The sequence below is a fragment of the Kurthia massiliensis genome, from assembly GCF_000285555.1.
Taxonomy (GTDB): Bacteria; Bacillota; Bacilli; order Bacillales_A; family Planococcaceae; genus Kurthia; species Kurthia massiliensis.
The window spans coordinates 14,300-71,970 of record NZ_HE610998.1 but is presented as its reverse complement, the minus strand read 5'-3'; the positions used below and the strand labels follow the sequence as shown (position 1 = coordinate 71,970).

Annotated in this window: 59 protein-coding genes and 1 pseudogene (1 of these 60 cut by a window edge); 40 read left to right on the top strand and 20 right to left on the bottom strand. The window is 39.9% G+C overall.

Going from position 1 to position 57,671, the window contains the following annotated elements; translation table 11 throughout:
* The 8 genes from ptsP to KMHG_RS07900 form a co-directional block, all read left to right on the top strand.
* Nucleotides 1-869 carry the 3' portion of a phosphoenolpyruvate--protein phosphotransferase gene (gene ptsP, locus KMHG_RS07935; RefSeq protein ID WP_010288526.1) on the top strand. The gene continues 838 nt to the left of window position 1, outside the view, so the window shows 869 of its 1,707 coding nt (coding positions 839-1,707); its start codon lies beyond the left edge, outside the window; its stop codon occupies nucleotides 867-869.
* A 272-nt stretch (nucleotides 870-1,141) separates the two neighbouring features.
* A complete protein-coding gene (locus KMHG_RS07930; protein ID WP_010288525.1) occupies nucleotides 1,142-2,164 on the top strand; it encodes a LacI family DNA-binding transcriptional regulator in 1,023 nt (340 codons plus the stop codon).
* 319 nt (nucleotides 2,165-2,483) lie between these two features.
* Entirely contained in the window at nucleotides 2,484-4,061 is a 1,578-nt protein-coding gene (locus KMHG_RS07925) for a glutathione ABC transporter substrate-binding protein (RefSeq protein ID WP_010288524.1), read from the top strand.
* Between the two features lie 118 nt (nucleotides 4,062-4,179).
* Complete coding sequence (locus tag KMHG_RS07920; RefSeq protein WP_010288523.1) at nucleotides 4,180-5,751, top strand: glutathione ABC transporter substrate-binding protein; 1,572 nt, start codon at nucleotides 4,180-4,182, stop codon at nucleotides 5,749-5,751.
* Nucleotides 5,752-5,805: 54 nt separating this feature from the next.
* Nucleotides 5,806-6,729, top strand: a complete 924-nt coding sequence (gene nikB, locus KMHG_RS07915; RefSeq protein ID WP_010288522.1) for a nickel ABC transporter permease — start codon at nucleotides 5,806-5,808, stop codon at nucleotides 6,727-6,729.
* Between the two features lie 11 nt (nucleotides 6,730-6,740).
* Nucleotides 6,741-7,619: an ABC transporter permease subunit gene (locus KMHG_RS07910; RefSeq protein ID WP_010288521.1), complete on the top strand. Its 879-nt coding sequence runs from the start codon at nucleotides 6,741-6,743 to the stop codon at nucleotides 7,617-7,619.
* Between the two features lie 12 nt (nucleotides 7,620-7,631).
* Complete coding sequence (locus tag KMHG_RS07905) at nucleotides 7,632-8,612, top strand: ABC transporter ATP-binding protein (RefSeq protein ID WP_010288520.1); 981 nt, start codon at nucleotides 7,632-7,634, stop codon at nucleotides 8,610-8,612.
* Nucleotides 8,609-9,619, top strand: coding sequence for an ABC transporter ATP-binding protein (locus KMHG_RS07900; protein ID WP_010288519.1), 1,011 nt, complete (start codon nucleotides 8,609-8,611; stop codon nucleotides 9,617-9,619). The genes KMHG_RS07905 and KMHG_RS07900 overlap by 4 nt, the downstream gene beginning before the upstream one ends.
* A gap of 38 nt (nucleotides 9,620-9,657) precedes the next feature.
* Here the strand turns inward: KMHG_RS07900 and KMHG_RS19685 are convergent, their stop codons facing one another.
* From KMHG_RS19685 to sstT, 3 genes are all read right to left on the bottom strand, one after another.
* Nucleotides 9,658-9,789 (bottom strand): hypothetical protein, encoded by a 132-nt coding sequence (locus tag KMHG_RS19685; protein ID WP_261797373.1) that lies wholly within the window; start codon nucleotides 9,787-9,789, stop codon nucleotides 9,658-9,660.
* A gap of 39 nt (nucleotides 9,790-9,828) precedes the next feature.
* Nucleotides 9,829-10,185, bottom strand: a complete 357-nt coding sequence (locus tag KMHG_RS07890) for a YbgA family protein (RefSeq protein ID WP_010288518.1) — start codon at nucleotides 10,183-10,185, stop codon at nucleotides 9,829-9,831.
* A gap of 70 nt (nucleotides 10,186-10,255) precedes the next feature.
* Nucleotides 10,256-11,467, bottom strand: a complete 1,212-nt coding sequence (gene sstT, locus KMHG_RS07885) for a serine/threonine transporter SstT (RefSeq protein ID WP_010288517.1) — start codon at nucleotides 11,465-11,467, stop codon at nucleotides 10,256-10,258.
* A 257-nt stretch (nucleotides 11,468-11,724) separates the two neighbouring features.
* Here sstT and KMHG_RS07880 point away from each other — a divergent pair, with 257 nt between their 5' ends.
* The 4 genes and pseudogenes from KMHG_RS07880 (at nucleotide 11,725) to KMHG_RS07870 (ending at nucleotide 14,035) form a co-directional block, all read left to right on the top strand.
* Entirely contained in the window at nucleotides 11,725-12,165 is a 441-nt protein-coding gene (locus KMHG_RS07880; protein WP_010288516.1) for a hypothetical protein, read from the top strand.
* A 135-nt stretch (nucleotides 12,166-12,300) separates the two neighbouring features.
* Nucleotides 12,301-13,365: pseudogene (locus KMHG_RS17510) on the top strand (class I adenylate-forming enzyme family protein); the annotation flags it as partial.
* Nucleotides 13,363-13,785, top strand: coding sequence for a class I adenylate-forming enzyme family protein (locus KMHG_RS19550; protein ID WP_338035166.1), 423 nt, complete (start codon nucleotides 13,363-13,365; stop codon nucleotides 13,783-13,785). The pseudogene KMHG_RS17510 and the gene KMHG_RS19550, both read left to right, overlap by 3 nt.
* A 40-nt stretch (nucleotides 13,786-13,825) precedes the next feature.
* Nucleotides 13,826-14,035 (top strand): DUF3951 domain-containing protein, encoded by a 210-nt coding sequence (locus tag KMHG_RS07870; RefSeq protein WP_010288515.1) that lies wholly within the window; start codon nucleotides 13,826-13,828, stop codon nucleotides 14,033-14,035.
* 37 nt (nucleotides 14,036-14,072) lie between these two features.
* On the opposite strand, the gene KMHG_RS07865 is transcribed toward KMHG_RS07870, so the two are convergent.
* Nucleotides 14,073-14,732, bottom strand: coding sequence for a hypothetical protein (locus KMHG_RS07865; RefSeq protein WP_010288514.1), 660 nt, complete (start codon nucleotides 14,730-14,732; stop codon nucleotides 14,073-14,075).
* A 296-nt stretch (nucleotides 14,733-15,028) separates the two neighbouring features.
* Between KMHG_RS07865 and KMHG_RS07860 the strand changes: the two genes are divergently transcribed.
* From KMHG_RS07860 to KMHG_RS07825, 8 genes are all read left to right on the top strand, one after another.
* Entirely contained in the window at nucleotides 15,029-15,319 is a 291-nt protein-coding gene (locus KMHG_RS07860) for a rhodanese-like domain-containing protein (RefSeq protein ID WP_010288513.1), read from the top strand.
* A gap of 13 nt (nucleotides 15,320-15,332) precedes the next feature.
* Nucleotides 15,333-15,629, top strand: a complete 297-nt coding sequence (locus KMHG_RS07855) for a rhodanese-like domain-containing protein (protein WP_010288512.1) — start codon at nucleotides 15,333-15,335, stop codon at nucleotides 15,627-15,629.
* Nucleotides 15,629-15,889, top strand: a complete 261-nt coding sequence (locus tag KMHG_RS07850; RefSeq protein ID WP_010288511.1) for a hypothetical protein — start codon at nucleotides 15,629-15,631, stop codon at nucleotides 15,887-15,889. Before KMHG_RS07855 ends, KMHG_RS07850 begins: the two co-directional genes overlap by 1 nt.
* A gap of 36 nt (nucleotides 15,890-15,925) precedes the next feature.
* Nucleotides 15,926-16,702 carry a sulfite exporter TauE/SafE family protein gene (locus KMHG_RS07845; protein ID WP_010288510.1) on the top strand — a complete coding sequence of 259 codons (777 nt, stop codon included), beginning with the start codon at nucleotides 15,926-15,928 and terminating at the stop codon, nucleotides 16,700-16,702.
* Nucleotides 16,703-16,853: 151 nt separating this feature from the next.
* Nucleotides 16,854-17,975: a hypothetical protein gene (locus KMHG_RS07840; protein ID WP_010288509.1), complete on the top strand. Its 1,122-nt coding sequence runs from the start codon at nucleotides 16,854-16,856 to the stop codon at nucleotides 17,973-17,975.
* Nucleotides 17,960-19,081 (top strand): AAA family ATPase, encoded by a 1,122-nt coding sequence (locus KMHG_RS07835; protein WP_010288508.1) that lies wholly within the window; start codon nucleotides 17,960-17,962, stop codon nucleotides 19,079-19,081. Before KMHG_RS07840 ends, KMHG_RS07835 begins: the two co-directional genes overlap by 16 nt.
* The gene (locus KMHG_RS07830; protein ID WP_010288507.1) at nucleotides 19,082-20,449 is read left to right on the top strand and encodes a VWA domain-containing protein; all 1,368 of its coding nucleotides are present in this window, start codon (nucleotides 19,082-19,084) and stop codon (nucleotides 20,447-20,449) included.
* 101 nt (nucleotides 20,450-20,550) lie between these two features.
* Complete coding sequence (locus KMHG_RS07825) at nucleotides 20,551-21,846, top strand: arsenic transporter (protein ID WP_010288506.1); 1,296 nt, start codon at nucleotides 20,551-20,553, stop codon at nucleotides 21,844-21,846.
* A 210-nt stretch (nucleotides 21,847-22,056) separates the two neighbouring features.
* Here the strand turns inward: KMHG_RS07825 and KMHG_RS19055 are convergent, their stop codons facing one another.
* On the bottom strand, nucleotides 22,057-22,221 hold the full coding sequence (locus tag KMHG_RS19055; RefSeq protein ID WP_154647363.1) for a hypothetical protein: 165 nt from the start codon (nucleotides 22,219-22,221) through the stop codon (nucleotides 22,057-22,059).
* A 251-nt stretch (nucleotides 22,222-22,472) separates the two neighbouring features.
* Between KMHG_RS19055 and KMHG_RS07815 the strand changes: the two genes are divergently transcribed.
* A complete protein-coding gene (locus tag KMHG_RS07815; protein WP_010288505.1) occupies nucleotides 22,473-23,162 on the top strand; it encodes a response regulator transcription factor in 690 nt (229 codons plus the stop codon).
* 89 nt (nucleotides 23,163-23,251) lie between these two features.
* On the top strand, nucleotides 23,252-25,306 hold the full coding sequence (locus tag KMHG_RS07810) for a histidine kinase dimerization/phospho-acceptor domain-containing protein (RefSeq protein ID WP_010288503.1): 2,055 nt from the start codon (nucleotides 23,252-23,254) through the stop codon (nucleotides 25,304-25,306).
* Nucleotides 25,307-25,378: 72 nt separating this feature from the next.
* Here KMHG_RS07810 and KMHG_RS07805 read toward each other — a convergent pair whose 3' ends face one another.
* The gene (locus tag KMHG_RS07805; RefSeq protein ID WP_010288502.1) at nucleotides 25,379-25,819 is read right to left on the bottom strand and encodes a universal stress protein; all 441 of its coding nucleotides are present in this window, start codon (nucleotides 25,817-25,819) and stop codon (nucleotides 25,379-25,381) included.
* Between the two features lie 48 nt (nucleotides 25,820-25,867).
* Nucleotides 25,868-26,317: a universal stress protein gene (locus tag KMHG_RS07800; protein WP_010288501.1), complete on the bottom strand. Its 450-nt coding sequence runs from the start codon at nucleotides 26,315-26,317 to the stop codon at nucleotides 25,868-25,870.
* A gap of 267 nt (nucleotides 26,318-26,584) precedes the next feature.
* Here KMHG_RS07800 and KMHG_RS07795 point away from each other — a divergent pair, with 267 nt between their 5' ends.
* Nucleotides 26,585-28,621, top strand: coding sequence for a DEAD/DEAH box helicase (locus KMHG_RS07795; RefSeq protein WP_010288500.1), 2,037 nt, complete (start codon nucleotides 26,585-26,587; stop codon nucleotides 28,619-28,621).
* Between the two features lie 142 nt (nucleotides 28,622-28,763).
* Here KMHG_RS07795 and KMHG_RS07790 read toward each other — a convergent pair whose 3' ends face one another.
* Complete coding sequence (locus KMHG_RS07790; protein WP_010288499.1) at nucleotides 28,764-29,249, bottom strand: YbaK/EbsC family protein; 486 nt, start codon at nucleotides 29,247-29,249, stop codon at nucleotides 28,764-28,766.
* A gap of 131 nt (nucleotides 29,250-29,380) precedes the next feature.
* Here KMHG_RS07790 and KMHG_RS07785 point away from each other — a divergent pair, with 131 nt between their 5' ends.
* Both KMHG_RS07785 and KMHG_RS07780 read left to right on the top strand, forming a co-directional pair.
* Nucleotides 29,381-29,878, top strand: a complete 498-nt coding sequence (locus KMHG_RS07785; RefSeq protein ID WP_010288493.1) for a GNAT family N-acetyltransferase — start codon at nucleotides 29,381-29,383, stop codon at nucleotides 29,876-29,878.
* A 692-nt stretch (nucleotides 29,879-30,570) separates the two neighbouring features.
* Nucleotides 30,571-31,701: a GGDEF domain-containing protein gene (locus KMHG_RS07780; RefSeq protein ID WP_010288492.1), complete on the top strand. Its 1,131-nt coding sequence runs from the start codon at nucleotides 30,571-30,573 to the stop codon at nucleotides 31,699-31,701.
* A gap of 216 nt (nucleotides 31,702-31,917) precedes the next feature.
* Here KMHG_RS07780 and KMHG_RS07775 read toward each other — a convergent pair whose 3' ends face one another.
* Nucleotides 31,918-32,106 (bottom strand): hypothetical protein, encoded by a 189-nt coding sequence (locus KMHG_RS07775; protein ID WP_010288491.1) that lies wholly within the window; start codon nucleotides 32,104-32,106, stop codon nucleotides 31,918-31,920.
* 366 nt (nucleotides 32,107-32,472) lie between these two features.
* Between KMHG_RS07775 and KMHG_RS07770 the strand changes: the two genes are divergently transcribed.
* Nucleotides 32,473-33,756 carry a sigma-54-dependent Fis family transcriptional regulator gene (locus KMHG_RS07770; RefSeq protein ID WP_010288490.1) on the top strand — a complete coding sequence of 428 codons (1,284 nt, stop codon included), beginning with the start codon at nucleotides 32,473-32,475 and terminating at the stop codon, nucleotides 33,754-33,756.
* A gap of 107 nt (nucleotides 33,757-33,863) precedes the next feature.
* A complete protein-coding gene (gene putP, locus KMHG_RS07765) occupies nucleotides 33,864-35,345 on the top strand; it encodes a sodium/proline symporter PutP (RefSeq protein ID WP_010288489.1) in 1,482 nt (493 codons plus the stop codon).
* A 46-nt stretch (nucleotides 35,346-35,391) separates the two neighbouring features.
* Here putP and KMHG_RS07760 read toward each other — a convergent pair whose 3' ends face one another.
* Nucleotides 35,392-35,880 (bottom strand): GNAT family N-acetyltransferase, encoded by a 489-nt coding sequence (locus tag KMHG_RS07760; protein ID WP_010288488.1) that lies wholly within the window; start codon nucleotides 35,878-35,880, stop codon nucleotides 35,392-35,394.
* Nucleotides 35,881-36,125: 245 nt separating this feature from the next.
* On the opposite strand from KMHG_RS07760, the gene KMHG_RS07755 reads away from it, so the two are divergent.
* The 3 genes from KMHG_RS07755 (at nucleotide 36,126) to KMHG_RS07745 (ending at nucleotide 39,821) form a co-directional block, all read left to right on the top strand.
* Entirely contained in the window at nucleotides 36,126-37,514 is a 1,389-nt protein-coding gene (locus KMHG_RS07755; RefSeq protein WP_010288486.1) for a polysaccharide pyruvyl transferase family protein, read from the top strand.
* A gap of 167 nt (nucleotides 37,515-37,681) precedes the next feature.
* Complete coding sequence (locus KMHG_RS07750) at nucleotides 37,682-38,374, top strand: phosphopantothenoylcysteine decarboxylase domain-containing protein (RefSeq protein WP_010288484.1); 693 nt, start codon at nucleotides 37,682-37,684, stop codon at nucleotides 38,372-38,374.
* A gap of 58 nt (nucleotides 38,375-38,432) precedes the next feature.
* On the top strand, nucleotides 38,433-39,821 hold the full coding sequence (locus tag KMHG_RS07745) for a hypothetical protein (protein WP_010288482.1): 1,389 nt from the start codon (nucleotides 38,433-38,435) through the stop codon (nucleotides 39,819-39,821).
* 40 nt (nucleotides 39,822-39,861) lie between these two features.
* Here the strand turns inward: KMHG_RS07745 and KMHG_RS07740 are convergent, their stop codons facing one another.
* The gene (locus tag KMHG_RS07740) at nucleotides 39,862-40,569 is read right to left on the bottom strand and encodes an SIR2 family NAD-dependent protein deacylase (RefSeq protein WP_010288478.1); all 708 of its coding nucleotides are present in this window, start codon (nucleotides 40,567-40,569) and stop codon (nucleotides 39,862-39,864) included.
* 117 nt (nucleotides 40,570-40,686) lie between these two features.
* Between KMHG_RS07740 and KMHG_RS07735 the strand changes: the two genes are divergently transcribed.
* Nucleotides 40,687-41,781 (top strand): NADH-dependent flavin oxidoreductase, encoded by a 1,095-nt coding sequence (locus KMHG_RS07735; RefSeq protein WP_010288477.1) that lies wholly within the window; start codon nucleotides 40,687-40,689, stop codon nucleotides 41,779-41,781.
* A gap of 60 nt (nucleotides 41,782-41,841) precedes the next feature.
* Here the strand turns inward: KMHG_RS07735 and KMHG_RS07730 are convergent, their stop codons facing one another.
* On the bottom strand, nucleotides 41,842-43,308 hold the full coding sequence (locus tag KMHG_RS07730) for an alanine/glycine:cation symporter family protein (RefSeq protein WP_010288475.1): 1,467 nt from the start codon (nucleotides 43,306-43,308) through the stop codon (nucleotides 41,842-41,844).
* Nucleotides 43,309-43,611: 303 nt separating this feature from the next.
* Between KMHG_RS07730 and KMHG_RS07725 the strand changes: the two genes are divergently transcribed.
* On the top strand, nucleotides 43,612-44,517 hold the full coding sequence (locus KMHG_RS07725; RefSeq protein ID WP_010288473.1) for a bile acid:sodium symporter family protein: 906 nt from the start codon (nucleotides 43,612-43,614) through the stop codon (nucleotides 44,515-44,517).
* A 19-nt stretch (nucleotides 44,518-44,536) separates the two neighbouring features.
* Here the strand turns inward: KMHG_RS07725 and KMHG_RS07720 are convergent, their stop codons facing one another.
* On the bottom strand, nucleotides 44,537-44,761 hold the full coding sequence (locus KMHG_RS07720; RefSeq protein WP_010288471.1) for a hypothetical protein: 225 nt from the start codon (nucleotides 44,759-44,761) through the stop codon (nucleotides 44,537-44,539).
* Nucleotides 44,762-44,867: 106 nt separating this feature from the next.
* Between KMHG_RS07720 and KMHG_RS07715 the strand changes: the two genes are divergently transcribed.
* Genes KMHG_RS07715 through KMHG_RS07705 form a run of 3 tightly spaced genes read left to right on the top strand, consistent with a single transcriptional unit; the run spans nucleotide 44,868 to nucleotide 46,058 of the window.
* A complete protein-coding gene (locus KMHG_RS07715) occupies nucleotides 44,868-45,413 on the top strand; it encodes a TetR/AcrR family transcriptional regulator (RefSeq protein ID WP_010288470.1) in 546 nt (181 codons plus the stop codon).
* A gap of 5 nt (nucleotides 45,414-45,418) precedes the next feature.
* Complete coding sequence (locus KMHG_RS07710; protein ID WP_010288469.1) at nucleotides 45,419-45,745, top strand: DMT family transporter; 327 nt, start codon at nucleotides 45,419-45,421, stop codon at nucleotides 45,743-45,745.
* Nucleotide 45,746: 1 nt separating this feature from the next.
* Nucleotides 45,747-46,058 carry a DMT family transporter gene (locus tag KMHG_RS07705; protein WP_010288468.1) on the top strand — a complete coding sequence of 104 codons (312 nt, stop codon included), beginning with the start codon at nucleotides 45,747-45,749 and terminating at the stop codon, nucleotides 46,056-46,058.
* A gap of 260 nt (nucleotides 46,059-46,318) precedes the next feature.
* Here KMHG_RS07705 and KMHG_RS07700 read toward each other — a convergent pair whose 3' ends face one another.
* Nucleotides 46,319-47,518, bottom strand: coding sequence for an ornithine--oxo-acid transaminase (locus KMHG_RS07700; RefSeq protein ID WP_010288459.1), 1,200 nt, complete (start codon nucleotides 47,516-47,518; stop codon nucleotides 46,319-46,321).
* 178 nt (nucleotides 47,519-47,696) lie between these two features.
* Between KMHG_RS07700 and KMHG_RS07695 the strand changes: the two genes are divergently transcribed.
* Nucleotides 47,697-49,040, top strand: a complete 1,344-nt coding sequence (locus KMHG_RS07695; RefSeq protein ID WP_010288457.1) for a sigma-54 interaction domain-containing protein — start codon at nucleotides 47,697-47,699, stop codon at nucleotides 49,038-49,040.
* A 141-nt stretch (nucleotides 49,041-49,181) separates the two neighbouring features.
* On the opposite strand, the gene KMHG_RS18350 is transcribed toward KMHG_RS07695, so the two are convergent.
* The 6 genes from KMHG_RS18350 to KMHG_RS07665 all read right to left on the bottom strand — a co-directional run bounded on the left by KMHG_RS18350 (nucleotide 49,182) and on the right by KMHG_RS07665 (nucleotide 54,075).
* Nucleotides 49,182-49,661: a hypothetical protein gene (locus KMHG_RS18350; RefSeq protein WP_010288455.1), complete on the bottom strand. Its 480-nt coding sequence runs from the start codon at nucleotides 49,659-49,661 to the stop codon at nucleotides 49,182-49,184.
* A gap of 174 nt (nucleotides 49,662-49,835) precedes the next feature.
* Nucleotides 49,836-50,387, bottom strand: coding sequence for an HAD family hydrolase (locus tag KMHG_RS17500; RefSeq protein WP_010288453.1), 552 nt, complete (start codon nucleotides 50,385-50,387; stop codon nucleotides 49,836-49,838).
* An 84-nt stretch (nucleotides 50,388-50,471) separates the two neighbouring features.
* The gene (locus KMHG_RS07680; protein WP_010288452.1) at nucleotides 50,472-50,822 is read right to left on the bottom strand and encodes a hypothetical protein; all 351 of its coding nucleotides are present in this window, start codon (nucleotides 50,820-50,822) and stop codon (nucleotides 50,472-50,474) included.
* An 11-nt stretch (nucleotides 50,823-50,833) separates the two neighbouring features.
* The gene (locus tag KMHG_RS07675) at nucleotides 50,834-52,150 is read right to left on the bottom strand and encodes an MATE family efflux transporter (protein WP_010288451.1); all 1,317 of its coding nucleotides are present in this window, start codon (nucleotides 52,148-52,150) and stop codon (nucleotides 50,834-50,836) included.
* Between the two features lie 53 nt (nucleotides 52,151-52,203).
* Complete coding sequence (locus tag KMHG_RS07670) at nucleotides 52,204-52,968, bottom strand: YibE/F family protein (RefSeq protein ID WP_010288450.1); 765 nt, start codon at nucleotides 52,966-52,968, stop codon at nucleotides 52,204-52,206.
* Nucleotides 52,969-54,075 (bottom strand): YibE/F family protein, encoded by a 1,107-nt coding sequence (locus KMHG_RS07665; protein WP_010288449.1) that lies wholly within the window; start codon nucleotides 54,073-54,075, stop codon nucleotides 52,969-52,971.
* A 153-nt stretch (nucleotides 54,076-54,228) separates the two neighbouring features.
* On the opposite strand from KMHG_RS07665, the gene KMHG_RS19545 reads away from it, so the two are divergent.
* From KMHG_RS19545 to KMHG_RS07650, 4 genes are all read left to right on the top strand, one after another.
* Nucleotides 54,229-54,417: a 5' nucleotidase, NT5C type gene (locus KMHG_RS19545; protein WP_010288447.1), complete on the top strand. Its 189-nt coding sequence runs from the start codon at nucleotides 54,229-54,231 to the stop codon at nucleotides 54,415-54,417.
* A 13-nt stretch (nucleotides 54,418-54,430) separates the two neighbouring features.
* Nucleotides 54,431-54,766 (top strand): 5' nucleotidase, NT5C type, encoded by a 336-nt coding sequence (locus KMHG_RS19540; protein WP_010288446.1) that lies wholly within the window; start codon nucleotides 54,431-54,433, stop codon nucleotides 54,764-54,766.
* Nucleotides 54,767-54,953: 187 nt separating this feature from the next.
* The gene (locus KMHG_RS07655; RefSeq protein ID WP_010288445.1) at nucleotides 54,954-55,664 is read left to right on the top strand and encodes a thermonuclease family protein; all 711 of its coding nucleotides are present in this window, start codon (nucleotides 54,954-54,956) and stop codon (nucleotides 55,662-55,664) included.
* Between the two features lie 236 nt (nucleotides 55,665-55,900).
* Nucleotides 55,901-57,604, top strand: coding sequence for a methyl-accepting chemotaxis protein (locus tag KMHG_RS07650; RefSeq protein ID WP_010288444.1), 1,704 nt, complete (start codon nucleotides 55,901-55,903; stop codon nucleotides 57,602-57,604).
* Nucleotides 57,605-57,671 lie beyond the last annotated feature (67 nt).

Sequence of the window (57,671 nt, the reverse complement as noted above, 5' to 3'; positions counted from 1 at the left end):
ATTTGGCGGGCGTGTTAGAAAACGGTAGTGAGGGCATTGGGCTATATCGTACTGAATTTTTATATATGGGACGCGAAATGATGCCAACGGAGGAAGAACAAGTTACCGCATACAAAAAAGTGTTAGTAGGGATGAATGGTAAACCGGTTATCGTGCGAACATTAGATATTGGTGGCGATAAACAACTGCCGTATTTGCCGTTAACCGAAGAATCCAATCCATTTTTAGGTCAACGTGCTATCCGCTTATGTTTTGCGCGACCGGAACTGTTTCGTACGCAACTTCGAGCATTATTACGAGCGTCTATATATGGCAATTTAAAAATTATGTTTCCGATGATTGCGACATTAGAAGAATTTCGCCAAGCAAAATCGATGTTAGACGAGGAGCGAGAGAAGCTAACCGCTGCTAACGTTGAAACAGCGCCGATTGACGTCGGGATGATGGTTGAAATTCCATCAACTGCTGTGATGGCAAGCGTCTTCGCGAAAGAAGTCGATTTCTTCTCTATCGGCACGAACGATTTAATTCAATATACATTCGCTGCAGATCGCATGAATGAACACGTATCTTATTTGTATCAACCGTATAACCCTGCAATTTTGCGCCTCATCAAAATGGTTATCGACGCCGCACATGAACAAGGAAAATGGGTAGGTATGTGTGGTGAAATGGCCGGAGATGAATGGGCCGTACCGTTGTTATTAGGATTAGGACTAGATGAATTTTCAATGAGCGCAACGACGATTTTAAAAACACGTGCCCAACTAAAAACACTCGATCAACAAGCGTGGCAAGAAATCGCTACAGAAGCACTTCAATGTGGCACAGCAGACGACGTTTTAGCACTCGTGAAACGATCATTGTAGAAAAGAACCATGTCATGTGGTTCTTTTTTAATGGGGACGCTACAAACAGTAACATAACAGCACTTAAAATAAGTAATAAAAATACCTAATTATATATCTTTTTGATATATAGAAATAATTAGTTTATTTACTTTCATGGATGCGAATCGCTTAACTGTATTATATTCTGTACTTATTTATGTAAATATCATTGACAAGACAGCTGACAATTAATAAAATTTATCAAGTACAAAATGTAAGCGTTTCAAAAAGGATTTTGGAGGAGTGATAAAATGCGTGCCACAATTAAAATGATCGCTGAAAAATCAGGAGTATCTGTCGGAACTGTCGATCGTGTATTACACAATCGCGCATACGTCAAAGAAGACGTACGAAAGAAAGTATTAGCGGTCATTAAAGAGTTAAACTATAAACCGAACAAGGCGGCCAGTGCATTAGCGCTTAGCTCAAAGCGCAAAAATTATGTTGTTATCGTGCCAAATTGGGAAGGTTATGTGTTAACGCATTTTGAAGAAGGGCTTGATCGTGCACAAATTGCTTTAGAAGACTACAATGTACACATTCAAAAATGGATATATGCCCAGCATGACGTCACGCAATGTGTCGATATGCTAAAACGAGCGCTAGACGAACAAGTAGACGGCGTTGCACTATGTGGTGCTGAAGACGATCGTGTTCGATATATGATTGGCTTACTCGTTGAAAAACATATACCTGTTATTACATTCAATTCAGATGTACGTGAATCTCAACGTGCCGTATTTATAGGGGAAAATGCGACGAAGGCAGGACGTGTTGCTGCGGAAATGTTGAGTAAATATATGCGTGCAAATGAGGAAGTATTAATTGTTTATAGTAGTCGTGAATATTCATCACACTACATGCGTGTGAAAGGTTTTATTGAGCATTTACAAGAAGTAAAACCGATGTTGAAATGTACGGCTGTCGAGACATATAATGACCGTGACAAGACATATGAAATCATCACGAAAGAAGTACAAAACAATTTGAATATTCAATATGTATATATGGTAAATTTACATATCGATGCATGTGTAGAGGCATTAGCGCCATTTGCAGATAGAGATATTCGCGTTTGCGCGCATGATACACCACTTGAAATTGTCGACTTATTAAAAACAGGGAAAGTCGACTTTACAATCGGTCAAGATTTAGCAATGCAGTGTGAAGAGGCAGTAAAACGTTTATTTTTAGCGACGCAAAAAAAATTGCCTGCAGAAACGTATTACTATACAGATAGTCCAATTTACAATGCAGAAAATATAGAAGCATAGCATAATAGGGAAAGAGGCTGGGACATAAGTGTAAAAACACGATCTCAAATGAGCATAAGAAAAACCGGAATCGCGCTGGGGCGCGGTTCCGGTTTTTTGTTGCGAACACTAAAAAAAGGAAAATGAACTGTTTTGTCCCAGCCTCTTTTAAATTGTCTAAAAATCGTTCTCACCATTTTTAGCTCGTTTACTACTAAAAAACGCTTGGAAATTTAGAAAAATCAGCAAAAATATGTTTCGATAAGCGAAGAAAAAGGGTAGATATGTAAAATCATGGAATTTTAAAAGGCCATGTGAAAGAAACAGTAGGGGGGATTTTATGAAGAACATGCGTTTTTCGTTTTTGCTATTGATTGTCGCGCTTCTCACAGTTGTGTTAGCAGCATGTGGTGGTAGCTCAGACTCAAATAGCTCAAATGAAAGTAAAAGTGAAGGCAAAAAAGCTGGGAAAGATTTAACGATTGCCGTCAATCAAAACTTTGTCACGTTAGACCCGCAAGACTCGAACAATACGTTAGACAATTCTGTTCAAAAGACAATGATGGAAGGGTTAGTAGCGTTTGATGAAAACATGAAAGTCGTACCAAAACTTGCCACTGACTATAAAGTCAATAAAGATGCTACAGAATTTACATTCACATTACGCGAAGATGTAAAGTTCCATGATGGCGAAGCATTTAATGCCGAAGCGGTCAAAACGAACTTCGAACGTGTATCAGATGAAAGTAAAGGCTTAAAGCGTTATTCACTTTTCTCAAATATCGAAAAAATTGACGCTGTCGATGAGTACACAGTGAAATTCACACTGAAAAACTCATTTGCATCGATGATCAATAACTTTGCACACCCTGCCGCTATTATTCAAAGTCCGAAATCGTTATCAAGTGGCGACGATGTTTCACGTAAACCTGTAGGTACAGGCCCGTACGTATTTGAATCATGGGATTCAAGCGACATTATTAAAGTGAAGAAAAATGCAGATTACTGGGGCGATGCGCCAGCTGCCGACACATTAACGTTTAAACCAGTCGTTGAAAACGGTTCACGTACAGCGATGTTACAAACGGGTGAAGCAGATTTTGCTTATCCAATTCCGACAGAGCAAATTGATGCGCTGAAAAAAGCGGACATTGATATTGAAAACTCAGATTCAATTGTTATGAATTATTTATCAATGAACGTATCGAAAAAACCATTTGACGATCCAAAGGTGCGTGAAGCAATTAACTACGCGATTAACAAAGACGATTTAATTAAAGTTGTATATGCAGATTATGCGAAAAAAGCGACATCTGTCATTGCAGAAAAAACACAATTCTATGCTGCACAAGCAGAGCAACCTTATGACGTTGAAAAAGCGAAAGCGTTATTAAAAGAAGCGGGTCTTGAAGATGGCTTCTCAACGAAAATTTGGGCAACAAATACGACGAATTACATTAAAGCAATGGAGTTTATTCAACAATCTCTTGCACAAGTAAATATTGATGTAAAAGTAGAGCCGATGGAAAATGGTGCCCTCGCAGATGCATTATGGGCAGTGGAAGATGAAAAAGACGCGAAAGTAGAATTATACTTCGGTGGTTGGAGCCCATCAACAGGTGAAGCAGACTGGGGTATTCGTCCACTATTCGCAAAAGATTCATTCCCACCAAACTCTTACAACATTTCTTATTATTCAAATTCAGATGTAGATAAAGGCTTAGAAAAAGCACTCCAAACGTCTGATGAAGAAGAACGTCAATCGATTTACACGGCCGTTCAAAAAACAATTTGGGAAGATCAACCGTGGGTACCGATTTCAAACCCAGATAACATCTTCGGTAAAAAATCGAACTTAGATGGCATCTTCTTGTTACCGGACGGTTCATTGAACTTAGAAAAATTAGCAATTAACTAACGTGAAATAACACTATGGGATATCTCCATAGTGTTGTTTTATATAACTAACATTTTACAGAAAATGTAAATTCCGATAGAATAAAAATGCACTATTATTTTATCGGGGGGATGGTTAGATGAAAAAAAGATGGATAATTGCATTTTTGCTATTGTTAGTACTAACAGTATTAACAGCATGTGGTAGCACAAGTAATGAGTCAAATAGTGCTAACAATAGCGATGGGAAAAAAGCAAATCAAGATTTAGTCATTGCAGTTAGTCAAAATTTCGTTACATTAGATCCACAAGATTCCAATAACACAATGGATAATACGGTACAAAAAACGATTATGGAAGGTCTAGTAGCTTTTGATGAGGAAATGAACATTGTTCCTAAGTTAGCGACAGACTATAAGGTAAATAAAGATGCTACAGAATTCACTTTTACTCTTCGCCAAGGAGTTAAATTCCACGATGGAGAAGATTTTAATGCTGAAGCGGTAAAGGCAAATTTCGAACGTATTTCGAATGAAGATAATAATTTAAAGAGATATACGTTGTTTGCAAGTATTGATAAGGTTGAAGTAATAGATGAACATAAAGTGAAAATTATTTTAAGCGAACCATTTGCTTCAATGATGAATAATTTCGCGCATCCAGCGGCTCTTATGCAAAGTCCAAAGTCTTTAGCAAGCGATGAAAATATCGCACGTCAACCTGTAGGTACAGGTCCATATGTATTTGAATCATGGGATTCAAGTGACATTATTAAAGTGAAGAAAAATGCAGATTATTGGGGAGAAGCACCAGCAGCTAATTCTATCACTTTTAAACCAGTTGTTGAAAATGGATCTAGAACAGCAATGTTGCAAACTGGTGAGGCTGACTTTGCTTATCCAATTCCAACGGAGCAAATTGATTCATTAAAAAAGGCAAATGTTGATATCGTAAGTTCAGACTCAATTGTGATGAACTACTTATCAATGAATGTTGCGAAAAAGCCTTTTGATAATCCGAAAGTCCGTGAAGCGATTAGCTTAGCTATTAACAAAGATGATTTAGTGAAAGTAGTATACGCCGACTATGCCAAAAAAGCGACATCTGTAATTTCTGAATCAACAAAATTTTACACAAAGCAAGAAGACCAAGTGTATGATATTGAAAAGGCAAAACAACTATTAAAAGAGGCGGGTCTTGAAGATGGATTTTCTACAACTGTTTGGGCAACCAATACAACAAATTACATTAAAGCGATGGAGTTCATCCAACAGTCATTAGCTCAATTAAACATTGACGTAAAGGTAGAACCAATGGAAAATGGAACGCTAGAAAGTGCTCTATGGGAACCAAAAGGGCCAGAAGATTCTAAAGTAGAAATGTACTTTGGTGGTTGGGGACCTTCAACAGCAGAGGCAGATTGGGGTATCCGTCCAGTATTTGCGACAGAGTCATTCCCACCGAACTCTTACAATATTTCTTATTATTCGAATAAAGATGTAGATAAAAGCTTACAAGCAGCTTTGAGAACATCAGATGAGGAAGAGCGCCAAGAAATTTATTCGAAAATTCAAAAAAATCTTTGGGAAGAAAACGTATGGGTGCCAGCCGCGAATCCTAATAACATTTTCGGTAAGAAAAAGAACTTAGAAGGTATTACATTATTACCCGATGGTTCACTTTACGTAGAAACCTTAAAGATTAATGAGTAAGAAAAGGCGCTATGATGTTTCATAGCGCTTTTTTATATGAGAAAGGAGACTGTTATGTTCAAATTTATTGCGAAGAGAATTTTGCAAATGATTCCGATATTGATTGTCGTAACGATTGTCGTATTTATGTTTGTGCATTTAATTCCAGGTAATCCAGCGCGTATCGTTGCAGGACCTGAAGCTGATCAAGCGACTGTAGAGAGAATTGAAGCAAAATTAGGCTTAGATAAACCGATCGTTGAGCAATATTTCGTCTATGTCGGTAATCTCGTAAAAGGGGATTTCGGCAATTCGTTGAAAACGAATGAGCCTATTTTAGAGGAAATGAAAACGAGGTTTATGCCAACGTTTTGGCTAACCGTTTGGAGTATGATTTTTGCGTTCGTCGTCGGTATTGGTATCGGGATTTTATCTGCGATGCGTCGCAATTCGTTTTGGGATTATTTCGGTATGTTTGCGGCAGTTGTCGGCATTTCGATTCCATCATTTTGGTTAGGACTTATTTTAATGCAATGGTTCTCTGTTCAACTTGGATGGTTCCCAACGACAGGATTAGATTCATGGAAAGGGTACGTCTTACCATCGATTACGCTTGGTGTCGGGGTTGCGGCAATTATTGCTCGCTTCACTCGTTCAGCGCTCATTGATGTATTAAAAGAAGATTATATTCGTACAGGACGCGCAAAAGGATTTTCTGAATGGAAAATTATGATGCGTCAAGCATTGAAAAATGCGATGGTACCTGTTGTGACGATGACAGGGTTACAATTCGGTTTCTTACTCGGGGGTTCTGTCGTAATTGAAACGGTATTCGGTTTCCCAGGACTCGGCAGCTGGCTTATTGATGCGGTCACAAATCGTGACTATCCAGTTATTCAAGCAGAGATTTTATTGTTCTCACTTGAGTTTTTATTAATTAACTTAGCAGTCGATGTCATTTACGGCTTCTTAAATCCACAAATTCGTTATGACGATTAGGAGGGATCATGATGACGGTAGTAAAAGAAACTACAGCAATTGAAAAACCCGCGTCACCCGCGCGCGTCTTTTGGAAAAAATTTAAAAAGCAGAAGCTCGCGTTTGGTTCGGCGATTTTTATCGTTTTACTGTTCATCGTTGCCATTATTGGCCCGTGGATTGCGCCTTTCGATTATACGAAAGCGGATTATGGGCAAATTATGCAACCACCAAACGGTAAACATTGGCTCGGCACCGATGCATTCGGACGAGATATTTTAAGTCGTATTATCGTCGGTTCACGTATTACGTTGTTCGTCGGGATTGCTTCTGTATTAGCAGGGACGATTATCGGCACGATATTAGGCCTTATTAGTGGTTATTACGGCAAATGGATAGATAGTCTCATTATGCGCTTTTGCGACGTTTTGTTGGCATTTCCAGGTATGCTTTTGGCGATTGGTATTATTGCCATCTTAGGGCCAGGTATGATTAATGTCGTTGTAGCAGTCGGTATTTTTACGATTCCGATGTTTGCGCGTATCGTTCGTAGTAATACGCTCGTTTATAAATCTGCACTTTATGTTGAGGCGACACGTTCGCTCGGCGCGGCGAATTTATATATTATTTTCCGCCACATTTTACCGGCATCGTTTTCAAGTATTATTGTCTATTTCACGATGCGTCTCGGTACAGCGATTTTAACAGCGGCAAGTTTAAGTTTCTTAGGACTTGGTGCACAACCACCATCACCAGAATGGGGAGCGATGTTAAGTGCAGGACGGGATTATTTAACGACCGCACCGTATATTACGTACTTCCCAGGTCTTGCGATTATGCTGACAGTTCTCGCGTTTAACTTATTAGGGGACGGATTACGAGATGCGTTAGATCCGAAAGTAAAAGACTAAGGGGGAGCAGACATGAGCGAAAAAGTATTAGACGTCTCGCATTTAGAGACGCATTTTATTAGCGATGGAAAAGTAGTCAAAGCGGTCGACGATGTTTCGTTTGCGTTATATAAAGGTGAAACGCTCGGCATCGTCGGAGAGTCAGGTTGCGGGAAAAGTGTGACGTCGCTATCGATTATGCGTTTATTACGTAATACGCCAGGACGCATCGTCGGTGGCCAAATTCAATTCGGTAATATAGATATCGCCCAAGTGAGCGACGCACAAATGCGTAAAATTCGTGGTAACCAAATCTCGATGATTTTCCAAGAACCGATGACATCGTTAAATCCAGTGTATAAAATTGGCCGTCAGCTGTCAGAAGGTATTATGCTGCATAAAAAACTGTCAAAATCAGAAGCGTTGAACCGAGCGCAACAAATGCTTGAGAAAGTCGGCATTCCACGTGCAAAACAAATTTTGAATGAATATCCGCATCAACTATCAGGTGGTATGCGCCAACGCGTTATGATTGCGATGGCAATGGCGTGTGAACCTGAAATTTTAATTGCAGATGAACCGACGACCGCACTCGATGTAACGATTCAAGCACAAATTTTAGAGTTAATGAATGAGCTGCGTGATAAGTCGCAAACGTCGATTATGATGATTACGCACGATTTAGGCGTCGTCGCTGAAATGTGTGACCGCGTTGTCGTGATGTATGCAGGGCAAATTGTTGAAGAAGCGGATGTGTATACGTTATTCGCAAATCCGAAACACCCGTATACACAAGGCTTGCTCGCTTCGATTCCGAAACTAGGTGATCATGCCGAACAATTAAATTCGATTGCAGGGAGCGTGCCGACGCCTGAAATGATGCCACAAGGCTGTCGCTTTGCACCACGTTGTCCGTATAAAATGGCGATTTGTGAGGCACAAAATCCAACATTAAAACCAGATGAAGAAGGGCGCGTTTACCGCTGCTGGTTACAAGAGGAGGGTGCGCAATGAGTGAAGTGTTACTAGAAGTTAAAAACTTAAAGAAATATTTCGGTCATAAAAAAAGTTTGTTTAATCGTGATCCAGATGTCGTCAAAGCGGTCGATGACGTGTCATTTACAATTTTTCGTGGCGAAACGCTCGGCATCGTCGGTGAATCAGGCTGTGGCAAATCGACGACCGGAAAGATGATTATGAATTTGCTCGAGCCAACAGAAGGGTCAGTCGTTTTTGAAGGGCGTGATATGACTGAGTTATCTGGGAAAGAAGGGCGAAGTGCACGTCAAAATTTCCAAATGATTTTCCAAGACCCATATGCGTCCCTTAACCCGCGCATGACCGTACGCCAACTGTTGACGGAGCCGTTTAAAATTCATGGACTGCATCAAAAAAATGTTAATGAAAAGGTCAATGAACTATTAGAACTTGTCGGGTTAAATGCATATCATGCCGATCGTTATCCTCATGAGTTCTCAGGCGGTCAGCGTCAACGAATTGTCATTGCACGTGCACTTGCGTTAAATCCAAAATTAATCATAGCGGACGAACCTGTTTCAGCACTCGATGTGTCGATTCAATCGCAAATTTTGAACTTAATGAAAAAATTACAACGTGAACTCGGTTTAACATACTTATTTATCGCCCACGACTTAAGCGTTGTCGAACATATTAGCGATCGCGTCGGTGTGATGTACTTAGGACATATGGTGGAACTGACGACGAAAGAAGATTTATATCGGGAACCGCTTCACCCATATACACAAGCGTTACTGTCAGCCGTACCTATACCGGACCCAACGGCGAAGCGAAATCGCATTATTTTAAAAGGGGATTTACCGAGTCCATCTGACCCACCACCGGGCTGTGTATTCCACACGCGATGTCCATATGCGATGCCACAATGCAGTGAACATAAGCCTGTGCTACAAGATATTCATGACAACGGCCATTTCGTCGCTTGTCATTTATATAATGGCAGTGAACAATCAAAAGAAAAACTCGCACAAATAATCGATTAAAAAAAGGACTCGTTCTCATCGGAACGGGTCCTTTTACGTTACGCTTCATCATCTGGATGATCACGCTTTTTAAAATTTTCAGGTGGCTTTGCACGTCGAAATGCTTCTAATAAATTTGTGATGAAGCCAATAAGTACGAGCATAATCACAATCGCAATAATGACTGACATATTTTCACCTCACGATTTAGTATAGCGTTTGTCGGTGTATCACGACAGACGTTGTTGTAAAATCGTACTTTTTTGTAAATAGGAGACGTTGTAACGATCTGCTAACGTACGGATATAATCAAGTAGCTGCCATACATCTCGCTTTTCCAGTAAGGTTACATATGTCGCTTTTTCATCGGGCGTAGCCATTTTTTTAAAGTAGCCCCACATATGTTGAATCGCATTAATTTGACTACCAAGTGTTGGTGATTGGCGCAATGCTTCATCAATCGTTTGCTGTAACGCTTCAATCGTGCATCGTTCGCGCATCATGTGACGAATTTGTTCATAATGTTTTTGGCTATAAAACATGACATGATACTTTTTTGTAGCCCATAATTGCTCTTGTTGTTTCATCGCTTTCACCTCTTAACATGAACATAACAAAAAAAGACATGCTTTTCGAGAAGCTTGTCTTTTTCAATGATTATTTTGTTGTTTTACGTTCTTTTGCATATTCTGCAGTTGCTGTGAAGACGATATCTGTTGAAGAGTTTAATGCTGTTTCGCAAGAATCTTGAACGACACCGATAATCATACCGATTGCAATGACTTGTGCAGCGACGTCGCCAGGGACGCCGAATAAGCTACAAGCAAGTGGAATTAATAGTAATGAACCACCCGCAACACCAGAAGCACCTGCAGCAGAAACCGCTGCTACTAACATTAATAAAATCGCTGTTGGAATGTCAATGTCGATCCCTAATGTGTGCGCTGTCGCTAAAGATAGTACAGAGATTGTAACAGCTGCGCCACCCATATTCACTGTAGCGCCTAGTGGAATAGACACTGCATATGTATCTTTATCTAAGCCTAATTTTTCAGCTAACTTCATATTTACAGGAATATTCGCTGCAGAACTACGTGTGAAGAATGCTGTAATACCACTTTCTCGTAAAGATGTTAGTACGAGTGGGTAAGGATTGCGACGTGCAAATAAGAATACAATTAATGGATTAACGACTAATGCTACGAATAACATCGTGCCGACTAATACGATAATTAAGTGACCGTATTCTTTTAAAGCGCCTAAACCGTTTGTTACAATCGCGTCATAAACGATACCGATAATACCGAACGGTGCTAAGTTGATTACCCATTGAACCACTTTTGATACCGCATCTGATAAATTTGAAATAAGTGTTTTTGTCGTATCACTTGCCATACGTAATGCTACACCAAGCGCGATTGCCCATGCTAAAATCGCTAAGTAGTTTGCGTTACCAAGCGCTTCAATTGGGTTTGACGTAATACCTGTTAAGATGTTTTGTAACACTTCGCCGATACCACTAGGTGGTGAAATGTCTTCGGCTGAATCTTTTAAATGCAGTTTTGTTGGGAATAATTTCGCTGCAATAACAGCTGTTGCACCTGCGGCAATTGTTGCAACGGCGTATAAAATAATGACGGTTTTCATATTTGTCTGATTGCCACTGCGATGTCCAGCAATCGCTGCTGTCACTAAGACGAATACGAGCACTGGCGCAACAGATTTTAATGCGCCGATAAATAAAGTACCTAAAATAGAAAGCCATGACCAGCTCGGTGCGACTAAAGCAAGCACGACACCGACGATAATCCCACAAATGATGCGGAATACGAGGCTCAAGCTGTTCCATTTTGCAAAAATGTTTTTCATAAATGAAACCTCCAAATTGTCAAACTTTTCTGTACGTTCTGAATATACTGTTGTTTTTTTATAGTGTACAGTGTAACACTAAATATTTTATAAGTCTGAAAAATTCAGTCTTTCCTATATAATACTGCAAAACGTATAGAAAATGATACGTCAAATAGAAAAAAATATATAAGCTGTATTAACACAGATACCATTTAACTGTTTTTGTATAACAGTCATGTTTCTAGTATAATAGAATAGATACTGGAGGGATTATTATGGAAATAACAGCTTTAGATCGTTGCAATAAAGAGACAGAAGAAATTATTGCATCAGCGGGCGATGAGTTTTTAACACAACCGTTGAGCTACGTTGCAGCGAACCCTATTGAATATATTTATGCAGAATCAAAAACATTCACTGCACGCAAAATTGATGCAGTAGTTGTTGAATTTGATGATATGTTTAAAGTTCATACAGCGCTATTCGGTTTAGCATTGCCTAAAAAGTTTAGCAACCCGATTAAAACATACTTACGTGCGAATTTAAAACCGATGTTAGGTTCTTCTAGCGCGATGTTTAACGGACAAGAAGGCATCTGGGAAATTAACATTGCATTTGACGCAATGGAAAACTTCACAGGTGAAGAAACGTTTAATGAAGCCTACGACAAGTTAATCGCATTTGTAGATGCGATGCTTGCTGAAATTGGCGCTTAATACGTGTCGAAAAGATTGGTTACTCACTCGAGTAGACCAATCTTTTTTATGTTTTAATTGTTAAAAAAAGGGAATAATTCATTACTTATTGTGTCGCAGATGTATTTGGAATTCGCTTGAAGGGGAGAAAAAAGTATGTCAAATATACTTGAAATCGTGAAGCAGCAAGCGCTTACACAACCATCACACAATGCTATTGAATTTAGAGAACACGTCCTAACGTATGCCCAATTGTACGAACGTGCGACGGCATTAGCAGGCTTTTTACAACAACAACCGTTAGAAAAAGGAGAGATTGTCGGCATTTTGATGGATAATCATCATGATTTTCCAGTCGTCTATTTAGCAATTCAATATGCAGGACTCGTTGCGATGCCGATCAATACGAAATTAGCAGCGACAGAAATCGCCTACATTTTACAACATTCTGAAGCACGTGCGGCCTTTGTAGACGATACGCTACATGATAAATTAAACGATGCGAACGTATCGCTCACAGCAACATGGACACAATCCAATCTTGCGACGATGTATACGCAACGTGCCGTATATATACCGCAGTTATTGGCTGATGATGAGACAGCGGTCGTCATGTATACGTCAGGTACGACGGGCAAACCGAAAGGCGTGATGTTGTCTTTCAATGCTGTATACGAGGCCACTGCGCAATGGGTTGAATCTGTAGAGCTGACGACTGCTGATCGTATGTTTATTTGTACGCCGCTTTTCCATTGCGCGGGTCTTCATGTATTTTTAACACCGACACTGATGGCAGGTGGTACATTTATTATTGAACAGGCGTTTTCGCCGACACAAATGGCGGCGTGGCTTCGCGATAGTGAGGCAACGATTTTCTTTGGGGTGCCTGCGATGTATATGTTGCTATTAAATAATGATGATTTTTGTACATTTGATTTATCGCATTTACGTTTATTCGCATATGGTGCAGCGCCGATGCCGTATTAATTAGTGATGAAGCTTAAAACGTTATTCCCACAAGTGGCACTACAAAACTTTTATGGACAAACCGAAAATGCACCATGTTCGACGACATTAAAAGGACAAGATGTGCTTAAAAAAATCGGTTCTGTCGGAAAGCCACCGACGTCTAAAACGGAAGTGAAAATTGCCAGTCCAGATGGTGAGCCGTTGCCGAACGGCGTCGTCGGTGAAATTATCGTCAAAGGTCCGCAGACGATGACCGGTTATTTACACAATGAAGTGGAAACAGCAACGACATTGCGCAATGGCTGGTTGTTTACAGGTGATTTAGGACGCATGGACGATGATGGCTATTTGTATATCGTCGACCGTAAAAAAGATATGCTCATTCGCGGTGGTGAAAATGTATATCCGGTTGAAGTTGAAGAAGTGTTATTCCAAATGCCAGAAGTGCTCGAAGCAGCGGTCATTGGCGTACCACACCCTGTTTACGGAGAAGTGCCGAAAGCATATATTTGTTTAAAAGAAGGACAATCGCTCACGAGAGAAGCGGTCATTGCGTACTGTTCGCAACATTTGGCGAAATATAAAGTGCCGGTTGATTTAGAAATGATCGATGCGCTCCCACGTAACGCGTCTGGGAAAGTACTGAAACATGTGTTGCGTAGCGAGACGTAAAAACGGGTAAAGGGTTAAAAAACCAATGAGGTGATATATCATGACATGGATTAGCATCGGCATTGGCGTCGCTTTTTTACTATTGATTGCCATTGCGTTTTACAAAGTTGTCATTAAGCGTCGTCCTGTAGCAGATATGTACACACCGTTTGATAACGCCACATCAGGCAAAGATGACGGCGTGTCGCGTCAACCGATTCAAGATGATGAGACGTATATTGAACCGCGAACAGAACAAAAAAGAGATTAAAAAAAGGGGTACTCTTCAAATGAGTATCCCTTTTTGGTTATCGTTCGTAACCGTTACGGTAGTTAATGCCGTTATATGTACCGTTTGCAACAACGCCGTCAACGAAATATTTACCGCTATCTGCATGAATGCCTGTCAGTAGTACACCGTCGACGTAGCGCAAGTTGTCGTAAACGCCTGTGAATGCTTTCCCGTTGCGATAATAAATGCCGTCATATGTGCCATTTGCGACAACGCCTTTTATAAAGTATTTACCGCTATTTGCGTGAATCCCTGTTAATAACACGCCGTCAACGTAGCGTAAATTGTCGTAAACGCCTGTGAATTTTTTACCGCTACGATAATAAATGCCATCGTGCTGACCGTTTGCTACGACGCCATCAACAAAGTATTTGTTAGCATACATGCCTGTTAAAATTTTGCCGTTTACATAACGTTTGCCTTGTTGTACGCCGCTATATAAGCTGCCGTTATAGTACATCACATTTTTATATGTTTTCAGTCCTTTTGCTTCGATCGCATCGTAATACAGCGTATCTTTATAAACGGCATACCCTTTAACTGGTTGATTTTTTTTCGCATGATATAGCGTATAATACACTAATTTGTAAGAGGCAGCGGATGCTGGCATTGCAAGTGTCGACGTTAATAGCGCTGCACAACCCGCCGCGGCTAATAATTTTTTGACAGATTTCATTTTCCAAACTCCTTCATCGTGAAAGAGGAGAAATATCTCATCATGAGTAGGATATTTCGCCTCGATATTGTATCTATTTTTTCCTATTATACCATCAAAAAGTATTGATAAGTTGTATAACTATGGGAAATGATATGCCCCTATATGTATATACAATGTAAATTGATAAGTATTTATTGATTTAAAAGACAGAACTACGTTTAAATCGGCATTTTCACGTCGTCTAAACGTTTTATATTGACAAAATACCTTATGGGGTATAATATAAGCACCATCAACTAGCAGGAGGTTAAGTGATGTTTTCTTTCTTTACAAAAATTCCATCCATTTCTACCGCTGAATTAAAACAAATTATTAACGATCGTGATAAAATGTTCATCGATGTCCGTACGAAAGGTGAATACAAGGCAAATGGTTTACGCCAATTTAAAAATATCCCACTCGGGAGTGATTTCTCACGTTTACCGAAAGACAAAGATATTTATGTCATTTGTCAAAGTGGTATGCGCTCAAAAGCAGCGTGTAAACAAATGAAAAAACTAGGCTATCGCGTCACAAACGTGCGCGGTGGTATGCGTGCTTATTAGGAGGAAATGAACAATGAAACAAGTATCAACAACAGAACTACAACAACAATTAGCGAACGGTGAAGCAGTTCACATCATTGACGTGCGTAATCCAGACGAAGTCGCAGCAGGAAAAATTGCACAAGCGGTCAATATTCCACTGCATTTATTAGAAGCAAAAATGCCTGATTTAAATAAACAAACACCTTATATGATCATTTGTCGTTCAGGTGGCCGTAGTGCACAAGCTACACAATTTTTAGAAAGCTATGGTTTTGACGTGACGAACGTTCAAGGCGGTATGCTTGCATGGGAAGGCCCAACTGTTTAATGAGTTGTTTTGATAAGGGGCGACCGTGTTTTGTTCAAAACGCGGAAGTGTTATGGTTTCATCTTCAAAAACGATTTCAAAAAATAGATGCTAAGTTTATGGCTGATTTTTTGAAACAACTTCCAGAAGAAGAGAAGTATTACAAAGTAAATACATCTGATTTTAAGGTGATTGCGCGTTTTTTGACGAAAGAAGGTCATTCGTTTCATATTGAAAAAAAGTGTGCTCAAATCGTCGAGTTTGTCGTTAAAAAAGTGTAGTATAGAACAGGCAACAATGATGAAAGAAGGCTTTTTATGACAATCTCATTAGCGGTTACGCTATTTTGTATCGGGCTTGTCGGTTCATTTTTTTCGGGTATGCTTGGCATCGGTGGCGCTGTCGTCAAATTTCCGATGCTTCTATATATTCCTGCACTGCTCGGTGTCGGTTCATTCACACCGCATGAAGTATCAGGGATGACCGCTGTAGAAGTGCTCATTACATCTATTTCAGGTGTCATTGCGTTTAGAAATGGCGCATTTTTACATAAAGCACTCATTATTTGTATGGGAAGCGGCGTCATGATCGGCAGTATTGCAGGAAGCTTTTTATCGCGTGACTTATCAAATGAAAGTATTAATATGATGTATGGCGCTTTTGCGTTGTTAGCGGCACTAATGATGTTTATCCCGCGTAAAGAAGTACGAGAGACAGCAGTTGTCACATTTAATCGTTTTTATGCGTTTGGATTGGCACTCATTGTCGGGGTGACATCAGGTATTGTCGGTGCAGGCGGCGGCTTTTTAATTGTGCCGATTATGTTACTACTATTGAAAATCCCGACACGTATGGCGATTGCGTCTAGCTTAGCCATTACGTTTCTATCAGCAATCGGTAGTTCATTCGGTAAAATTGCGACTGGGCAAGTAGAATGGCTACCGTTATCCGTACTAGCGATCGCTGCGATGATCGGCGCACCATTTGGCGTCAAAGCAGCGAAACGTTTACCAGTGCGTCTGTTACAAACGATTTTAGCGCTCGTACTCGTAGGCGTTGCAACAAAAATTTGGATCGATATTTTAACCCCTTAAAGGGCATTCGTCGGAAACGGCGAGTGCTCTTATTTTTATATACATCATTTGAATGTTTACTTATAATATTGTATGAATATGAATATTTTCACAAAGCCTTCATTTTGCGTTAAAGTAAAGGCAGAGATTTTCGAATGAAGGGATTATGACGATGGACTATATTTATAGAAAAGAAGCGATGACGAAAACACCGCTTACACAGTTAGCGCTCGTCCATGACGATGTGCCACTATATTATGTAATGATGAAAAGACGCGATATCGAACAGATGACGACGCATATGCCGCAGTTGTTAGCACGTTATGAAAAACAGCTCAATCAGCAAGTGAGTCGCTTTCAATCTGCAAGCGCGTTAAGAGCGACATTTTTAGAGACGGAAAAAACGTTGTCGCGATTGGCGCAAACGAATGCAGCATATGAGGCAACACCGACCGTTGACACTGCATTGGCATTGTATGATGATATGATGCAACATATCGAATTTGCTGCGAAACATATACCATACATTTACGATGCGAATGCATGGACGCTCGGGAAGCACGGTGTGAATGAGGCGAGTATTCAAACGTTATTTGATGCCTTGTATGACATTGACGTGGACGTATATGCAGCAAATGTGACAGCTGACCAACTCGGGTTTGATGATGAATATGTGACGTTTTATATGATGTCTACCGATGTGTTGTACGATTTTTCGACGATGCTTAAAACGCATGATTTACCGAATTTCACGTTGAACATTGCGAAATATTTTAAAAAAGATGCGACGCGCGGGAAAACGAAAAGCGCTGTCGTCGAGCATGCGTTTATGCGCATCATTCGTGGGTTAGCGCTCGCACCGGTTGATGATGCGTTATGGTTATTCCGTCCAAATCCAGCATATCGTGTCGTATTAAGTGACGTGAAGTTACCAATTGTGACAGAACGAAAGCGCTATGTCGTTCGTTTATTACAACAAGCTACGACCATTCCACATAAAGCGATGCATTATGAAGACGGCCGTTTTACACGTGCGATGGAAGCAGTGGACGTGTCAGCGGAAGCACTAACAAACACATTGCAAGCACAACCGTTTATTGTGCAACAGTTCCAACAAACGAACAGCGCGCAATTTGACCGTGCGCATGTACCTGTCGATTTGCGCGTAATTGACGACATCGACGCATTTGTTGCAGAGGTAACGGCGGAATTGCCTGAAACGGAACGCGCTTTTTATACATTATTAACGAGTCATTTTAAAGAAGAGGTATCGAAACTATGCAAAACGTTGTAAAACAATTATTAGCGACAGAGAAAGCGATGAATGCTAATTTCGTCGAACGCCAAGCGGAAATTCGTGCGATTTTATTAGCGCTCGTTGCGAAGAAAAACATTTTACTAATCGGCCCACCGGGGGTTGCAAAATCAAGCATTATCCAACAATTTATCGACGCATTTACGGACGTGCAATCATTTACACGTTTAATTTCACCGACGACACAACCTGATGAATTGTTCGGTTCTGCTAAATTTGATCGTTTAAAAGAGGGGGTCATTGAACGAAATATTGACGGTCAATTACCGACTGCGCATTTCGCCTTTTTAGATGAAATTTTTAAATCGACATCTGATTTGTTAAACGGTTTATTAAAAATTATGAATGAACACCAATTTGAAAACGGTACAGACGTATTGAAAACACCGTTATTTACATTGATTGGTGCCAGCAATGAATTTCCTGAGGAAGAAGAACTCGCAGCATTGTACGACCGTTTTTTATTACGTCGTGAAGTCGAAAGTTTAAAAACACCAGACGATTTAATGACGATGCTACGTGGCTCAACGACAGCGGTCGACGTACCACCGATTTCGTTAGCACAATTACAAGCGTTACAGCAACTTGCGACAGAAGTCGTCGTGCCAGAACATGTATTGACACAGCTCGTATCGATTCATTTTCAATTAAAGGAACAAGGTATTCCTGTATCTGACCGTCGTACGAAACAATGTTTAACGATTCTTCAAGCAGAAGCGCTATTAAACGGGCGTATGCAAGTTGTGACGAACGATTTACGTGCGCTGACGGATTGTTTATGGATTGAGGCGGAAGATCGTGACGTCGTGAAAGCGGTCATTCATGAATATGTGCTCACACCACTCGACCATGCATTTGAAAAAGGGGACGCTTTTTATAGCGCGGTGACGACGAATGTGAAAGCGTTCGATAAAGCGGAGGATTTTGCGTATAAAGCGTATACGTCTTATGCGTCTGATACGTTAAACGATTGGCAAACTGTAAAAGCAGAAATTGAAGCACTCGTCGAAAATGACGACGACCGAGCACGTTTAGCATCGTTATCGACAAATATTGAACGCGCACTCACAAAGGTGTTGTTGTAAATGCAAGCACAAGTAAGCAAACAATATGAACGAATGCGTCGTCAGTTTACACAGTTTGACGACTTGATTGACGACTATGCACTGTCAGAAGCACTGTTACAAACGTTGTGGCGGACGCTTTATACAGGGGAGCAGATAATCGGTGAAAACGTGCAACCGTCTGATCACGTATTGTTACAACAGCTGTTTCAAACAGAAGCGTATACACGTTTGCAAGAAAATGCAAAAGGCAATGTGTTGTTATCAACGATTAGTACGTGGCGTTTTAGTTATGTCATCGGGGAATGGCTCAAAAAACAGGACGATGCACTCGCAAATGAAGATGTCGATGAGCACGAAAGCGATACGGAGAGCGATTTAGATTATAGTGCGTCTACGAATTCACAAGGCGCAGGTGATGATACGGCGGGCGCAGCGCAAGCGATGCAACAGTTGTTTATGGACGCAGAAGCGCTTGCACAGTGGCAACAAATGTTAGATGAACAAGCGGAAGAACTTGCGCAAGTGACGACGAACGTTGATGAATTGCTGCGAGGTTTAGCACCGAGCGTAGGCGCAGGCGATGCGAGTAAAGTGCCGGTAACGGAACAAATTAAACTCGCCGAACGCCTCGTAAACAATCCTGAACTGCGCAATATTGCTGAATGGGCGGGACGTTTTAAATTAAAAGCACGCCAAACGCGCAAAACGAAACAAGTGCGAACGATTTTAAAGCAAGGTATGACGACTGGGAATGCGGCCGAACGCCTATTACCGATTGAATATTTAAAGTCAGAAGCTGAAGAATCAAAGCTCGATTTCATGCACCGCTTCGCAGAAGGGCGAACGCAAATGTACGATTACAAAAAACGTTCGAAGCATAGTAAAGGGGCGTTTATCGTTTGCTATGACGAAAGTGGCAGTATGGCAGAGCTAGACGTTCAAGGAAAAGGGTTCGTGTTAGCGCTACTGGCGATTGCGAAAAAAGAAAAACGTGATTTCGTTTTTATTCCATTTAGTGGGGACGTCGGTTATAGTGACGTGAAAGTATTTAAAAAAGGCAAGCATACGGTAGATGATATGTTGCAAGTAGCGGCTAGTTACATTGGCGGGGGAACGAATTTTGAAGCCCCTCTTCGTGAAGCGATGATCCATTTACAACAATCAGCGAAAGACGGTGATATCGTTTTTATTACAGACGGTATGTGCCACATTTCAGATACATTTATCGACGAATTTAATACGTTAAAAATGAAACAACAATTTGAAATGTTGAGTCTAATTGTTGGCTATAATAAACATGAAGGGCTACTACCAGAAATATCAGACGATGTGCGTAAAATTCATCACTTTGAAGATGACCAAGGCACCGTTGCGTTTACACTTTAATGATAAGTACTGCATGCGTGCAGTGCTTATTTTTTGTACCTTGCTTTTCGACAAAAAAACGACTACGATAATGCTTAGTTGAATTTTTTGGAGGAATGACTGTGGGTACATTTTTACTCGCCTTTGGGATTTTTCTTGTGACGATTTTTTTCGTCATTTGGCAACCGAAAGGCTTTAATATCGGATACACAGCTTGTTTAGGTGCCCTCGTTGCGCTCCTATGTGGCGTCGTTGATATCGGAGACGTGTTAGAAGTTGTCGGCATTACGTGGAATGCGACATTGACGTTTATCGGCATCATTTTAGTATCGCTTATTTTAGATGAAATCGGGTTATTCGAATGGGCGGCGCTACATATGGCGCGTTTTGCACGTGGGAGTGGTGTTCGTTTATTTATTTTCGTCAGTATACTAGGCGCCATCGTTTCAGCACTTTTCGCAAATGACGGAGCAGCACTCATTTTAACGCCGATCGTGTTAGCGATGGTGCGTAATTTACAGTTTAAAGAAGCGATGCTTTTGCCATTTATTATGGCGAGCGGTTTTATCGCCGATACGACGTCGCTACCGTTTACGATTAGTAATTTAACGAATATCGTCTCGGCTGACTATTTTGGCATCGGTTTTGTCGCGTATGCATCGCATATGTTATTACCGAATTTATTTTCACTCGTAGCAACGATTGCGGTGTTGTATATTTATTTCCGCAAACAAATTCCGAAAACGTATGATGTGCAGACAGTAAAAGCACCGCATGAAGCGATTCGTCATGTCGGTTTATTCCGCTGGTCATGGGTTGTTATCGTCATTTTATTAGTCGGCTATGCATGTAGTGACCCACTCGGTATTCCTGTATCATTTATCGTTTTAACGGTCGGCTTACTATTTTTAGCAGCGACAGCGAAATCTTCTGTTGTGAATACGACCGCCGTATTAAAAGGTGCACCGTGGCATATCGTGTTATTTTCAATTGGTATGTACGTCGTCGTCTACGGTGTCGGTCACGCAGGCTTCACGACAGCATTGGCGCATGTCATTGAGTGGTGTGCGTCATATGGCCTATTCGCCGCAACCGTCTCGATGGGATTCATTGCGGCCATTTTATCGTCTGTTATGAACAATTTGCCGACTGTCATGATTGATGCGTTAGCCATCGCCGAAACGAGTACGTCAGGGGCCATTCGAGATGCGCTCGTATACGCAAACGTTATCGGTGTCGATTTAGGACCAAAAATCACGCCAATTGGCTCGCTTGCAACGCTCGTGTGGCTTCACGTGCTACGTCAGCAAGGTATTCACATCTCCTGGGGAACCTATTTCAAAACCGGAATTCGTCTTACACCGCCGATTTTGCTGATTACGCTCATAGGCCTTTACATTCGTTTAAATTTTATGTAGCATAGGACGTAAGGATTGTCTTAGGAAAGAAATAGCCCAAGTAGTAGGTTACCTATTACTTGGGCTATTTTTTATCGTTGAATTTATTTATAAGAGCAACTTATGTTTCATCACATATCATATGTTTTTTACTTATTAAATAAGAATTCATTTGTCATATAGATACATATAAAAAGAACAGCCTCGAAAGACTGCTCTATCTAGTCAACACTAGTGCGCGATTTTCGTACCGTTACGTTTTGCTTGACGGTGCTTTTCGGTTTCTTCAGGTGTTAATGATAAGTAGTTGATATCGTAAGCGTTGATTACGAATAGACCAAGTACAGAACCGATACCGATTACCATGAAGATGATTGTTGTAATGATAGCCATCATAATGATATAACCTCCAATCCTTTTATGCCTATTATACGTGGTTTTTCGAATCGTCGCCATATTTAATGGAAAGCCGTTACAAAAAATTCACGTTTGCCGCCTAATTTCATCAATATTATCGTAAAATTGTAATGAATTTGCCAATTTTAAGCAGTTAGCAGACAAATCTTAAGAATTTCTTCATAATGATAACGAACAATATTAAGAAAGACCGTTTAAAGTAAAGGTAACAACGACAAGGAGGACACAATATGTATACGATTTTAGTAGTAGATGACGATGCGGATATTCGAAATGGGATTGAAATTTATTTAAAAAATGAAGGTTATGAAGTCATTCAAGCAGCAGACGGCGAAGCAGCGCTAGACGTGTTAACGAAGCATGACGTACATCTTATCATTTTAGACGTGATGATGCCGAAGCTTGATGGCATACAAGCGACGTTCAAAATTCGTGCGGCGCAAAACATTCCGATTATTATGCTCAGTGCCAAAGTAGAAGAGACCGACCAAATTTTAGGGCTTTCTGTTGGCGCTGACGACTATATGACGAAGCCGTTTCGCCCGTTAGAGTTACTTGCACGCGTGAAATCTCAATTGCGTCGCTATATGACGCTAGGCACGTATCAGCAAGAACCCGCAGCGATGACCGTCGGGGATTTAACGTTGAATGAAGAAACGAAACAATGTACAGCACACGGTCAGGACGTCAAACTGACACCACGTGAGTTTCAAATTTTAGCGCTGTTAATGGCGCACCCCGGACGTGTGTATCCGATTGATGCGATTTATGAAGCTGTTTGGCAAGAGCCCGCGTATAACGCTGCAAACATCGTCGCTGTACATATTCGAAAAATCCGCGAAAAAATCGAAATCAATTCGAAAAATCCACAATATTTAAAAGTCGTATGGGGTGTCGGTTATAAAATCGACCCACAATAAATGGTCATTCGTCGCCATTGCCTTTGGTATCGCAGTAATTCTTTACTGCACCGTCCATTTTCTGTCGTTAGAAATGTAGAGGTGAACATATGAAAAAAGTGATACTTAGTTTATTGCTCGCTATCGTTTGCATGAGTTTATGTGCATGGGTTGCTAGCTTTGATAAACCGGAAAATTATGTAGATAGTGAATTATTTAAAGACGTACGCGCCGATATTTATCGTGATATCGATCAGCAAATTTTAGCACAATTAAAAGTGGACAATGTGCTAAAACATTATCGAGTGAAAAATGATGATGTAAACGCATTTCGCGAAAACTTGTCAGATTCTGAAGAGCAGCGTGCCGCCGAATTAAAATCGCATTTTAAGACGTTGGCAACGTATGAAATGACTGCGACACAGAAAAAAGCATTACGTCGTGAATTAAAGGAAGCGTTAAAATATAATACGAAAATTTATAATGATGATGCGTACGTGAAACAGTTATTATTGAAACGCAATCGCCACAAGATTGAAAAACAACTGCAAACGTTTCAATCGAAAAAACCAAAATATGATTACGTCTATCGTTTAACGAATCCGTACACAGGTGATGTATTGACGAATGGGCACAAAGATGATCAACCGTCTAAATACGTCATTCAACGTGAGAAAGACGAAGCGTATTTAATTGGCTCTTATCGTAATATAGACAGAAGCGCCATTTTTGATTTATTGCCCGCACGATATAAAACGTATGAAGGCACGATTTATGCAACTGAATCGACGATTGCATTGATGGAAGATGATGAACGTGGTTATATGAAGATGCAACAATTTTTAACGGTACTAAAGATTGCAGGGATTGTCGCACTCGTGTTAGCAGTACTTCTTTGGTTCTTCACACGTAAGCAATACAAACGCGCAAAAGGATACGTAGAAGTGCAAATCGGTTTCGTGATGGCCATTATGTGCATCGGTCTCGTAATTGGGGCGAACTGGTACGTCTATTTAAGAGATTTGACGTATTTACCATATGACCGGTATCTATATGTCGTCATGACGCTGTTAGCATCAGCCTTTTTCATCTATTGGTTATTATATATAATCCATAGCATCGTCTATAGCATAAAATCGGGTAATTGGCGACAAACGAGTTGGTTCAGCTTGAACAGTGATGTGTTCAAACACGCTTTTTATGTGCCACGTCACCCATTGTTTTTATTGTTTACGTGGATGGCCTTTTTCTTAGCAGGCATCGGCTTTGTGATCGTATCGCAAAACGGCTATCAAGATATTTGGTTCCTCTATATAATATTATGGGCTGTTGTGATGGTTCCGATGATCGTATTGGCATGGCGACAAATGGCTGCTATGAATACGGCGATTCGCCAAGCAACATTAAAAACAGCACCATTTTCAGGGCGTTATCCATTAGCAAAACATTCTGCACAAATTGCAGCATTGAAAATGAATATTGATGATTCTTATCGCGAACAACAAAAAAGTGAACGCATGAAAACGGAATTAATTACGAATGTCAGTCACGATTTACGGACACCATTGACTGCGATGATGACTTATACAGATTTATTAAAAAATCCGGCATTGACACAAGCAGAACGTGAACAATATGTCACTGTATTGGATAGTAAAACACAAAAGTTAAAAGTATTGATTGATGATTTATTTGACGTGTCGAAAATGGCTTCTGGGCAAGTGACCCTCAATCGCTCATCGGTCGATTACGTTCAAATGATTCAACAGCTTGTCGGCGAGCAACAAGCATTAGCTGAAGCACGCCATTTAACGTTGCGTATGCAATTTGATGTAGACAGTTATGTCATCAATGTAGATGCGGCGAAGTGGGCACGTATGATTGATAATTTAATTGGAAATGCGATTAAATATAGTACACCACATACACGCATTTACGTTCAGTTAGTCGAAGGGACGCTAATGATTAAAAATGTGACGGCGTACGAATTGCCTGAAGATATAGATGAACTGATGAACCGATTTAAACGTGGCGATGCGTCACGTCATACGGAAGGGTCAGGGCTTGGTTTAGCCATTGCACAATCGATTGCGAATCTACATGGCACAGCCGTTCAGCTACAAGTCGAAGGAGATTTATTCAAAGCGACAATTAAAGCACCTTAAATAAATTGCAATATAAAGGTGTGGCGTTAAGAGCCATTTAAAAAGTAGGAGCCAATAATCGGCCCCTACTTTTTAATTTGGACGACGAACGACGAGAACGTCACATGTCGCTGTATTTAATACAGCACTTGCGACACTGCCAATGACTAAATGTTCGACACCTTTTACGCTAGATGAACCGATAATGATTAAATCAGCATCTACGTGTTTTGCGATTTTTTTCGTAATTAACGAACGCGGTGAACCTGCTTCGACGATGACTTCAAATTGTGTGTTTGGCATGTCACTTTCGGCAATATAATGTTGAATCGCTTTCGATGCTTGTTCGTAAGCGATTTTTTCTTGTTCCCGTTGCGTCGTTGCATAATGTTCTAAGCTCGGCCAACTACGCGTGTCGACAATGTTAGTGACATATATTTTGGCGGCATGTCTACCTGCAACATCAATCGCATGCGATAAAATGATTGATGACATGTCCGAACCGTCGATACAAACTAAAATTCGTTGATACATATAATTCCCTTCTTTCCACGAGACATCGTTGGCGCGAGCGCGTTCATATTATGCGTCATTATAAACGACGAGCACGTCGCATTCTGCGGTGTTTAAAATATGGGTCGCTACGTTGCCGACGAAGCGCTCAGCACCTTTCTTTTGCGTACGTGCGCCACAAATAATCAATCCAGGTTGTATGTCTTTTGCAATTTTATGGGTAATGAGCTTCCGCGGTGAACCAGATTGTACGACGATATGCACACGATCATAGCGTTCAGGTGTATCTGACTTCGCTTTATATGCGGCGACAACTTCTTCACAACGTTTATAAGCATCTTCATTCATTTGGTCGTAAGTCATTGCTGCATACGATTTTAAATAAGGTATCGCGCGCATATCAATAATGCGTACGAGATATACATCTGAATCGTAACGTCCTGCAACGACGATCGCTTGTTCAAATAATTTATAAGAAAATTCCGAACCATCTACACATACCATAATTTTTTCATACATGCAAAACCCTCCCCTGAAATGTATTTATGTTTTTAATACCTCTTTCAAAAGACCATTAAACGCTTCGAAATCGCATGCTCGAGTTTAGGTCGATATACGTTAATATATTTGCAATTTACTAGTACTTTTGATGAAGGAATGCAATGCCATTTGCATGAAATTGTGCAAAAGCGATAAGTACATCGTCGTTTTGTCGATCAAATTACGTCTTAAGATAGGATATTTGGGTATAAGTGACATAATGATGTATAGATAGGAGGGATTCAGGTGAGCATATTAGATCGACAACTAGAGCGCTTCATCGAAATGGAACGGTTAGTGCGTGCAAAAGATAGTGGGCAATGGCGCGTGTGGCAGTTAACGAAAGATAGTTTCATGAAGCGACAGAGTATTGCATACTGGCGCTTTCCTTTATATATTGTGCAAGGTGACAATCGTCAACTTGCAGATATTTTAATTGTAGATCAACAACAAGGTTTAATTATTTTAGATATATATGATCAATCGTTCGCATCAATCGATATAGAAGCAGCGTATGAAAAAATGGAACGTCATGTCGATAGCGTACGGACATTTATCGGCCGTGACTCGGCGCTGGCTCCTTATGTGCAAGTAAAAGGGTTAATCGCGCTTCCACAAGTGAGCACCGCTGAATGGCACGAAGACGCGCGCTCATTATTGTTGAAAGAAGATTTAACGCTCTATCGCATGCAACAAAAAATAGAACAAGCACCGACGACGATGAAAAGCGGTCCGATGAGTGACATGCAATTTCAAGCGCTACAAGCTTTATTAAGCGGGATACGCATGCGTCCTGTTGAAAACGTGCCGACGACGGATTCTTCGCGTTTAAACGCCATTTATGAACTGTCGATGCGTCCGAAAGCGATAGATAGAAAGCAAGACATTCTAGGCAAAATCATCGCCCCTGGTCAGCAGCGCATTCGGGGCATCACAGGAACAGGTAAAACGGCGGTGCAATGTCAAAAAGCGGCACATATGCATTTGAAATATCCACATTGGCATATTGGCTTTGTGCATTACTCTGAAGATCTAGCACCATCATTAATCGAACAAATTGATTATTGGCTACGTTATTTTAGCAACAATGCGGTCGATTTCGAGCAAGCGCGTCCACATATTCATGTGCATTCCTTTTTTGGATCTGCCGGGTTTTTTGCTGAAATTTGTCAGGCGCATCAGTATGCGATGCCAAATGTGTCCCAATTTCAACGTCAACACCGCCTACAAGAGCGCAGTGAACTAATTGGTGCGCTTTGTCAGCGTTTTTTACATGACATCGACGTGATCCATCCGCTGTATGATGCTTTGCTCATCGATGAAGGGGAATGCTTTATGACTTCCGATACGTACAAATATGAAGAGCGTCAGCCGTTTTATTGGCTCAGTTATGAGTTGACGAAGCCGATAGACGGAGAAAAAGTAAATCGACGTTTAATTTGGGCGTACGATGAAAGTACCGATTTAACGAAAATGTTGACACCGACAGCGCGTGATATGTTCGGTGCACATACGACCTTTCGACATTTTGTGACGGGTATGCATAAAGGCGGCCTATTAAAAAGTGATTTAATGTTAACGTGTTACCGCACACCGGCGCCGGTCATTACGGCAGCTCATACAATTGGTATGGGATTGTTACGTAAAAAAGGGATGTTAGCAGGCGTGACGACAAAAGATGCATGGCAACATCTCGGCTATGATGTGTTAAAAGGGGTCTTTCAAGAAGGGGAACAAATTGTATTGCACAGACCGCCTGCACACTCGCCGAATCAAATCGCGAAGTTAACGGCTACTACACTGATGCAGTTACAATTACATCAAGAGCGAGAAGCGGAACTCGACCAACTTGCGACTGCACTACAAGTAAATCAACAACAAGATGGTCTAGATGTGTCGCGTCATATTAGCGTGTTGACGCTTGGCGAAGATCCTAATCTTCAACGTGAGATTGCTGATGGATTAGCAGCACGTGGTATAAAAACGTATCTTCCTCGAGATGTCCAAGATGACAGGAGCTTTTATGAGGAAGGTGCAGTGACGGTTTCTACGGTTTCACGTGCACGTGGCCAAGAAGCGTATGTCATTTACTTAATAGGATTAGAAAAACTTGCAATGGAAGAAGCGAATGTCACATTACGAAATGAACTATTTAACGCTTTAATGCGCACAAAAGGTTGGTGCTATTTATTTGGTCTCGGAGATGGTGAATTTTACGATGAACTATCGGAAGCGATTCAAACGGGCAATACGATTTCATTTACTTTTAAAAAATCGTCATAACGACAACGAGGCTGGGACAAAACATTTCATTTTCCTTTTTTAGTGTTCGCAACAAAAAACCGGAACCGCGCCACAGCGCGATTCCGGTTTTTCTTATGCTCATTTGAGATCGTGTTTTTACACTTATGTCCCAGCCTCGTTTTTATGATGGTGTATCATCTTGCCAACCTTTACTGATGTCGACCCATTGCTGATAGTTTGTAAATTGTTCTAACTCAGCGATTGATAATTCAATCGCGCTATTTGATGTGCCACACGCTGGAAAGACCGTATCGAAACGTTTTAATGAGGCATCTAAAAAAATGTCGACTGTTTCTGGTACGCCAAACGGGCAAACGCCACCGATTGCGTGGCCGACGCACGCTTCTACTTCATCAGGTGCGAGCATTTTCGCTTTTACGCCAAAATATTGTTTGAATTTCTTGTTGTCAATTTTGGCATCACCTGCAGCAACGATTAAAATGACATCGTCACCGACTGAAAATGTGAGCGATTTTGCAATGCGAGCAGGTTCGCATTTTAAGGCTGCAGCCGCTTGTGCCACCGTTGCGGACGATTGCGCTAAAATTTGAATACGGTGCGCTGCTTCAAATTGTGCTAAATGTTTTTCTGCTAATGTTAAACTCAAGTGATCATCTCCTACTTTTGATTATACAGAATATTCTGTTAATATGAAAAGAGAAAAACTTTTAAATCGCAACGTATGTAACGACGGAAAAATGGGTAATAGACAGGTAGATTGGAAAAGGAGCTGATTCGATGGAGATTCGCATTGCGAAGCCAGAAGATGCAGAACAATTACTAGAAGTCATTAAAAATGCAGACGCATATGATTCTGTAATCTTTCAATTAGGCGAGATGAACTTACAAGCACAACGTATTGCTGAATGGATGACAGAAAACGAAGACAGTATGACCATTTTTGTAGCAGAAGAAGATGAAAACATTATCGGCTATTTACAAGTGAAACGCGGTGTGTTACAAAGTACAAAGCATTGCGGTACAATTGCAGTCGGCGTGCACAGTAAAGCACGGGGCTCAGGCGTCGGTACGTCCTTGTTTGAGCATATGCATCAATGGGCACGAGAACATGGATTCCATCGGTTAGAGTTGATGGTATTAACGAATAACGTAAAAGGGATTTTCTTATTTAGAAAGATGGGTTATAAAATTGAAGGTACGAAACAAGATGCGATGTTTATCGAAGGGCGCTATATCGATGAGTATTATATGACGAAATTTATCGATGAAGCATAAATAACGCTTAAAAGCTAAGAAAGATGTTGAAATACATCTATTCTTAGTTTTTTTATGTTGAAAATTAATGATATAATATTACTATTTTAGATAAAAAAAGTTTAATTTTTATAAAAAGATGGTAATTTAGAATTACTAGTGTTATAAAAAATTCATTTCATTGGAGATGTATGTGAAAAAGAAACTAAAAAGATATTCCTGCCATTCTTCACAATTATAGTTTTTTCTATTGATGCAAATGTGGTCAGCGACGAAAGAAACAGTCAGCGAGACAAAAATCAAAACAGTACGCATACCGTCTATGAGCGATCAAAACCTTGTTTATATAAACGAGACGATTGTACCGGATGCACCGAGGCACCATAAAAAGATAGTGAAAAAAGAATCGAAGTATATGAAAAAGAAAATGAAAAAATGAAAGATTGCATGTTTTAGTAGCACGCGTGAAGAAGTAGTATTTTTGGTGTTTACAACATATCAATAGTGGTAAATATATAGTTAAATAGATTTACGTTATAACCGCTTTATGTGTAACTATTTATTCAATTTAAAAAAGGATGGAAATACCTATAAAATGTTCTGCTACTACTATGCATGAACTATATTGTTATAATATACTAAGTAAAGACGAGGAAAATCGTGAATCAAATGAAAGTCAAACGACAAAGTAGGAGATTTTTATTCGAGAATTATTGCTTTTACAACCACACCCAGGATGTGGTTTTTTTAACAAATTAACAATCGATAACGTCAATCGCGCGAAAATATCATTATTAATTATAAGCTTTTTAGAGTTAGCACTTATTATCCGTAATTTTATTAACCATGGACTTACGTTCCGATATTATGTCGTGTTTTATGTCGTGCTATTATCGATTTCACTTATTACGTTACTTATTTTATGGCGCATGCCGAACAAAGAACAACATATTATATTTTTAGACAGAGTCATGCTTAGCTATTATGTATTTTTGAACATATGGGGTGGCGCGCTAAGTGTATTAGACCAGTTTTCGTACGGCCAAGTGACAGCATACTTAGCAAATGTCCTCGTCGGCGTTTTGATGTATCATTCGAGTATGAAAAAATTCATCGTTATTCAATTCGTGCCACTCCTTATCGTGGCAGTCTCGCTATATCTTGCGCAAGCAAACTTCTCTGTATTTACAGGACATATGATTAATATTTTTGTGTTCATGGTGTTTGCGACGATTGGTTCTCGCTTTTTATATAACAGTGGGGCACAAAATTACATGCAACAACATTTGTTAACGGAAACAAATGCAGAGTTAGAGGCACTGAATGAAGAATTACAATATTTATCAGTGCGCGATGAGTTGACGACATTACCTAATCGACGCGGCTTATACCATTATGTAGAACAAAACTTACATGTACCCGATCAAACTGTGACAGCAGTTATTTTAGACATCGATGCGTTTAAACATTACAATGACTACTATGGCCATTTAGAAGGCGATAATGTGTTGCGCACCGTTGCAAAAGTTTTGCAAAAAGAAGCCGATCACATCCATGCGTTTGCAGCACGTTACGGTGGAGAAGAATTTATGTTTATTTTATTCAATCGTACCGAACATGAAACGCTCGCATTTGCAGAAAATGTGCGCACAGCGATTTTTGCAGAAAAGATTCCACATGCTGCATCTCCTTTTGAACCATACGTTTCGGTAAGTCTCGGCATTTCAAAACCACATTTATGCGAAGAAGTGAATATGACACAGTTATTTAAGGAAGCGGATGAAGCATTGTATGAAGCAAAATCAAATGGTCGTAATCAAGTGTTACGTTATGAACTAGTATAAAGAAAAAGAGGCTGAGACAAAACATTTCATTTTCATTTTTTAGCGTTCGCAACAAAAACCCGGAACCGCGCCACAGCGCTATTCCGGGTTTTTTTATGCTCATTTGAGATAGTGTTTTTACACTTATGTCCCAGCCTCTTTTTTGCATCAAAAAAAACGGAAGCATTGATGTGCTTCCGCTTTTGTATAGTAGATCGAGTAGATTAAATGTTTAAGTTATGCAACAGGATCTAATAAGATCGCTAATGCTTCGATATCATTGACATGATAAGTAGATAGACGGTCGTCTGTTGTATGAATGGATAATTGGTTTGCACCAACACTTGTCACAGTACCGATTAATGTACGGTGACCATGTTCCACGATTACTTTATCATTTACTTTAATATTTTGAAATTTGCTCATTATAAGCGCCTCCTAAGTCATAATTAGCTGACTTACAGCGACATTATTTATTCGTTTTCCTACGCTTCTCGATGTTGCTGCCTATGTCAGCGTTCGGAAAAGTGATTCAGATGTGAGAGGTCTGACCTTTTATTCCGTTCACATCCTTACTATAACGCTTTTGATTTACAACGTCAAAATATATGCTTCGTTGCACGATTTTCGGTATTTTACAAAAATGAAAGTATGCTCAAAATGGAATAGGTTATAATAGAAGAGAATATAAAATGAGTAGTGCATAAAAATTTTGCGTTTTATTCGTAAAATTGTGTAAAATGAAAGCAATTCATTTGGCATAAAGGGTTTAATGGAAGGGAATGTGACGCTATGAAAAATGCGGAGCTACAAGAGATGTACCGCTACATTGCGAACAATATTGAAGCGGGGATTCATGCGGTCGATGTGTCAGGAAAGACGATTATTTACAATGAAAAAATGCGTCAATTAAAAGGTATATCAAGCGATGAAATTATGGAGCAAGCGCTAGATGCACGCGGACATGACAGTTTAATTTATCATGTGTTAAAAACGGAGCAACCGATTAAAAATCACCGACAAAACTACTGGTTAAAGACAGGTGAAGAGTTTGTGACGCTTTCAGATTTAACACCAGTGTATCAACAAAAGAAATTAATCGGTGCGGTTGAAATTACCCGCGATATTACCGAGCGCGAATTACTAGCTTATCAACCACTGCGTCGCTACGGTAAGCCGTTAACGTTTGAAACGATTACCGCGATTTCTAAAAAGATGGCCCGCGTCATCGAGAAAGCGCGAATGGCTGCGCAAAACCGCATGCCAGTATTGTTGTACGGGGAGTCTGGTACTGGGAAAGATATGATTGCTGAAGGGATTCATCATGCGTCTACACCGAAGACGGAGCAGTTTATCACATTGATTTGTCGACATGATGAAACAGCGCTTTTATCACAAATCGAAGCATTATTTGCTGAAAAGCGAGCCGTAACGATTTTTTGTGAGCGTCTCGAATATTTAAGTCTCGACGGTCAAAAAAAGTTGTTAGAGTTGTTTGAAAAGCATCACGAAGGGAATCAGTTTATTGCATCGGTCGGAGAAGATCCGATTGATTTAATTAGCAATGGTCAATTGTCGAAAGAGCTCTATTACTTCTTTGCATCTGTTTGTATTCGCATGCCTGCATTGCGTGAACGAAAAGAAGATATCGAACCGTTTGTAATCGATTACTTTAAGCGTTATCGTGAAAATACGGGCAGTCAGTTAGAAGGATTGTCGGCGCGTGTTGCGCAAATTTTTAACGATTATGATTGGCCGGGAAATTTAAAAGAGCTTGAAGTGTTGTTAGATGAAACGACCGGTACGATTACGACAGAGCGTCAAATTGACTTTGATCAATTACCGATGTCTTTCAGATGGAAAGTGCAGCATGAGCAAGATGTATTGCCGGTGCAAAATATCGTTGTAACGTCGAAACAAGATATTCGACCATTACATATTTTTATGCAGGAAATGGAAGAATATTACATTAAAAATGCGTTAGAGTTATTTGATGGCAACGTTTCGCAAGCAGCGAAAGCATTGGATTTGCGCAGACAAAGTTTGCAGTATCGCCTAAAAAAGTTCGAAAAATAAGCATTAGGATTTTGCATTTGCAAAATCCTTTTTTCGTGACATAATATGGGCGGACATACATTTATCATGCATTTATTTTACGAACATAATAAAAAGGAGGAAACAGGATGTCAGACAATGGATATCAATTAATCGCAATATTCTTATATATGATTGCGATGCTTGCAATTGGCTGGTATGCATATCGCCGCACGACGAACTTAACAGACTATATGCTCGGTGGACGTTCACTTGGCCCAACCGTTACAGCGTTAAGTGCCGGTGCAGCCGATATGTCTGGTTGGTTATTAATGGGCTTGCCTGGTGCAATTTATGCATCTGGTTTAGTAGAAGGGTGGATTGCCATCGGTTTAACGGTCGGTGCTTATACAAACTGGCGCATCGTCGCACCACGCCTTCGCGCTTATACACAAGTATCAGGGGACGCAATTACAATCCCAAGTTTCTTAGATAGTCGACTAAAAGATAGTACGCAATTACTGCGTATCGTATCAGGTGTCATTATTTTAGTATTCTTCACGTTTTACGTATCATCTGGGATGGTATCAGGTGGGGTATTCTTTGAAAGTTCATTTGGCTACTCATACCATACAGGTCTTTGGGTTGTAGCAGGTGTCGTCGTAGCGTATACATTATTTGGTGGCTTCTTAGCAGTTAGTTACACAGATTTTATTCAAGGTTTAACGATGTTTTTAGCATTAATCGCTGTACCAGCAGTAGGGCTTTATTATACAGGTGGTATCGGACAAACGATTGATACAATCAAAGAAGTCGATCCTAAAATGCTAAGCTTAATCGCAGGCGCTACAGCAACGGGCGTTATTTCAAACTTAGCATGGGGTCTAGGTTACTTCGGTCAACCGCACATTATCGTACGTTTCATGGCGATTTCAAGCGTTGAGGAAACGAAACAAGCACGTCGCATCGGTATTGGCTGGATGTTTTTAAGTTTATTCGGCGCCATCGCCACTGCGCTTGTCGGTGTTGCTTACTTTAAACAAAACAATTTGACGTTAAAAGATCCAGAAACGGTATTCATCTCACTTGGACAAATTTTCTTCCACCCATTCGTCGCGGGCGTTATGCTTGCAGCGATTTTGGCCGCAGTAATGAGTACGATTTCATCTCAATTAATCGTGACATCATCAGCACTTGTCGAAGATATTTATAAAAAAGTATTCAATAAAAACGCATCAGATAAACATTATGTATTAATGGGACGTTTAGCGGTACTCGTCGTATCGATCATCGCTTTCTATTTATCATGGGAACAAAATGCAACGATTTTAAAACTTGTGAGCTTTGCATGGGCAGGTTTCGGTGCAGCATTTGGTCCAATCATTTTATTATCACTTTACTGGCGTAAACTTACAAATATCGGCGCGCTATGCAGTATGATCGTAGGTGCGGCTGTCGCATACATTTGGGGTTCTATTGAGTCGCTTAGCAGTATGTTGTATGAAATCGTGCCAGGATTCTTCCTAGCGTTTATCGTTGCTATCGTTGTCAGCTTAATGACATACAAACGTAACGATGAAATTGAGCAAGAATTTGATGATGCAATGAAGATGTTGAAAAAAGAACAATAACAAAAAGCAGTCACTTCAAAGGTGGCTGCTTTTTGTTATACTTTTTTTACCTAAAAATGACTAAATCTCGTTTCACACCATCTAATTCTGCGATTTGTGGGTAAAAGCCCCATTGTTCAAAACCAAAATGTTTAAATAGTTGAATACTCGGTGTATTATGCCCGAAAATAAATCCTAATAACGTTTCAATATGTAGTGTAGGGCATGATTGTAAAATGAATTCAATGGCATGTTTACCGAGGCCGTGACCACGATAATTTTCATCTAAATAAATACTTACTTCAGCCGTTGCGTTATACGCGATGCGACCGTAAAAATCTTGTAAGCTAATCCAACCACAAATATGCCCGTCTAATTCCATTACCCACAGAGGGCGTCTTGCTGGATCATGCGCATAAAACCATGGTGTGCGGTCTTCGATAGAAACAGGTTCTAAGTCAGCTGTCACCATACGACTTGCGACGGTCGAGTTATAAATCGCTACAATTGTCGGTAAGTCCTCTAAAGTAGCGATGCGAAAAGTCGGTATATTCAAATCGTTCACTCCTCATAACATACTGTTCATATCATAGCATAAACCTTTTATAAAGCGCATAAAAATGACGAATGTTACACATGTGTTTCCAATGGACACTAATATTACAAATATATTACAATAAAAGAGTCTTATATGACAATAAAACAAATTTGTTAACAACGTTTAATGTGATTGATAAGGGGTACATTATTATAATAGAATAGAAGAATTATGACATAAATGAACAATAGGAGGATTTACATATGAAGCATTTTTTAATTCGCGCTGGGGTATCACCGCTAGATACATTTGATGCTGCGTATATGGCAGCAAACAACTCAATCGGTAGTAACGTAGGGAACTTAGTATATGCATATAGTATTTTCCGTACGTTAATGAAAGAGGATGTCAAAATTACACCGGATTATTATAAAATTAATCCAAAGCAAGCAGACTATATTAATGAACATTATGACGGTTACATTATCCCATTAGCGGATGCATTCCGTGAAAAATTTGCGCCCAAGTTACGTGCATATACACAACTGATTAACCGCCTGAAAATTCCTGTTTACGTAATTGGTGTCGGTTTAAGCACAGACTTCGAACCAAAGCCTGGACAAAAATATGTCTTTGATGATGACGTTCGTAATTTCGTAAAAGCGGTGTTAAATAAATCTGAAATCGTCGGTGTACGTGGTCAAATTACAGCAGATTACTTAACAGGTCTTGGCTTTAAAGAAGGTACAGACCATATGGCAATTGGCTGTCCTTCAATGTATATGAATGGTCGTGAATTACTTGTGCGCGATACGAATATTACGCCACAATCGATTATTTCTGTGAACAACTCACCGAAATCACCTGACAATGTATTAGACTTCATCGATCGTAGCATGCGTGAATTTGATAACCATTATTTCATTCCACAATGGTTACGTGAGTTACGTATGTCTTACTTAGGCGGACCAGATTTACCGAACTCAGATAAAAATTATCCTTACTCGGTTAGCCATTCAGTGTATCAAGAAGACCGCGTGCGCTACTTTTTAGATGTTCCAAGCTGGCACGACTTCTTAGAAACGACTGATTTAAGCTTCGGTGCACGTTTACATGGTAACGTCGCGGCTATTTTAGCAGGTACACCAAGTATTATTATCCCAAAAGATGGTCGTATGCGCGAACTTGCTGAATATCACAATATGAACTTCATTTATGGACCAGATATTACAGACGACACGTCAATTTGGGACGTCATTGAAAACAGTGATTTCCAATCGGTTTCAAAAGCAGCACCAGCAAACTTTGACCGTTACATTGATTTCTTAAATAAAAATAAAATTCCACATATTTATACAGAAACAAACGATCCAAAAGATGTGTATTTCGATAAACTTGTAGCAGATATGCCAAAACGTCAAGCGATTCCATCATTCTTTACATTATCTCAAAATGATAAAAGTAAGCGTTGGATGAAATACGTTGAAGAAGAAAAGAAAATGCAAGAACGTAAATTTAAAGCTCAAAAACGTCGTTTAGAAGTGAAAATTCGCAACTTAGAAGCGAAAAACGACTTCCAAAAACGTACGTTAGAGCGTAAAGCTGTTCGTACAGCGTTAAAAGCAGCGAACTTATTTAGCAAAAGTAAATAATATTTGAACGACGCGGAGGCATATACCTTCGCGTTTTTTTGTTGTTCATGCGAGCTTTTCGCTTTTTAGTTAATAAATACTGTAGATTAGTTAATGAAAACAGAAGAAAGATATGACGACATTCGGGTATACTAATAAGTGTAAATAACTGAAGAAGAGGTGGCAGCATGGCTTTTGATTTAAAGGGCAAAACAATTTTAATTACAAGCGGGGGCACGCTAGAAAAATGGGATAAAGTACGCGGTCATACGAATATGGCGACAGGTACGATGGGCACGTATTTAGCTGCTGAAGCACAAGCACTAGGGGCAACGATTATTTATTTAAATGGTTATTTTGCAAAAAAACCAGTCCAACAAGATAATTTACTGCTTGTCACATTTGAAGGCATTGAAGACTTAGGGCAAAAAATTAAGCATTTCGTCACGACAGAACAAGTTGATGCGGTCATTATGGCGGCAGCGGGCAGCGATTGGCTCGTTGATGAAATTTTAGATCAACAAGGAAATCCTGTGAAAGAAGCAGGCAAATTGTCAAGCGATGAACCACCAATTATTAAATTTAAAAAAGCACCGAAAATTTTGCCACAAATTAAACAATGGAATCCAGACGTTACGTTAGTCGGCTTTAAGTTAGAAGACGCGACGAATGAAGAACTCGTCGCACGCGCACAAAAGCGTATGGCGACATCTCAAGCGTCATTTATGGTGGCGAATCAATCGGGTTCTTTATATACGACAGACGTCGATCATTATATTATTGATGAAGATGGTCAATACGATATTTACGCTGGGAAGCAAGCTGCAGCACGTGGCTTAATGGCAACGTTAGCTGAACACTTCGCGAAACAGCACGTATAGTTGGAAAAGTCCGCACAAAAGCGGGCTTTTTTTGTTTATACTGAAATGGGTGATAAACGTGAAAAAACTTTTATGGATTGTAGCTGCGACGTTGTTGTTAAGTGCATGTGGTAAAGAGGAAGAAACACACACAACGAAGCCACAAAAGGAACAGCAAACAGAAACGCTAGCGCTATCTGAAACGGAAAAGGCAGCGCTTGCGAAACAAATTAACGCACGCTTGGCAGGCCGACCACTCGTACGAGATACAGAAGAACAATCGGGCGTTATGTACGTCGATGTATTTAATATTAACGATACGAAACAGCCAGAACTTTATTTATTGTCAAAAACACCGACAGGTTATTTAGAGGAAGTATGGGGCGTTACCGCCAAAGGCACAGCGCAATTGTATAGCGGAGAAATCGCTGTAACAGAAACGACACAACGTTCGATTATGATGCGGAATGATCACTACTTTTTAGGGCATGTTGTTGCGTATGAAAAAGAAGGCTATAAATATTTAGAAAGTACGTTTCAACATGTGGAAAATGGTAAATTAGCGACAGATGAAGGTTATAAAATTGAATTGCCGATTGGCTCTGAAACGCCAACAAAACATAGTAAAAACTTAGTGACCGATGAAGTACCAACGCTTGATGAATATAGTCAGACAGTAAAGTCGTATAAAGAAAAGCAATTACTACTAAAAAATGAACAAGGTATCGTCTCGATGAATGTGCCGTACAATGTGGCGAATGCAAAATTAGATGACGTGTATAAACAACTAACCGGCAACACGTATCAAGTAAAAAATGACGTAGCAAAAATAACGGACGACGATCAACTGACGTTAATGACATATTTAGCAGCGTTGTCACTACATCATGAAAATCGTGATATGTCGAAACAAACAGACAAAACGATTTCACTGTACGCAGCAAAAGATATCGCAAACGGCGCATTACGCTTCTTTGATGTCCACTTTACCGATATTGCACAATCGATTAAAACAGTAGAAGGTCAACAATATATCGGTTATGAAAGAAAACAGCTAGACCCCCTTATTGAAAAAATATTTGGGCGTACAGTGAATTGGCAAGACGTGCACATCAAAGGCTCCAAATTGCCTGCAGATATGATTGCAGCAAAAGATTATATTTACTTACCGAAAACAGATCGGCAATTAAAAGCGACGTTACCAGTAATCGAGCAAATCATACCGATTTCAGACGATACGTTTTATGTTGAATTTGGCTTATATCAAATGAAAGACGACGTACAAGGATATGCGCCAAATACATTTTTAGCGCCAATGCGCGTTTGGTCAGACGATATGTTAAGTGCTGTGAAAGTGATTGCGCCACGCAAAGGCTATGCGATTGTGCAAAAAAATAAAAATATCCATGTGCAAAAGCTTATGTTCGGCAAAATATTGTCTTATAATAATATAATTAAAACTCTCTAGTCTATATAAAAAGGCGCACGCTTAGAAAGCATGCGCCTTTTTATATTAGTACGTTCTGTAAAGCAAGTATATTTTCTTTCGCAGAGCCTTCAATCATTACATCAAAAATCGCATTTGGACTAATTTCCATATTGATATAAATCTTTTTCCCGCGTGTCATAGAAGGCAATTGGTTCACAGGGGAGACTTGTAAACTAGTACCAATAACGATGACGGCATCTGCTTGTTCAATTTCGCGCGACGTCCGAATCCATGCCTCCTCCGGTAAATATTCACCGAACAACACAACACCGGGTCGTAATAAACCGCCACATGTACAGTGGACTTTTGCGATGAACTGTTGAACGGTATGCGGTTGATGACATGAATGACAACGAATGTCGTAAATGTTGCCATGTAGTTCTGCCACATGTGTAGAGCCTGCTGTCGTATGAAAACCGTCGACATTTTGTGTCGCCACGAACGAAATAATACCTTGTTTTTCGAGTTGTGCTAATGCGATATGACCAGCATGTGGTTTACATTGCGCTAACTGTTGAAGACGCATCGTATAAAAGCGGTGGAATGTATCATAGTCGTTTTCTAATGCATCTACTGTTGCGACTTGAAGTGGATCAATTTGTTGCCATATACCTTTTGATGAACGAAAATCGGGTACGCCACTTTCTGTCGACATACCAGCACCTGTTAAAACGACTGTACGATTTGATTGTTTTAGCAAAGATACAATTTGTAAAATGTTGGACATCTTATCATCCTTTCGTATGCTTTTATGGAAGGTATACCGCATTTCGCCTATTTATAAGCATCATCTTTGACTTTTAAATCCTATCAATTTACTCTAGTTTCAGAAGGAGTGAATGAAATGACAACTTATTTAACACCATTTACATTGAAAAACGGCGTGAAATTACGTAATCGCTACGTAATGGCTCCAATGACAACTTATTCAGCAAACGCAGATGATACCGTATCAGACGCAGAAATTACATATTACCGTGAGCGCTCATACGGCGTCGGTGCAGTCATTACTGCGTGTGCTTATGTGATTCCGAGTGGTAAAGGTTTCCCAGGACAAATTTCTGCGCATAGCGATGACTATGTAGCAAGTTTAAAACGTATTGCAGATGCGATTCATGATGGCGGTGCAAAAGCGATTTTACAAATTTATCACGGTGGTCGCCAAGCTGTACGTGAATTAGTACCAAATGGCGATATCGTCAGTGCAAGTGAAACTGTTGCAGCTGATGGCGGTGTTGCACGTGCATTAACGACAGAAGAAATCGAAGAAATTATCGAAGCATTCGGTGAAACGACACGTCGCGCCATTGAAGCAGGATTTGACGGCGTTGAAATTCACGGTGCGAATACGTACTTAATCCAACAATTCTTCTCAGGCTTCACAAACAAACGTACAGACCGTTTCGGTGGCTCTGTTGAAAAACGTATGACATTCCCATTAGAAGTCATTGCAGCTGTAAATCGTGCTAAAGCACAATACGCAGATGACGAATTCATCGTCGGTTATCGTTTCAGCCCAGAAGAGCCAGAAGAAGACGGCATTACATTAGATGAAACCGTACAACTTGTCGATCGTTTAGCAGATGAAGCATTAGATTACTTACACATCTCACTAGGCGACTTCCGCGCAGAAGCACGTCGCTATAGCGGTGAGAAAGATAATCGTATTAAAATCTTAAAACAAGTCATTAACGATCGTGTACCGTTTATCGGTGTCGGTTCTATTTATTCACCAGAAGATGCAAAAGAAGCAATGACAACAGGTGCAGACCTTCTAGCATTAGGTCGTGAATTACTGATCGAACCGCATTGGGTAGAAAAAGTCGCAGCAGGCGAAGAAGTGATTACAGAAATGGATATGTCACGTGATAATGTCATTCCAGCGCCATTAATGGAAAAAATGAAAGCTAATATCGGCTGGGTGCCAGGCGTAAAATAGTTTGTTTTACCAAAAAAAGTCTCGAAATCATTATGATTTCGAGACTTTTTTATAAGGAGGCTATTTATCGTAGTAGCCTGAATTTTTCTTTTCCCAGTAATCTGCATTTTTGATACCTAGTTTTACAGGGTCAAATGTTGGGTCTTTTCCTTCTTTCTTCTGTTGTTCATAATCTCGCAACGCGATTAACGTTGGTTTCACAAGGAAGAGTAGGGAAATAACGTTTACCCATACCATTAAACCGAGACCAATATCGCCAAGCGTCCATGCGGCATCTGATGTTTTTACAGAGCCGTAGAATAAGCCCGCTAAGAAAATCACTTGCATCACAGAAATTGATAATTTCAGTGTTTTATTTTCTAAGAAGAAGGCTAAGTTCGTCTCAGCGATATAGTAGTACGCCATAATCGTTGTAAATGCAAAGAAGAATAATGCGATCGCTACAAAAGCAGAACCGAAGCCATCTAATGGGAACGCATATTCAAGCGCTGCTTGTGTGAACGGTGTACCTTCTTCGACACCTGGTACGTTTTCTACGATGAATTGACCAGCTTTTGGACCACTTTCATATTCAACGTTGTATTGACCTGTGAATAGAACGATAAATGCTGTTGCTGTACATACTAAGAATGTATCAAAGTAAATCGAGAATGCTTGTACAAGGCCTTGTTTAACAGGGTGAGACACTTCAGCTGCAGCAGCGTGGTGAGGCCCTGTACCTTGACCTGCCTCGTTGGCATAAATACCACGTTTGACACCCCATGCAATAGCAGCACCTAAAATACCGCTAAACATTTCGTTTGCACCGAATGCACTTGAGAAAATTAAGCCAAATACATTTGGAATTTGATCAACATTCATAATGATAATAATAATTGCCACTAAAATGTAGGCGCCTGCCATAAATGGAACGATAATAGATGCGGCTGTTGCAATACGTTTAACACCACCGATAATAATAACACCGATAAATACAACTAAAAATGCGCCAGAAACCCACGCTGGAATGTTAAAAGCGTTATCCATTGCGACAGCGATTGAGTTTGATTGAACCGTTGGCATTAAGATGGCCATCGCAGCGACACCAACGACCGCGAAAATCATACCGAGCCATTTTTTTTGTGTAAATTTGTAAATGTAGTATGCAGGACCACCGCGATAAACACCATCTTTTTCATCTTTGTAAATTTGTGCAAGTGTTGATTCAACGTATGCTGTTGCAGCACCGATAAAACCTAATACCCACATCCAGAAAATAGCACCAGGACCACCAAATGCGATCGCTGTTGCGGTACCAGCAATGTTACCGACACCGATACGTCCTGATAACGCCATTGCCATTGCCTCAAAAGAAGAGACACCGGCGGATGATTTTTCACCTTTTGCTAATTGTACAAACATGTCTTTGAAAAATCGTACTTGTACAAAGCGCGTTAAAAACGTAAAAATAAGGCCGACAACAAGAATCCCGTAGATCATGACTGGGCTCCATAGCGTGTCGTTAATTTTCGTTAACAATTCTTCCATCTGCTTCACCTCTGTTATTCATTATTGTTGTAACTATAGATTACATTATATTCTGACAATTCTTAACATTCAATACAATTTTCATAGGAAAATAACTTTTTTATAAAAGTATGTAATATATTAGATGTATATTTTTCGCTGTAAAATCATACATAAATGCTATTTACAGTAATATTTCTGATGAACTATTTTTTTAATAGTATACTGTTCAAATAAGAAAAGGGTATTTTACAAAAATGACTATTGTTGAAGGAAAGGAACGATTATTTGTTCTCTATATTGAATCATATTGTAGAGCGCTTTATGCCGATCTTAACACCGGTCAGTTTGATTGTCGGGATTTTGCTCGGTTCACACATCTCACATTACGTCTATCTCGTGCCATTTATATTTGCATTTATGACGTTTGTGAGTAGTTTGTCGCTCAACGTTAAAAGTATGCGTACCTTTTTGTCGCATCCGTTGTTCGTCATCGCTGTCCTCGTATACATACACGTATTAATGCCACTCATTGCGATTGGAAGTTCTCATTTATTATTTGATGATGCGCACATCCAACTCGGTTTTATTTTAGCGATGGCCATTCCAACAGGGGTAACGAGCTTTGTTTGGATTTCGATGTGCAGAGGAGAGGCAGCACTCGGGTTAACGATTATTTTAATTGACACGTTGCTGTCACCAATTCTTGTTCCGCTCACGCTTAAAATATTTGCGGGGGAAACGATTCATATTGATAATGTCGGTCTCATGCTCGACTTATTATGGATGATTGTTTTACCTTCTTTATTTGGTATGTTGTTAAATGAAGTGACAAAGGGACGTTTAAAATCGTCGTGGGGGCCGAAATTAGCACCTCTTTCTAAAATGTCGATTTTTTTCATCGTAATGTTGAATGGTAGCGTCACGACACCGCTATTTCATGATTTTACGTGGCGATTATTAGGAATTATGCTTGCCGTTTTCATAATGGCCGTATTAGGATATGGCTTAGCACTACTCATCGGAAAATATGTATTTAAACGTTATGACTTAATGACGACGTTTATGTACACAGGTGGTATGCGCAACATTAGTGTCGGGGCAGTCGTTGCCAGCACATATTTCTCATCAAGTGTCGTACTTCCTGTTGTCATGGGTATGTTATTTCAACAATTACTCGCATCATTATTTAGTCGCATCATTTTACAGCAAAAAAAGGAGTTGCAATAAATACGTTGCAACTCCTTTTTTATGCTTGGGCTAAATATGCTTGTCCTGCTTCTGTTAAAACTAAGTCTCCAACAGAAAATGTTACTTCACATTCTCCATCGATAAGTGTACTCGAAATGCCGATTACATAATGCAGACGTTTTGCTTCTTGAATCGCTTCATGTAATGCAACATCGGTCAATGTATTTTGCCACTTCGTATAATCACGATTAAATTGCGCAATATCACGTAATAATGTTTCCATGTCATCACACCTCTTTCATTTCATTATAGCAAAATCCTTTACGAATTGTGTGACGCGTGCTATGATGAATTTATAAACTGACGAACGTTCGTAAGGAGATGAGCAAATGACGAAATCGGATATTATGGCAGCAGGGTTAAAGACGTTTGCCGAACACGGTTATGAAGGGGCCTCGATGTCGATGATTGCCGATGTTGTCGGTATTAAAAAACAATCGATTTATACGCACTTCAAAAATAAAGATGCATTGTTTTTAGCTGTTTGTGACGCGTGTCGAGAAGCAGAGTTAGCATTTATTGAAGCAGAAATGCCGAAAGATTTTAAACAGTTATTGACGCACTACATTCAACGTTATCAACAAAATGAAGCTACAAAATTTTGGCTACGAATGATGTTCTTTCCACCCCAACATTTATATGAACAAGTGATGGAGCGTGTCCATCAATATTTAGATCATATTGAAGCGTTAGCAACAACATTGTTTGCCGATGCTGATGTGACGAAACAATTATCACCGCAACTCATTGCGAAAAGTTACTTAGCGGTGTTAGATAGCATATTTGTCGAATTGCTTTATGGAGATACGACACGCGCTGAAGAGCGACTAGAAGCGAGTTATACCGTTTTCTGGCGCGGCGTTGAAAAGGAGTGATGATCATGAAAAACTGGTTGTACGTATTAGGAGCAGGGATTGTTGAAATATTATGGGTGTTTGGCTTAAAAGCATCAGAAACGTTTTTAGAATGGGGCGGAACGATTGCGTTAATCGTCATTTCCTTCTATTTAATTATGAAGGCGACTGCGCAACTGCCCGTCGCAACGGTATATGCGGTATTTACCGGTATCGGAACAGCAGGAACGGTCGCGGTTGGGATGATTTTTTTAGACGAGCCGTTTAGCTGGTTGAAAATTTTATTCATTGCGACGTTACTGATCGGTGTCATTGGCTTAAAACTTGTAACAGGTGAAAAGGAGGCGGCTTAACATGGCATGGCTTGCATTAATTGTTGCTGGATTAGCAGAAGTACTCGGTGTCAATGGCATGAATATGTTAGCGCGTCGTGATAAACGCGGTCTCATTGTGATGATTGTCGGATTTGCGATTAGTTTTTCATTATTAAAATACGCCATGTTAACGTTACCGATGGGTATGAGTTACGCGATTTGGACGGGTATCGGTACAGTAGGCGCGGCATTAATCGGTATGATTTTCTATGGAGAATCAAAAAGCATTGCACGCCTATGCTTTATCGCGCTCATCTTAGCGTCGGTGATTGGCCTTAAATTAATTGCTTAAAAAAAGCGACTCTTGATGGAGTCGTTTTTTTATTGCATTTTAGACGTTATACAAACGCTTGCGATGGAAGATGATGGGCTAGAACGAATGAACGTGTGGAGAAAAAAGCGTTTATTCAAGTGATGGCATTTTATCATTTCTTCGTAGGAGCACATCTTTGAAAGTATTTTTAATAGGTAAAAACACTATATAGTGGCAAAGTAAAACCACCTGTTTCTCATGTCATACTAGAAACAGGTGGTTTATGTTTATATTAGCAGTTATTCATGAACTTCTTGAAAAACAAGTCGAATTTTTTCGATGGCCCAATCTAGTTCTTCACGTGTAATCGTTAGTGGTGGGGCAAAGCGAATGACCGTATCATGCGTTTCTTTGCAAAGGACACCTTGCTTCATGAGCGCTTCACAAAATGGTCGTGCTGCACGGTCTAATTGAATGCCGATGAGTAAGCCTTTTCCGCGCACTTGTTGAATACTTGAGTGTTGGATGGTTGTTAACTGTTGTTGTAAATAATCACCGAGTGCTAGTGAGCGATTCGCTAGTTGTTCTTGTTCGATCACGTCTAGCGCAGCGACCGCGACCGCACAAGCAAGCGGATTCCCGCCAAATGTAGAGCCGTGAGAACCAGGATTTAGTACCCCTAAAATATCATCGTTCGCAATAACCGCTGAAATGGGCATAACGCCGCCACCTAATGCTTTTCCGAGGAGTAACATATCGGGCACAATATCTTCCCACTCATAAGCAAATAATTTTCCGGTACGTGCTAGACCGGTTTGAATTTCATCGCAAATGAGCAACACTTGATGTTGTTGGCAAAGTTGTGCCGCCGCTTTTAAATAGCCAGCAGGAGGAATGATAATGCCCGCTTCTCCTTGAATCGGTTCGACGATAAACGCTGCTGTATTTGGCGTAATTGCTTGTTCGAGTGCCTCAATGTCGCCATAAGGTACATTTTTGAAACCGGATAACATCGGTCCGAAGCCACGTTGATATTCCGCTTCTGACGAAAGCGATAAAGCGCCCATTGTACGCCCGTGAAAGTTACCGAGGCAGCCGATAATTTCAGCTTGATCAGTAGCGACGCCTTTTACGTCATACGCCCATCGTCGCGCAATTTTAATCGCAGACTCCACCGCTTCGGCGCCAGTGTTCATCGGTAAGACTTTAGTTTTTCCAGTCATGGCCGTTAGTTTTTCATAAAACGGTGCAAGTTGATCGTTGTGAAAAGCGCGTGAAGTAAGTGTTACCTTTTGTGATTGTGCAATTAAGGCGTCAATAATTTTAGGGTGGCGATGACCTTGATTTAATGCTGAATAAGCAGAGAGCATATCTAGATAGCGATTGCCATCGACATCATATACCCAGACACCTTCTGCTCGTTCAATAACGATCGGTAACGGTTCATAATTATGCGCACCTAATCGATTCGTCGTTGCAATGATAGATGTTGTTTTCATTTCATCACGTCCTTTTCATATACTTACTAATTATAGATGCAAGAACTGTGCCAAGTTATCAAACGACGTCATAACAACAAGCCTTAAAGTAAGAAAAATAAAAATTTTGCGAAAAATATAGTGAAAATAAGAAAAATGCCAAATTTTTTTGCTATGATGTTGTATGGGGAGGTGTCATATGGAAAACTTATTATTACAAACGATTGAAAAGTTAAATGTCGGTGTGCATATGATTGACGCAAATGGTCAAACAATCGTCTATAACGATAAAATGTCGCAGTTAGAAGCGATGGATGTCCGCGATGTGTTGCATCATAACGTGCAAGATGTTTTTCAATTTCAAGAAAATGAACATAGTACGTTGTTGACAGTATTAGAAACGAAAACACCTATTTTAAATGTAAAACAAAAATATTATAACAACATCGGTCGTGAAATTATGACGATGAATAATACATATCCACTCATGGCACAAGGCGAAGTCGTAGCGGTTGTAGAAATCGCGACAGATGTCACGAAAATGGAACGTCTGTTGCGTCATCAAAAGCAAGCGCAACAGACAACATTTCATTTTGATCAAATTATCGGGCGTACAGGTGGCTTACGCGAAGTCGTTGAATTAGCGAAGCGCGCGGCACGTACGTCATCGAGTATTTTACTCGTTGGAGAAACAGGCACAGGGAAAGAGTTATTCGTGCAAAGCATTCACGATGCGAGTGACCGTCGTCAAAAGCCACTCATTACGCAAAACTGTGCAGCGTTGCCAGAAGCACTAATGGAGAGCATTTTGTTTGGGACGGTGAAAGGCGCCTTCACTGACGCAGCGGATCGCCCAGGTTTATTTGAACAAGCGAATGGTGGAACGTTGTTATTAGATGAAGTGAATTCGTTAGCTCCACATTTACAAGCAAAGTTGCTACGCGTACTGCAAGAAAAAAAGGTAAGGCGTATTGGTGGTTTGCAAGAAATAGATGTAGACGTTCGTGTTATTGCGACGATTAATGAAGATCCGTTTGCGTTAATTCAACAGGAGCAATTGCGAAAAGATTTGTATTACCGTTTAGCTGTCGTGACATTAATGTTGCCTCCACTTCGTGAGCGTTTAGAAGATTTAGATGAACTCGTTACGGCGTTTATTCAAAAGTATAATAACCTATTACAAATGGAAGTGACAGCCATTTCGCCAGCGGTACGTGCGCACTTTATGGCACATCATTGGCAGGGGAATGTACGTGAGCTTGAACATGCGATTGAATCCGCGATGAACGCAATGGAATATGAAACGATTATTGATGATATTCATTTGCCGTATTATTTCCGTATGCAGCAAGTGGCACCTCAAATCGTTCAATATGAAGCGGATACATCAAAAGCATTGAAAGATCAATTGCTAGATGCAGAACGCGTGATTATTGAAAAAACATTAGCTGAAACACAACATCATATTACGCTTGCCGCGAAGCAACTGGGTCTTAGCCGTCAAAGTTTGCAATATCGGATGAAACGTTTAGGATTAACATAAAAAGAGGCTGGGGTATAAGTGTAAAAACAGCATCTCAAATGAGCATAAAAAAAACCAGAATCGCGCTGTGGCAAAGTTCTGGTTTTTTGTTGCGAACGCTTAAAAAGGAAAATGAAATGTTTTGTCCCAGCCTTTTTTTGTTTATGACACATCGTCTGGATTAAACCATTTGCCACTTTTTAAATCGAGCATTTCAATATCATCATGAATGCCGAAGTACACCGGAAGCGGGATCGCTGGTCCATCTGCTTTTTCGAAACATGTGCGAACCCAATCACCGAGCACATGAATAGAAGCACGTTCTAAATCATTGTCTTCGTAAAATGTTTCAAATTCGTCGCTGCTATCGTGTACATCGAATGCAAATTCCTCAATAAAATCTAGGCTAGTCGCAAATCCATTTGTATCATCTTCTGCATAAGCCTCTGTAAATAAATCTTCCATTGAAAACAGTGTAAAAGCAATCTCTTCTTCACCTAACGAACTGATAATTTGTAGATGATCTACTTCATCAGCAAAACGAAGTGTTTTTAAATATTCGAATTGTGCGATGAGTTTATGTGATTGCTCTGCAACACGTTGTTGAAGCCCTTGTATGTAATTGTCTACTTGATATGTCAAAGTGTATCTCCTCCTTTATATGACTATACCAGTAACAATAAAGAACGTAAACAACAAAAGAGGGGCATTCGCCACCTCTTAGTCGTTCACCGTTTTCAATGCCAATAAATCTTTCACTTCATGCATCATATACGTTGGTTCTTCCGCTAATAAACTAGCGCGGTCATGACTACCCTACGTGACAGCACATGTACGAATACCCGCAGATTTCCCCATTTGAAGATCGAACGTAGCATCGCCAATCATGACGGCACGATGTAAGGGGAACTGATGTCGTTCTTGAAGGACAAATATACTTTCAGGGTGTGGCTTATAATATGTCACCATATCTGCACTTACGACATCTTTAAAAAATGGTTGAATGCCAAGTGTATCTAAATTACGCAATAAGACGCGACTATGTTTACTTGATGCCACAAAGCAGTCGTCTATTTCGGAAAGTTGTGCCAGTACTTCTGGTATACCGTCAAATAACTTCACATATTGTCCTTCATATTCTTTATATAAAATACGAAACAACTTGAGTAACTCGTCAAAATCTGTTTCATTCAATGGTTCTAGCGCCATCTCCTGAAACGATTGTTCAATCGGAATGCCCATGTAATACGTAATCGTTTCATCGCTCGGTACGGTTAAATCTAAATTGAAAAATGCTTCACGCGTGGCGATAAGCCCACATTCGCGCGAATCTGCAAGTGTACCATCAAAATCAAAAATAAAAGCCATCATGCTCCCTCCTTTAAGAGCGTGTCCATTCATCTTTACCCTTTTTAGACGAAAAAATCCTGCCAAAATCGGCAGGATGTCAAATTATTGTTCCATCGGTTGGACAGTTAACTTCATTTGTAAAATGTCTAATTGCTCGTCTGATAAGCCGAAGAAATCGGATGCAGCATTGTTCAGCGCTGTGATAATGAACGGTCCGAAAATGCGCATTGAAAATTTGTCTTCATCAGACGCAATACGGAATGCGAATCCTTCTTGATCGTATTGTGCAGATTCATCACAAAATAGTACGACGTTTTCTACGACGTCATTTAGACTGACAGGTACGAGTTTACGTTCTTCAAGACCGAGTTGTTGGAGTGCCCAATCGAAATCTAACTGTCCTTCTTTCGTCATCATTTGAACGCCTTTTTCTGTTGCGATAATGTAATGCATTAAAAATCCCCCTAAGATGTTGTTTTGCGAAAACGCATATATAAAAAGATAGATCGTACGTATAAGTCAATGAGTAATGCGAGCCAAACACCTGCAATGCCCATGTTCAATGTAATGCCGAGTACATATACCCCGACGATCCGTAATCCCCACATGCCAATCGCCGTTGTATACATCGGTGTTTTCGTATCCCCAGCACCTTGTAGGGCACCAGCTAAAACGAAACTCATCGCAACGGCAGGTTGTGCAAACGCATCGATCCGCAGTGCGGTAACAATTTGTGCAATGACGGACGGTTCGTTTGTAAACCACGTCGCCATCCACGGACATAAAAAGAAAATTAATACGCCGAGAACAGACATGACGACAACGGTCACCCATGTTGACAGCATGCCGTATTCATACGCTTCTTTTAAGCGATTTGCCCCGACACATGCCCCAACAAATGTCGTTGCGACGACAGCCATACCGTAACCAGGCATAAAGGTGAATGCTTCAATGTTTTCAGCAATCATATGTGCGGCGTACGTATCGGTCCCAATTTTAATAATTAAGCCGAAATAGACGACTTGTCCGACGCGCATAATGAGTCGTTCAATAGCAGCAGGTGTAGACAAACGAATGAGTTGCTGCATCGGTCCTCCTGAAGTACGCCATTCAAAATGTAACATACTTTTTTGAACGATGACGTATAGCCAAATCGCATTGATGACACGAATAACGACTGTCGCATAAGCCGCACCAGCAACACCGAAACCAAGTGCTAAAATGAGTACGTAGTCAAGACCGATATGTAAAACGTTGAGCACAAAGCTAATTTTTAACGGTGTCATCGTATCGCCAGTTGCGCGGATGACACTCGCAAGCACCATCGTGACAGCTAAAAAGATGGAAGGAACACCTGTAATACGTAAATACGTTGCGCCGAGTGTTACAACGTCATCGGTCGCTCCCATCATGTGTAACATCGGTTCTGCGAAAATAAGCGTGACAATCCCAAATAGCAATCCGGCGATCAGTGCAAGTACGGTCGCTTGCTTCGTCGTCTGAACGGCGCGTTCTAGATGTTGTGCGCCGATGTACCGAGCAATGAGTGACGAAGCACCGACACCAATTGCCATAAAGATAGCCATATAAATGGCGATAATCGCATTGGCGATACTTACCGCTGTGACCGCATCTAAACTGACTTTTGAGACGAATAACGTGTCGACAAACCCGACGAGTGTTTGCAAAATGTTTTCAAACATTGCGGGAATGCCCATCGCTAAAATGGCCGCTAATTTCTTTTTCTTTGTCGGATAAAGGTCTAATTGTAAATTTTCCATACGATGATTGTATCATAAAAAAAGCAACCACCTCATAGGTGATTGCTGAAATATTATGCTGCTTTTGCTGTACGCGTAAAGTAATATGCGGTAATCCATGCGGTAATCGGAATAACGAGCACGACACCTAAGCCTGAACAGCAAATTGTAATCATTTCACTGCTGAAAATTTTCGCATTGACGATTTCTGCAAAAGAATACGATAAATCTTTAAACCAAATAAGCAATGCTAAATAGCTGCCTAAAAAGGCGAAGAATAACGTATTAATACTCGTGCCGATAATATCGCGTCCGATGCTTAAACCAAATTGGAACAGTGCTTTTCGTTCAATATTCGGCTGATGATAAAACATTTCTTGCATCGGAGAAGAAATCGCAATCGCGGCATCTGTAATCGCGCCAATCGTACTCATAATAATGACCGAGATAGCGATTTTCATAAAGTCGATACCGATATAAAGCGAATAGGCACCTAATTCTTCTGTTTCTTCTTCACCGAATCCTTGAATGAGAGCAAATTGCGTAATCCACGTAATAATAAATACGAGCACAATGGTTGAAACGATTGACGCTACAAAGGCCGTCTTCGTTTTTTTGTGCACTTCATTAATGAAAAATAAATTAATACAACTAATGATGACACAAGCAATAAGTGTAATAAAGATTGGATTGAGTGACGGCACGTTCATAAAGAAAAGCACAAAAATGACGACAACAAAGTTTAAAAAGAGCGCAATAAAAGAGCGAATCCCTTTTTTTCCACCGATGGCAAACATCAGTGCAAATAAAATGAGCGCTAATACAACGATTGCATTCAATTAAGCCACCTTCTTACTTTTTAAAATAAATAAAATCGTTACGTATAAGCCAATAGGAATCGTAATCACAATACCGATCCCACCGGCGAGTGCACGCACAATTTCGAGTGATAAATTAAGCGACAACGTATAACCGAATGCAGCGGCATTTTTAAAGTAAAGCACAAGCATTGGAATCGAACCACTTACATAGGCGAAAAATAAAATGTTCGTCATCGTACCCATAATATCTTTGCCGATTTCCATTCCAGATTTTATTAATGCTTTTATCGAAACTGTTGGGTTTTCTTCATATAAACTAAACAATGATGAGGACATCGTAATCGCAACGTCCATCACCGCACCGAGCGCACCTAAAAAGAGACCGGCGATAAAGACGACTTTGTAAGGGCGTGTTAAAAATTGCAGTTCTTCATAGCGTAACCCATGTTCATTTGTCATATTTAACACGAATAACGTAATCGCTAACGATACGACCGTACCGAGAAGCGTCGCAATAATAGCGACAATCGTTTTACGATTTAGGCCATTGACGACGAGCAATGAAAAGACGGTAAAAATGATCATACATATACTACAAATGAGCAACAACGATTGTTCTGCTTTCGTAATGTAAAGGTCGAGCGCAAATGACAAAATGCATGCATTGACACCGAGCGTAATAATGGAAAAGAATCCTTGTCTTTTACCGACTGCTAATAAGACGAGAATTAACATCCATGCGATAATCGCTAAATATTTATCTCGCTTAATGCCATCGATTGTGGCACTTAACGATTGTTGATCAGCTGTGACCGTTAAAAACGCTTCCGTTCCTTTTTTTAATTGATCATCGTTTGCTTGAGAAGCGGAGTAATCATTATCTACCGTCACAAGCTGACCTTCTTTATCTCCATTTTTCAATTCAAATGTGACGCGCTGGGTATACAACGTATCTTTGTTATCGTATTGATCGGTTGTTGGCGTTTTACTCATCACTGTCGTTTTGACGACTTCACCAATCGTTTTATCATAAAAATGATGATTATGAAAAACGAAATAAATCGAGCCTATACATAAAATGAATAATAGACTCCATTGAATATACTGTTTTTTACGAAGTTTCATGTGATGCCACCTATCTATATGTATCTTCAATTGACTATTCTAACAGAACTTCGCTAAATGACAAAAATTTGCGGTATTTTCATTTCCATCTTTGACCAATAGTTGCTTATTTTTCTGCAACCTTTTAAAGTAGAAATGAAAGGGTGATAAGAGATGAAACGAATTGCTATTGATATGGACCAAGTAATGGCCGATTTAGTCGCGAAATTTTTAACGACATTTAATGAAGATTACGGCACGAATTATACGAAAGAAGATGTGGAAGGAAAGCGTCTACCTGAATTAGACCCACACGCACCAGAAGCATTACAGACGTATTATAAAGATCCGACATTTTTTTAGAGATTTACCGGTCATGCCACACTGCATTGAAGTCGCAGAACGATTAAGCGAACATTATGAATTATTTATTGCGACTGCAGCAATGGAAGCACCTGCTTCATTTACAGCTAAATTTGAATGGTTACAGCAATTTTTCCCATTCATTCCACGTCATCATTATATTTTCTGTGGCGACAAAAGTTGCGTACATGCAGATTATTTAATAGATGATACTATTTTCCAATTGAATCGCTTCACTGGACAAGGTATTATGTTTAATGCGCCACACAATGCGCATACAGAGTACGAGCCACGTGTAAACGATTGGTTAGAACTCGAACAATATTTTTTAAAAGAACTAGAAAAATAAAATGAAGCTGAAAAGCTGAACATCCTTATAAATGTCGAAGCAGTCGAATTTCATGTCGTTTGAATCCTGTTCTTACATGCGTAAGAAGAGGATTTTTATTTGCCAATTTTCTTCATCGGAAGTCATGCAGCGAAACCGCTTGAAACACTATATTGATGATTAGCACTTCTAATGAGGAGATTACAGAATGAAGTTCAACAACTTAGCCAAAATCATGATGGCCGGCGCAATCGGTTTATCTACTTTTACAGCGGTATCTGTCGCGCCAACACAAGAAACAGTTAACGCCAAAACGTTAAATACGGTTTCTCTTGTAAAAGCAACTGATGGCGACACAGCAACTTTCAAATACAAGGGCAAAAATATTAAAGTGCGCTTTTTATTGATCGACACACCAGAAAGTGTGAAACCAAATACGCCTGTACAACCGTATGCAAAAGAAGCGAGTAACTATACAAAGAAAAAACTAAAAAACGCGAAAAAGATTCAGCTCGATTTTGATAAATCAGGCTACAAGGGCGATAAATACGGCCGTAAATTAGCGTACGTATATGTAGATGGCAAGGACCTTAACATGGATCTTGTCCGCAAAGGCTATGCACGTGTTGCATACATTTACGCGCCAAATACAACGAACAAAGCGAAGTACCTAAATGCTCAAGCAAAAGCGAAAAAAGAAAAGCTACGCATTTGGTCTAAATCAGGGTATGTTACAAGTTCTGGTTTCAAAACAACGAAGAAATCATCAAGCAATACATCTTCTAAAAAAACAACAACGAAAACATATAAAAACTGCACAGAGCTACGCAAAGACTATCCAAACGGCGTTAAAAAGGGCCACAAAGCTTATCAAGCAAAAATGGACCGCGACAAAGATGGCTGGGCTTGTGAACGCTAGAAAGCACGAAAAAAGGATGATCATGAGGATCATCCTTTTTTCATGCTTTTATATTTTATATAATAAGAAGGTATTTATATAAAAGCCTACATATATTCCTTTATTTACAAGGTATATTAACAACAAAATCCTATGGTATATTAATACTTAATGATGAATTCTGAAAAAACAATTAACTCTATAGGTGCTTATTTTAGTATAAAATTGACATATTGTGAACGATAGGGGGAAGAACTATGAAAAACCTAAAAGTGCGCTCTAAGCTTATTTTAATCATGATTGTTAGTTTAGTCATTTCGGGCGTTATTAGTATTTATGGTTTTACACAGGCAAAAAATGCTGCTTCAGAAACAGAAGTCATTTATAAGGAAAAATTTATTCCGAACAACTGGATTTCAGCAGCCGTACAAACAAACTTACATATTGATAGCATTTTAGTAGAGATGATGCTATCGAAAGACAAACAAGAACGTGAGCAATATTATGCAGAGATCAACGATGGCGTTGATGAAGTATTAGCAAATTTTGCGACGTATGAAAAAATGGATTTAACGAAAGAAGAACGTACGCAAATTGCGAATTTCTATGATGCGGTAGATCGATTAACGGGGAATCAGGATCAAATGATTAAATATGCATTAGCAGGGAAATCGGATGCAGCATATAAACTATATGTAGACATCGTCCGTGACGCGCGTTCAGATTTAATCGATTCTTTACAAGCATTAAATAAAATTAAAGAAAAACAAGTATCTCAAATTAGTGAAAATAGTTTATCGAACTCAAACAAAGTAGCTCGTAACATTATCGTGACATTAGTCATCGGTTATGTCGTATTAATTACATTAAGCATTATTTTCACACGTTTAATTACACGACCACTTCGCGAAATGAATGATCAGTTAGAAGTAGTACGTAACGGTGATTTACGTGTTCGTTCTGCGTATGATTCGAAAGATGAAATCGGTCAAGTTGTTGAAAATGTGAATACGACAGTAGACAGTTTGCAACATGCATTAATTGATGTAAAACAAGCAGTTACAGTTATTGAAGACCAATCAACCGATTTAACAAATACAATTGATCAAACGTCTGATGCTGCAACACAAGTCGCAAAATCAACTTCTGAAATTGCAGAAGGTTCAGAGCATACGAAACGACAAGTAGAATACAATACTGAAATTTTACAAGAAGTTACACACCAAATTGCGCAAATTGGTCATACGTTAAATGCTGTAGATGCGATGGCAAATAAAGCGCAAACAGAAGCAAATGTTGGCACCGAAATTGTGCATCAAAACGTTGCACAAATGGAAACGATTCAACAATCCATTGCGACTTCAAATGAAGTCATTACGAATTTATCTCACAAAGTAAGTGAAGTAGATGAAATCTTAAAAGTTATTAATTCGATTTCAGAACAGACGAACTTACTTGCATTAAATGCAGCGATTGAAGCTGCACGTGCGGGCGAAAATGGGAAAGGTTTTGCTGTTGTCGCTGATGAAGTGCGTAAATTAGCAGAACAGTCATTACAATCAACGAAATCCATTTCAACAATTTTAGCGAATATTAAAGAAGATACGAATGAATCCGTCAATATTATGCGTATCGTTCAAAATGAAGCAGATAGCGGACGTCAAAAAACAGAAGCAACATCTGAAAAATTCAATGATATTTTAGAAAGCACGAGCGAAGTTGCACCAAAAGTTGAACAAATGTCACAAGCAATGTTGAACATGGAGAAAAACTTCGAACGTTTCACAGAAAGTACGAACAAAATTTTATCTATTGCAATTAACAATGCGGCTACTTCTGAACAAGTTTCAGCGTTTACACAAGAACAAGCGGCAGCAATGGAACAAATGCAAAATGCAGCGCAACAATTATATAGTGTCGCACGCAACCTAAATGACATTACAAATCGTTTTGAATTGTAATTTATAAAAAAGAGGCTGGGACATAAGTGTAAAAATACCCTCTCAAATGAGCATAAGAAAAACCGGA

Bases quoted from the DNA above. Each gene is read 5' to 3' on its own strand.
- putP (WP_010288489.1), top strand. From the start codon at position 33,864: ATGTCAGACAATGGATATCAATTAATCGCAATATTCTTATATATGATT.
- KMHG_RS07845 (WP_010288510.1), top strand. From the start codon at position 15,926: ATGACAATCTCATTAGCGGTTACGCTATTTTGTATCGGGCTTGTCGGT.
- KMHG_RS07770 (WP_010288490.1), top strand. From the start codon at position 32,473: ATGAAAAATGCGGAGCTACAAGAGATGTACCGCTACATTGCGAACAAT.
- KMHG_RS17500 (WP_010288453.1), bottom strand. From the start codon at position 50,387: ATGGCTTTTATTTTTGATTTTGATGGTACACTTGCAGATTCGCGCGAA.
- KMHG_RS07815 (WP_010288505.1), top strand. From the start codon at position 22,473: ATGTATACGATTTTAGTAGTAGATGACGATGCGGATATTCGAAATGGG.
- KMHG_RS07665 (WP_010288449.1), bottom strand. From the start codon at position 54,075: ATGAAACTTCGTAAAAAACAGTATATTCAATGGAGTCTATTATTCATT.
- KMHG_RS07810 (WP_010288503.1), top strand. From the start codon at position 23,252: ATGAAAAAAGTGATACTTAGTTTATTGCTCGCTATCGTTTGCATGAGT.
- KMHG_RS07840 (WP_010288509.1), top strand. From the start codon at position 16,854: ATGGACTATATTTATAGAAAAGAAGCGATGACGAAAACACCGCTTACA.
- KMHG_RS07735 (WP_010288477.1), top strand. From the start codon at position 40,687: ATGACAACTTATTTAACACCATTTACATTGAAAAACGGCGTGAAATTA.
- KMHG_RS07910 (WP_010288521.1), top strand. From the start codon at position 6,741: ATGACGGTAGTAAAAGAAACTACAGCAATTGAAAAACCCGCGTCACCC.
- KMHG_RS07755 (WP_010288486.1), top strand. From the start codon at position 36,126: ATGAAGCATTTTTTAATTCGCGCTGGGGTATCACCGCTAGATACATTT.
- KMHG_RS07930 (WP_010288525.1), top strand. From the start codon at position 1,142: ATGCGTGCCACAATTAAAATGATCGCTGAAAAATCAGGAGTATCTGTC.
- KMHG_RS07880 (WP_010288516.1), top strand. From the start codon at position 11,725: ATGGAAATAACAGCTTTAGATCGTTGCAATAAAGAGACAGAAGAAATT.
- KMHG_RS07725 (WP_010288473.1), top strand. From the start codon at position 43,612: ATGCCGATCTTAACACCGGTCAGTTTGATTGTCGGGATTTTGCTCGGT.
- KMHG_RS07905 (WP_010288520.1), top strand. From the start codon at position 7,632: ATGAGCGAAAAAGTATTAGACGTCTCGCATTTAGAGACGCATTTTATT.
- KMHG_RS19550 (WP_338035166.1), top strand. From the start codon at position 13,363: ATGACCGGTTATTTACACAATGAAGTGGAAACAGCAACGACATTGCGC.
- KMHG_RS07850 (WP_010288511.1), top strand. From the start codon at position 15,629: ATGAGTTGTTTTGATAAGGGGCGACCGTGTTTTGTTCAAAACGCGGAA.
- KMHG_RS07650 (WP_010288444.1), top strand. From the start codon at position 55,901: ATGAAAAACCTAAAAGTGCGCTCTAAGCTTATTTTAATCATGATTGTT.
- KMHG_RS07695 (WP_010288457.1), top strand. From the start codon at position 47,697: ATGGAAAACTTATTATTACAAACGATTGAAAAGTTAAATGTCGGTGTG.
- KMHG_RS07865 (WP_010288514.1), bottom strand. From the start codon at position 14,732: ATGAAATCTGTCAAAAAATTATTAGCCGCGGCGGGTTGTGCAGCGCTA.
- KMHG_RS19545 (WP_010288447.1), top strand. From the start codon at position 54,229: ATGAAACGAATTGCTATTGATATGGACCAAGTAATGGCCGATTTAGTC.
- nikB (WP_010288522.1), top strand. From the start codon at position 5,806: ATGTTCAAATTTATTGCGAAGAGAATTTTGCAAATGATTCCGATATTG.
- KMHG_RS07720 (WP_010288471.1), bottom strand. From the start codon at position 44,761: ATGGAAACATTATTACGTGATATTGCGCAATTTAATCGTGATTATACG.
- KMHG_RS07800 (WP_010288501.1), bottom strand. From the start codon at position 26,317: ATGTATGAAAAAATTATGGTATGTGTAGATGGTTCGGAATTTTCTTAT.
- KMHG_RS07730 (WP_010288475.1), bottom strand. From the start codon at position 43,308: ATGGAAGAATTGTTAACGAAAATTAACGACACGCTATGGAGCCCAGTC.
- KMHG_RS07855 (WP_010288512.1), top strand. From the start codon at position 15,333: ATGAAACAAGTATCAACAACAGAACTACAACAACAATTAGCGAACGGT.
- KMHG_RS07890 (WP_010288518.1), bottom strand. From the start codon at position 10,185: ATGAAACAACAAGAGCAATTATGGGCTACAAAAAAGTATCATGTCATG.
- KMHG_RS07785 (WP_010288493.1), top strand. From the start codon at position 29,381: ATGGAGATTCGCATTGCGAAGCCAGAAGATGCAGAACAATTACTAGAA.
- sstT (WP_010288517.1), bottom strand. From the start codon at position 11,467: ATGAAAAACATTTTTGCAAAATGGAACAGCTTGAGCCTCGTATTCCGC.
- KMHG_RS07680 (WP_010288452.1), bottom strand. From the start codon at position 50,822: ATGCATTACATTATCGCAACAGAAAAAGGCGTTCAAATGATGACGAAA.
- KMHG_RS19540 (WP_010288446.1), top strand. From the start codon at position 54,431: ATGCCACACTGCATTGAAGTCGCAGAACGATTAAGCGAACATTATGAA.
- KMHG_RS07655 (WP_010288445.1), top strand. From the start codon at position 54,954: ATGAAGTTCAACAACTTAGCCAAAATCATGATGGCCGGCGCAATCGGT.
- KMHG_RS07870 (WP_010288515.1), top strand. From the start codon at position 13,826: ATGACATGGATTAGCATCGGCATTGGCGTCGCTTTTTTACTATTGATT.
- KMHG_RS07925 (WP_010288524.1), top strand. From the start codon at position 2,484: ATGAAGAACATGCGTTTTTCGTTTTTGCTATTGATTGTCGCGCTTCTC.
- KMHG_RS07750 (WP_010288484.1), top strand. From the start codon at position 37,682: ATGGCTTTTGATTTAAAGGGCAAAACAATTTTAATTACAAGCGGGGGC.
- KMHG_RS07700 (WP_010288459.1), bottom strand. From the start codon at position 47,518: ATGAAAACAACATCTATCATTGCAACGACGAATCGATTAGGTGCGCAT.
- KMHG_RS07675 (WP_010288451.1), bottom strand. From the start codon at position 52,150: ATGGAAAATTTACAATTAGACCTTTATCCGACAAAGAAAAAGAAATTA.
- KMHG_RS07775 (WP_010288491.1), bottom strand. From the start codon at position 32,106: ATGAGCAAATTTCAAAATATTAAAGTAAATGATAAAGTAATCGTGGAA.
- KMHG_RS07835 (WP_010288508.1), top strand. From the start codon at position 17,960: ATGCAAAACGTTGTAAAACAATTATTAGCGACAGAGAAAGCGATGAAT.
- KMHG_RS07920 (WP_010288523.1), top strand. From the start codon at position 4,180: ATGAAAAAAAGATGGATAATTGCATTTTTGCTATTGTTAGTACTAACA.
- KMHG_RS07740 (WP_010288478.1), bottom strand. From the start codon at position 40,569: ATGTCCAACATTTTACAAATTGTATCTTTGCTAAAACAATCAAATCGT.
- KMHG_RS07830 (WP_010288507.1), top strand. From the start codon at position 19,082: ATGCAAGCACAAGTAAGCAAACAATATGAACGAATGCGTCGTCAGTTT.
- KMHG_RS19055 (WP_154647363.1), bottom strand. From the start codon at position 22,221: ATGATGGCTATCATTACAACAATCATCTTCATGGTAATCGGTATCGGT.
- KMHG_RS07805 (WP_010288502.1), bottom strand. From the start codon at position 25,819: ATGTATCAACGAATTTTAGTTTGTATCGACGGTTCGGACATGTCATCA.
- KMHG_RS07710 (WP_010288469.1), top strand. From the start codon at position 45,419: ATGAAAAACTGGTTGTACGTATTAGGAGCAGGGATTGTTGAAATATTA.
- KMHG_RS07860 (WP_010288513.1), top strand. From the start codon at position 15,029: ATGTTTTCTTTCTTTACAAAAATTCCATCCATTTCTACCGCTGAATTA.
- KMHG_RS07900 (WP_010288519.1), top strand. From the start codon at position 8,609: ATGAGTGAAGTGTTACTAGAAGTTAAAAACTTAAAGAAATATTTCGGT.
- KMHG_RS07715 (WP_010288470.1), top strand. From the start codon at position 44,868: ATGACGAAATCGGATATTATGGCAGCAGGGTTAAAGACGTTTGCCGAA.
- KMHG_RS19685 (WP_261797373.1), bottom strand. From the start codon at position 9,789: ATGTCAGTCATTATTGCGATTGTGATTATGCTCGTACTTATTGGCTTC.
- KMHG_RS07705 (WP_010288468.1), top strand. From the start codon at position 45,747: ATGGCATGGCTTGCATTAATTGTTGCTGGATTAGCAGAAGTACTCGGT.